The 57,671-nt window shown below is 70.4% G+C and carries 46 protein-coding genes (1 of these 46 cut by a window edge); 18 read left to right on the top strand and 28 right to left on the bottom strand.

Annotated features, from left to right (window positions below; translation table 11 throughout):
• The 6 genes from ACZ6TV_RS35690 to ACZ6TV_RS35665 all read left to right on the top strand — a co-directional run.
• A protein-coding gene (locus tag ACZ6TV_RS35690; protein WP_465302339.1) for a cation:dicarboxylate symporter family transporter crosses the window boundary here: on the top strand, positions 1–451 show its end. Its footprint begins 911 nt before the window's first position; the window shows 451 of its 1,362 coding nt (coding positions 912–1,362); its start codon lies off the left edge, out of view; the stop codon is at positions 449–451.
• A gap of 592 nt (positions 452–1,043) precedes the next feature.
• A complete protein-coding gene (locus ACZ6TV_RS35685) occupies positions 1,044–1,646 on the top strand; it encodes a response regulator transcription factor (protein ID WP_465302524.1) in 603 nt (200 codons plus the stop codon).
• A gap of 40 nt (positions 1,647–1,686) precedes the next feature.
• Positions 1,687–2,349, top strand: a complete 663-nt coding sequence (locus ACZ6TV_RS35680) for a phosphotransferase (RefSeq protein WP_465302337.1) — start codon at positions 1,687–1,689, stop codon at positions 2,347–2,349.
• 65 nt (positions 2,350–2,414) lie between these two features.
• Complete coding sequence (locus ACZ6TV_RS35675; protein ID WP_354776045.1) at positions 2,415–2,636, top strand: hypothetical protein; 222 nt, start codon at positions 2,415–2,417, stop codon at positions 2,634–2,636.
• 51 nt (positions 2,637–2,687) lie between these two features.
• Positions 2,688–3,560, top strand: coding sequence for a dioxygenase family protein (locus ACZ6TV_RS35670; protein ID WP_465302334.1), 873 nt, complete (start codon positions 2,688–2,690; stop codon positions 3,558–3,560).
• A gap of 2 nt (positions 3,561–3,562) precedes the next feature.
• Positions 3,563–4,216, top strand: a complete 654-nt coding sequence (locus tag ACZ6TV_RS35665; protein ID WP_465302332.1) for an MOSC domain-containing protein — start codon at positions 3,563–3,565, stop codon at positions 4,214–4,216.
• Here the strand turns inward: ACZ6TV_RS35665 and ACZ6TV_RS35660 are convergent.
• Both ACZ6TV_RS35660 and ACZ6TV_RS35655 read right to left on the bottom strand, forming a co-directional pair.
• Positions 4,206–4,739, bottom strand: coding sequence for a hypothetical protein (locus ACZ6TV_RS35660; protein WP_465302330.1), 534 nt, complete (start codon positions 4,737–4,739; stop codon positions 4,206–4,208). The genes ACZ6TV_RS35665 and ACZ6TV_RS35660 overlap by 11 nt on opposite strands.
• Positions 4,740–4,751: 12 nt before the next feature.
• Positions 4,752–5,717, bottom strand: a complete 966-nt coding sequence (locus tag ACZ6TV_RS35655; protein WP_465302328.1) for a glycoside hydrolase family protein — start codon at positions 5,715–5,717, stop codon at positions 4,752–4,754.
• A 101-nt stretch (positions 5,718–5,818) separates the two neighbouring features.
• Between ACZ6TV_RS35655 and ACZ6TV_RS35650 the strand changes: the two genes are divergently transcribed.
• Entirely contained in the window at positions 5,819–8,041 is a 2,223-nt protein-coding gene (locus ACZ6TV_RS35650) for a putative bifunctional diguanylate cyclase/phosphodiesterase (RefSeq protein ID WP_465302326.1), read from the top strand.
• A 358-nt stretch (positions 8,042–8,399) separates the two neighbouring features.
• Here ACZ6TV_RS35650 and ACZ6TV_RS35645 read toward each other — a convergent pair whose 3' ends face one another.
• From ACZ6TV_RS35645 to ACZ6TV_RS35635, 3 genes are read right to left on the bottom strand one after another with little or no spacing between them, the layout of a single operon-like run.
• Positions 8,400–8,999 carry a thymidine kinase gene (locus tag ACZ6TV_RS35645; RefSeq protein ID WP_465302324.1) on the bottom strand — a complete coding sequence of 200 codons (600 nt, stop codon included), beginning with the start codon at positions 8,997–8,999 and terminating at the stop codon, positions 8,400–8,402.
• Between the two features lie 59 nt (positions 9,000–9,058).
• Positions 9,059–9,838, bottom strand: coding sequence for a hypothetical protein (locus ACZ6TV_RS35640; protein WP_465302322.1), 780 nt, complete (start codon positions 9,836–9,838; stop codon positions 9,059–9,061).
• Between the two features lie 48 nt (positions 9,839–9,886).
• On the bottom strand, positions 9,887–10,672 hold the full coding sequence (locus tag ACZ6TV_RS35635) for a hypothetical protein (protein WP_465302320.1): 786 nt from the start codon (positions 10,670–10,672) through the stop codon (positions 9,887–9,889).
• Between the two features lie 599 nt (positions 10,673–11,271).
• Between ACZ6TV_RS35635 and ACZ6TV_RS35630 the strand changes: the two genes are divergently transcribed.
• Positions 11,272–12,732, top strand: a complete 1,461-nt coding sequence (locus ACZ6TV_RS35630; RefSeq protein ID WP_465302318.1) for a serine/threonine-protein kinase — start codon at positions 11,272–11,274, stop codon at positions 12,730–12,732.
• A gap of 167 nt (positions 12,733–12,899) precedes the next feature.
• Here the strand turns inward: ACZ6TV_RS35630 and ACZ6TV_RS35625 are convergent, their stop codons facing one another.
• From ACZ6TV_RS35625 to ACZ6TV_RS35610, 4 genes are all read right to left on the bottom strand, one after another.
• On the bottom strand, positions 12,900–15,119 hold the full coding sequence (locus ACZ6TV_RS35625) for a transglutaminaseTgpA domain-containing protein (RefSeq protein WP_465302316.1): 2,220 nt from the start codon (positions 15,117–15,119) through the stop codon (positions 12,900–12,902).
• Positions 15,120–15,204: 85 nt separating this feature from the next.
• Positions 15,205–16,305 carry a DUF58 domain-containing protein gene (locus ACZ6TV_RS35620; RefSeq protein WP_465302314.1) on the bottom strand — a complete coding sequence of 367 codons (1,101 nt, stop codon included), beginning with the start codon at positions 16,303–16,305 and terminating at the stop codon, positions 15,205–15,207.
• Complete coding sequence (locus ACZ6TV_RS35615) at positions 16,302–17,255, bottom strand: AAA family ATPase (protein ID WP_465302312.1); 954 nt, start codon at positions 17,253–17,255, stop codon at positions 16,302–16,304. The genes ACZ6TV_RS35620 and ACZ6TV_RS35615 overlap by 4 nt, the downstream gene beginning before the upstream one ends.
• Before the next feature lie 17 nt (positions 17,256–17,272).
• Entirely contained in the window at positions 17,273–19,888 is a 2,616-nt protein-coding gene (locus ACZ6TV_RS35610) for a fibronectin type III domain-containing protein (protein ID WP_465302310.1), read from the bottom strand.
• 248 nt (positions 19,889–20,136) lie between these two features.
• On the opposite strand from ACZ6TV_RS35610, the gene ACZ6TV_RS35605 reads away from it, so the two are divergent.
• From ACZ6TV_RS35605 to ACZ6TV_RS35590, 4 genes are read left to right on the top strand one after another with little or no spacing between them, the layout of a single operon-like run.
• Complete coding sequence (locus tag ACZ6TV_RS35605; protein WP_465302308.1) at positions 20,137–20,433, top strand: hypothetical protein; 297 nt, start codon at positions 20,137–20,139, stop codon at positions 20,431–20,433.
• Positions 20,430–21,032 carry a hypothetical protein gene (locus ACZ6TV_RS35600; RefSeq protein ID WP_465302306.1) on the top strand — a complete coding sequence of 201 codons (603 nt, stop codon included), beginning with the start codon at positions 20,430–20,432 and terminating at the stop codon, positions 21,030–21,032. The genes ACZ6TV_RS35605 and ACZ6TV_RS35600 overlap by 4 nt, the downstream gene beginning before the upstream one ends.
• Before the next feature lie 28 nt (positions 21,033–21,060).
• Positions 21,061–21,354 carry a WXG100 family type VII secretion target gene (locus tag ACZ6TV_RS35595; protein ID WP_465302304.1) on the top strand — a complete coding sequence of 98 codons (294 nt, stop codon included), beginning with the start codon at positions 21,061–21,063 and terminating at the stop codon, positions 21,352–21,354.
• A 16-nt stretch (positions 21,355–21,370) separates the two neighbouring features.
• Positions 21,371–25,681 carry a DUF6531 domain-containing protein gene (locus ACZ6TV_RS35590; RefSeq protein WP_465302302.1) on the top strand — a complete coding sequence of 1,437 codons (4,311 nt, stop codon included), beginning with the start codon at positions 21,371–21,373 and terminating at the stop codon, positions 25,679–25,681.
• Here the strand turns inward: ACZ6TV_RS35590 and ACZ6TV_RS35585 are convergent.
• Positions 25,665–29,900: an FtsK/SpoIIIE domain-containing protein gene (locus tag ACZ6TV_RS35585; RefSeq protein WP_465302300.1), complete on the bottom strand. Its 4,236-nt coding sequence runs from the start codon at positions 29,898–29,900 to the stop codon at positions 25,665–25,667. The two genes, ACZ6TV_RS35590 and ACZ6TV_RS35585, sit on opposite strands and share 17 nt — an antisense overlap.
• Positions 29,901–30,177: 277 nt before the next feature.
• Here ACZ6TV_RS35585 and ACZ6TV_RS35580 point away from each other — a divergent pair, with 277 nt between their 5' ends.
• Positions 30,178–31,428, top strand: a complete 1,251-nt coding sequence (locus ACZ6TV_RS35580) for an ATP-binding protein (RefSeq protein ID WP_465302298.1) — start codon at positions 30,178–30,180, stop codon at positions 31,426–31,428.
• An 837-nt stretch (positions 31,429–32,265) separates the two neighbouring features.
• Here the strand turns inward: ACZ6TV_RS35580 and ACZ6TV_RS35575 are convergent.
• The 8 genes from ACZ6TV_RS35575 to fxlM form a co-directional block, all read right to left on the bottom strand.
• Entirely contained in the window at positions 32,266–33,138 is an 873-nt protein-coding gene (locus ACZ6TV_RS35575) for a hypothetical protein (RefSeq protein ID WP_465302296.1), read from the bottom strand.
• A 155-nt stretch (positions 33,139–33,293) separates the two neighbouring features.
• Positions 33,294–33,890 carry a hypothetical protein gene (locus ACZ6TV_RS35570; protein WP_465302294.1) on the bottom strand — a complete coding sequence of 199 codons (597 nt, stop codon included), beginning with the start codon at positions 33,888–33,890 and terminating at the stop codon, positions 33,294–33,296.
• Positions 33,891–34,637: 747 nt separating this feature from the next.
• Complete coding sequence (locus ACZ6TV_RS35565; RefSeq protein ID WP_465302292.1) at positions 34,638–35,609, bottom strand: hypothetical protein; 972 nt, start codon at positions 35,607–35,609, stop codon at positions 34,638–34,640.
• A 161-nt stretch (positions 35,610–35,770) separates the two neighbouring features.
• A complete protein-coding gene (locus ACZ6TV_RS35560) occupies positions 35,771–36,730 on the bottom strand; it encodes a thiopeptide-type bacteriocin biosynthesis protein (protein ID WP_465302290.1) in 960 nt (319 codons plus the stop codon).
• The gene (locus ACZ6TV_RS35555; RefSeq protein ID WP_465302288.1) at positions 36,712–37,881 is read right to left on the bottom strand and encodes a lanthionine synthetase C family protein; all 1,170 of its coding nucleotides are present in this window, start codon (positions 37,879–37,881) and stop codon (positions 36,712–36,714) included. Before ACZ6TV_RS35555 ends, ACZ6TV_RS35560 begins: the two co-directional genes overlap by 19 nt.
• Complete coding sequence (locus ACZ6TV_RS35550; protein ID WP_465302286.1) at positions 37,878–40,955, bottom strand: lantibiotic dehydratase; 3,078 nt, start codon at positions 40,953–40,955, stop codon at positions 37,878–37,880. Before ACZ6TV_RS35550 ends, ACZ6TV_RS35555 begins: the two co-directional genes overlap by 4 nt.
• 108 nt (positions 40,956–41,063) lie before the next feature.
• Complete coding sequence (locus tag ACZ6TV_RS35545; protein ID WP_465302284.1) at positions 41,064–41,243, bottom strand: FxLD family lanthipeptide; 180 nt, start codon at positions 41,241–41,243, stop codon at positions 41,064–41,066.
• Positions 41,244–41,308: 65 nt separating this feature from the next.
• The gene (fxlM, locus tag ACZ6TV_RS35540; protein WP_465302283.1) at positions 41,309–42,538 is read right to left on the bottom strand and encodes a methyltransferase, FxLD system; all 1,230 of its coding nucleotides are present in this window, start codon (positions 42,536–42,538) and stop codon (positions 41,309–41,311) included.
• Positions 42,539–44,137: 1,599 nt separating this feature from the next.
• Here fxlM and ACZ6TV_RS35535 point away from each other — a divergent pair.
• Positions 44,138–45,379 (top strand): helix-turn-helix domain-containing protein, encoded by a 1,242-nt coding sequence (locus tag ACZ6TV_RS35535; protein ID WP_465302281.1) that lies wholly within the window; start codon positions 44,138–44,140, stop codon positions 45,377–45,379.
• Between the two features lie 46 nt (positions 45,380–45,425).
• Here the strand turns inward: ACZ6TV_RS35535 and ACZ6TV_RS35530 are convergent, their stop codons facing one another.
• From ACZ6TV_RS35530 to ACZ6TV_RS35485, 10 genes are all read right to left on the bottom strand, one after another.
• Entirely contained in the window at positions 45,426–46,925 is a 1,500-nt protein-coding gene (locus ACZ6TV_RS35530; RefSeq protein WP_465302279.1) for an NAD(P)H-hydrate dehydratase, read from the bottom strand.
• A gap of 87 nt (positions 46,926–47,012) precedes the next feature.
• Positions 47,013–47,672 (bottom strand): HAD family hydrolase, encoded by a 660-nt coding sequence (locus ACZ6TV_RS35525; RefSeq protein ID WP_465302277.1) that lies wholly within the window; start codon positions 47,670–47,672, stop codon positions 47,013–47,015.
• A 206-nt stretch (positions 47,673–47,878) separates the two neighbouring features.
• Positions 47,879–49,171: a hypothetical protein gene (locus tag ACZ6TV_RS35520; protein WP_465302275.1), complete on the bottom strand. Its 1,293-nt coding sequence runs from the start codon at positions 49,169–49,171 to the stop codon at positions 47,879–47,881.
• Positions 49,168–49,872, bottom strand: coding sequence for a GGDEF domain-containing protein (locus tag ACZ6TV_RS35515; RefSeq protein WP_465302273.1), 705 nt, complete (start codon positions 49,870–49,872; stop codon positions 49,168–49,170). Before ACZ6TV_RS35515 ends, ACZ6TV_RS35520 begins: the two co-directional genes overlap by 4 nt.
• Positions 49,873–50,019: 147 nt before the next feature.
• A complete protein-coding gene (locus tag ACZ6TV_RS35510) occupies positions 50,020–50,409 on the bottom strand; it encodes a hypothetical protein (protein ID WP_465302271.1) in 390 nt (129 codons plus the stop codon).
• Positions 50,406–51,005, bottom strand: coding sequence for an RNA polymerase sigma factor (locus ACZ6TV_RS35505; protein ID WP_465302269.1), 600 nt, complete (start codon positions 51,003–51,005; stop codon positions 50,406–50,408). Before ACZ6TV_RS35505 ends, ACZ6TV_RS35510 begins: the two co-directional genes overlap by 4 nt.
• Before the next feature lie 152 nt (positions 51,006–51,157).
• Positions 51,158–51,430: a hypothetical protein gene (locus tag ACZ6TV_RS35500; RefSeq protein ID WP_465302267.1), complete on the bottom strand. Its 273-nt coding sequence runs from the start codon at positions 51,428–51,430 to the stop codon at positions 51,158–51,160.
• 68 nt (positions 51,431–51,498) lie between these two features.
• On the bottom strand, positions 51,499–51,960 hold the full coding sequence (locus ACZ6TV_RS35495) for a hypothetical protein (RefSeq protein ID WP_465302265.1): 462 nt from the start codon (positions 51,958–51,960) through the stop codon (positions 51,499–51,501).
• A 697-nt stretch (positions 51,961–52,657) separates the two neighbouring features.
• The gene (locus ACZ6TV_RS35490; RefSeq protein WP_465302263.1) at positions 52,658–53,500 is read right to left on the bottom strand and encodes a TRM11 family SAM-dependent methyltransferase; all 843 of its coding nucleotides are present in this window, start codon (positions 53,498–53,500) and stop codon (positions 52,658–52,660) included.
• Positions 53,493–54,068, bottom strand: a complete 576-nt coding sequence (locus ACZ6TV_RS35485; RefSeq protein ID WP_465302261.1) for a hypothetical protein — start codon at positions 54,066–54,068, stop codon at positions 53,493–53,495. The genes ACZ6TV_RS35490 and ACZ6TV_RS35485 overlap by 8 nt, the downstream gene beginning before the upstream one ends.
• A 267-nt stretch (positions 54,069–54,335) precedes the next feature.
• Between ACZ6TV_RS35485 and ACZ6TV_RS35480 the strand changes: the two genes are divergently transcribed.
• The 4 genes from ACZ6TV_RS35480 to ACZ6TV_RS35465 all read left to right on the top strand — a co-directional run bounded on the left by ACZ6TV_RS35480 (position 54,336) and on the right by ACZ6TV_RS35465 (position 57,580).
• Positions 54,336–55,112 (top strand): hypothetical protein, encoded by a 777-nt coding sequence (locus ACZ6TV_RS35480; RefSeq protein WP_465302259.1) that lies wholly within the window; start codon positions 54,336–54,338, stop codon positions 55,110–55,112.
• 364 nt (positions 55,113–55,476) lie between these two features.
• A complete protein-coding gene (locus ACZ6TV_RS35475) occupies positions 55,477–55,773 on the top strand; it encodes a pilin (RefSeq protein ID WP_465302257.1) in 297 nt (98 codons plus the stop codon).
• Positions 55,774–55,784: 11 nt separating this feature from the next.
• Positions 55,785–56,693, top strand: coding sequence for a conjugal transfer protein TrbL family protein (locus ACZ6TV_RS35470; RefSeq protein WP_465302255.1), 909 nt, complete (start codon positions 55,785–55,787; stop codon positions 56,691–56,693).
• A complete protein-coding gene (locus ACZ6TV_RS35465; protein WP_465302253.1) occupies positions 56,690–57,580 on the top strand; it encodes a PrgI family protein in 891 nt (296 codons plus the stop codon). Before ACZ6TV_RS35470 ends, ACZ6TV_RS35465 begins: the two co-directional genes overlap by 4 nt.
• The last annotated feature ends 91 nt before the right edge of the window (positions 57,581–57,671 follow it).

The raw sequence follows: 57,671 nt of genomic DNA, 5'->3' as shown, positions 1-57,671 counted from the left end.
CTACCTGACGATGGCCTCACTGTTCATCGCCGACGCCCTCAACCAACCACTGTCCGTGGCCGAACAGGTCTCCCTGCTGGTCTTCATGATCGTGGCGTCGAAGGGCGCGGCCGGCGTGACCGGCGCCGGCCTGGCGACCCTGGCGGGCGGCCTGCAGGCGCACAAACCGGCGCTCGCCGACGGGGTCGGCCTGATCGTCGGCATCGACCGCTTCATGTCCGAGGCCCGCGCCCTGACCAACTTCGCCGGCAACGCGGTCGCGACCCTGCTGGTCGGAGCCTGGTCAGGCGACCTGGACCGGGCCCGCGCCACGCTGGTCCTGGACGGCGGCGACCCCTTCGACGAACGCAGCATGCTCGCCGACGAAGCCCCGGACACCGACGAATCAGACGGGCCCAAGGTCCCGGAACCCCGCACCACGCCGTCCCTCCACAAGTCCCCCTCCCCCTAACCCGCGCTCCCCCGGCGCCCGACCGCGTGCCTCATGATCCGGAAGACTTCGCGCAGCCAGAGGTGCACAACGTCTTCCGGATCACGGAGACCAGCCAGCCCAGCCAGCGGCCAGCGATGTAACCCATGATCCGGAAGAGATTTCGTCGTCCTGGCGACCAAAACTCTTCCGGATCATGGAAAACAGGCCCACCCCAACGGCTGGCCGGCGCGACTCTCGTGATCCGGAAGACTTCGTGCAGTCAGGGGTGCACAAGGTCTACCGGATCATGGAGAGCCAGCCCAGCCCAGCCGACGGCCGGCCTTCCCCGTGATCCGGTAGAGATTTCGTCGCCCTGGCGACTAAAAGTCTTCCGGATCATGGAAAACGCGGCGGTGAGGCACCCGGGGATGGCACGCGGATGCGTAGGAAGCTGCCGCGCGCTCTGCGCGCTGGCAGTGCGTCGCGGAGCGACGCATTGGGGGGCTCCGGGGGTGAGAATCCCCCCGGCGGGACCCGCGCGCAGCGTGGGGCAGCGAGCCCATCGCCGCAGGCGACACAGCGGGTAACAGCAGACAGCATATGGCAGCATCCGTGCGTGGGTTCGACGCCGATACGGTTGCTGATCGCGGATGACCAGGCGCTCGTCCGGGGGGCTCTCGCCGCGCTGCTCGATCTTGAGCCTGACCTCAGCGTCGTGGCGGAGGTCGGGCGCGGGGACGAGGTCGTCGCGGCGGCGCGGGAGCACCGGCCCGACGTGGCGCTGCTGGACGTGGAGATGCCCGGCATCGACGGGATCGCGGCCGCCGCCGCGCTGCGCAAGGCGATGCCCGGCTGCAAGGTGCTGATGGTGACGACGTTCGGGCGGCCCGGGTACCTGAGACGGGCGATGGCCGCCGGCGCGTCCGGGTTCGTGGTCAAGGACACACCGGCCCGGCAGCTCGCCGACGCCGTGCGGCGCATCGCTTCCGGGCTGCGGGTGGTGGATCCCGCCCTGGCCGCGGAGACCCTGGCCAGCGGCGACAGCCCGCTGACGCCCCGGGAGGCCGACGTGCTGCGGGCGGCCAGGGAGGGTGGCACCGCCGCCGACGTGGCGGGGCAGCTGGGCCTGTCGGAGGGCACGGTGCGCAACCATCTGTCGGCGGCGATCGGCAAGACCGGCGCCCGCACCCGCGCTGAGGCGGTCAGGCTCGCCGACGAGAACGGCTGGCTCTAGCACCCGGTGGTTGCAAGGGGCAACAAGTAGGGTGAAGGACATGACGGCACTCCTGGCGAGCGGTCGCGACGCGGATGTCTACGCCCTCGACGAGCGGCGGGTGCTGCGGCGCTATCGGCTCGGCGGCGACACGACCGCCGAGGCCACCGTCATGCGGTATGTCGCCGATCATGGGTATCCGGTGCCGAGGGTCTATGAGGCGAGCGGCGCCGACCTCATCCTGGAGCGGCTCGAGGGGCCGACGATGCTGCAGGCGCTCGCTGACGGCTCGCTCGACCTGCGCGACGGCGGGACCGTCCTCGCCGACCTCCTGGAGCGGCTGCACAAGGTGCGGGTGCGGTCCGCGAAGGACCCCGGCACCAGGATTCTGCATCTCGACCTCCACCCGGAGAACGTGGTGATGACCGAGGGCGGCCCGGTCGTCATCGACTGGCGCAACAGCACCGAGGGCCCGCCGGAGCTCGACGTGGCGATGAGCGCCCTGATCGTCGCCCAGGTGGCGATCGAGCCTGGTCACGCGTTCGCGGAGCGGGCCGAGGTGTTCCTCGACGTGCTCCTGTCCTGCACGCGGGACAATCCGTTGTCGCAGCTGGAGGCCGCGGTGCGCCGCCGGGGCGCCGACCCGGCCCTGACCCCGGCCGAGCAGTCCCACCTGCACGAGGCCGCGATGCTGGTGACCACCCTGTGCAGAGCCCATCACTGAGGCACGGCGCTGATCATTCCTTGCAGGCGACGCCCGGCCCCCGGGTGGGCGGGACGCTTCTTGCCATGGAGGAACTCTTCGTCCGGCAGGTCGACATCGGCGTGGCCGAGATGGACGTCGCCGTCGGCGACCAGCTGACCACCACCCGCGTCGTCGTGGAGCACGCCACCGCCACGGACGGTCGCGGCGGACCCGAGCGGCAGCTGCTGCTCGTGTACGGCGCCGAGGAAACCCCAGCGGTCGCCGACGCCCTGCTCCGTGCCGCTGAGACGGCCATCGCACCCTAGACGCAACGCCACGGCCTTGTTGAACGCTCAACTACTGGTTACATTCGATACATGAGTGCGCTGCCCGAGCTGGACCGACACCTCGCCACCGCGATCCCGGCCAGCCGGGCCCAGCGCGTATGGACGCCCGGAGACGGCGCGTTGCCCAGCATCTATCTCAGCCACGGCGCGCCGCCGCTGCTGGAGGACGGCCCGTGGATGCGGGAACTGTTCGACTGGGCCGCCGGCCTGCCCAAGCCGAAGGCCGTCCTCATCGTCAGCGCGCACTGGGAGTCCGCGCCGCTGAGCCTCTCCGGCTCGGCGGCCGGCACGCCGCTGGTCTACGACTTCGGCGGCTTCGCCCCGCACTTCTACCAGTTGCAGTACGCCACCCCGGACGCGTCGGCGCTCGCCCAGCGGGTCGCCGCCGCGATGCCCGACTCGGAGCCGGTCCACGAGCACCGCAACCGCGGCCTCGACCACGGCGCCTGGGTGCCGCTCATGGTGATGTACCCCCTGGGCGACGTCCCCGTCCTGCAGCTGAGCCTGCCGACCCACGACCCGGACCGGCTGCTGGAGCTCGGCCGCCGCCTGCGCCCGCTGCGCGACGAGGGTGTGCTCGTCATCGGCTCCGGCTTCATGACGCACGGCCTGCCGTTCCTGCGCCGCGAGCACTGGCTCGGCGCCGGCGGGCCGCCCGGCTGGTCCGCCGACTTCGACGCGTGGGCGGCCGAGGCCCTCGCCAAGGGCGACGTCGACACGCTGGCGCGGTACGCGAGTCAGGCGCCCGGCATGCCCTTCGCGCACCCGACGGTCGAGCACTACACCCCGCTGTTCGTCACGCTCGGTGCCGCCGACCGCCCGGACGCGCCCGCCACCTCGGTGATCGACGGCTACTTCATGGGACTGTCGAAACGGTCGGTACAGGCGGACGCTAGCGTCTGAGCGTGGCCTACCTGATCTCAGTCAACGCCGGCACGCCCGTCCCGACCGCGCACTCCGACGCCCCGACCACGGGCATCGACAAGCGTCCCGTCGAAGGTCCCGTGCTCGTGTCGGTGCCCGGGCCACGCGGCACCCACGCGACCGGGGTGGCCGGGGACGTGGTCTGCGACGTGCGCCACCACGGCGGACCGGACCAGGCGGTCTACGCGTACGCGCGGGAAGACCTCGACCGGTGGGAGGCCGAGCTCGGGCGGGACCTGCACGGCGGCGTCTTCGGAGAGAACCTGACCACGTCCGGGCTCGACGTCACCGGCGCGCGGATCGGCGAGCGCTGGCGGATCGGCGGCGAGGTGCTGCTGGAGGTGTCCGCGCCGCGGATACCTTGCCGCACCTTCGCCGCCTGGCTCGACGAGAAGGGCTGGATCAAACGGTTCACCCAGCGCGCCGAGCCGGGGGCCTACCTGCGGGTCGTGCGGCCCGGCACGATCCGCGCCGGCGACCCGATCGAGGTCGTGCACTCCCCCGCGCACGACGTCACGATCGGCGTCGCGTTCCGGGCGCTGACCGCCGAGCCCGAGCTGCTGCCCCGGCTCGTGGCCGCCGACGAGCTGCCCGAAAGCACCAAGCAGAAGGTGCGGACCCGGCTCAGCCTGTAGGCAGGACCAGCGCGTACGCCCGCGGGAAGCCCAGCCGCGGGATCCGGTGCTGCTGGATCTCCTCGAGCGTGACCTCGCGGACCTGACCGGATCCCGGCTCGAAGCAGCGCAGCACCGTCTCCTGCGGATGCGCGGTGATCAGCACCCAGTGCCGGGGCACGCCCTTGCCGACCAGCATCGCGACCGGCCAGCCGGTGTCGACCGCGGCGGTCACGTCGGCGAGCCGGTCACGCCGGCCGTGGAAGAGCCGCCAGCCGTACCGCACGCCGAGCTCCGCAGTGTGCCGGGAGATCGTCGCGGCGACACCCCACGGGGTGGTGCCCAGCTTGCGCGGCCAGACCCGGTTGGCGGCGGTGTGGATGCGGTGCTGCTCGGCGCCGTAGTCGGCGACGCCGTCCGCGTACATGGGGTCCAGCAGGGCCGACGCCACCATGGCGACGGTGGGTCCACAGGTGAACCCGTCGGTCTGCCGGACCCCGGTCCGTAACTCAGCGGTGGTGAAATCGACGCCCCAGGCAAGCATGCCCGGTTTGTATCAGACCGCCCGCGCCACCGCTATCTTCGTCCCGGAGCGCTGGCCCGCCTCGTAGAACATGTACTGCACGCCGCCGTCGGTGCCGAACGACGGCGCCGCGGAGCGGTTGTTGTCCGGCGCGCCCGTCAGCGCGTAGTGGAAGACGCCGAGGTGGACCTCCTTGTCGAAGTTGTTGCCGACCTCGGTGAGGAACATGTCGCCCGACGAGCCGTGGTACACGACGTAGGTGGTGTTGTTGCGGTACAGCAGGTGCGGCCCGCTCAGGTCGCTCTGCCCGTCGGCGGCGGGCGAGACCAGCGGCGTCGGGTCGAACTGCCAGGACTTGCCGTCGTTGGACCAGCCCCAGTAGATGCGCCGGCCGGCGCCGGCGAGACCCATGAAGACCATCACGTACTTGTTGCCGAGCGCCGCGATGCGGTGCTCGAACACCCGGGCGTAGGTCACCTCGGTGCTGTTGGGGATGGCGGCGGTGGTGAGCACGGCGCCGTAGTACGTGAAGTTGATGCCGTTGCTGGAGATCGCCAGGCGGGTCGTGGTGTTCTCGCCGTGGTAGTACATGAAGAACTGCTTGGTCGAGGCGTTCCAGATGATGTGCGGCGACGAGACGTGACTGACCGAGTAGTGCGGCGACCAGGTGCGGCTGATGATCGGGTTCGCCGGGTACTCGGTGAACGGGCCGGACAGCGAGTTGCCGTAGGCGAGGCAGATCCCGCCGGGCGCGTCGTGGGGCGCGTAGTAGAGGTAGTAGCGGCCGCGGGCACCGCTGATCTTGTCGTACATGCCGCGGATGCAGGGGAAGATGAGTTCCCCGGTGGGGTTGTAGGCCAGGCTCGCGGGCAACGGCTGGCCGAGGTACTTGTAGGTGGGGAATCCGGCGGGGGCGGCGGACGCGATGCTGGGGATGGCGAGTGCGCCGGCGAAACCGGCGGCACCTGCCAGCACCTGGCGGCGGGTTACAGGTGGCATGTGACCGAGTTTCGGAAAGCCCAGCGCGAAGCACAAGAGGGTAATACGTATTATCTGCCAGAGCCCTCAACCGCACCTGAAGCGCTGCCGATAACCAACCCGTGGAGACTTGGGTCGCCAGACGGCTGTGGCTGGTCTGGCTGCTGATCGGTGGCCTGTGCGCGGCCATCTATCCGCTGCTGCCCAAGACCGGCTACGTCGAGAACATCGGGTACGAGACCATCGGCTTCGGCGCGGTCACCATGGTGCTCGTCGGGGTCCGGCGCAACCGGCCGCCGCGGCGCGCGCTCTGGTACTGGTTCGCCGCCGGGCTCGCCGTCTGGGTCCTCGGCGACGTCACCTACGGCATCTCCGTCAGCGTGCTGCACGAGATCCCGTTCCCGTCCCTCGCCGACGTGTTCTACCTCGGCGCGTACCCGGCCCTCGCCACCGGGCTGTGGATGATGCTGCGCCGGCACGGCCGCGACCTCGCCGGCCTGATCGACGCGTGCATCGCCGCCGCCGGCGCCGGCCTGCTGTTCTGGGTGTTCGTCATGCGCCCCGTCGCCGAGGCCGGCGGCGTGTCGACCGTGCAGCGGCTGTGCTCCCTGGCCTACCCGACCGCCGACGTGGTCCTGCTCGTGCTGCTCGCCCGGCTCCTCGCCGGCCGCGCCGCGAAGACCGTCAGCTACTGGCTGCTCGTGTCCAGCATGCTGCTGATGTTCACCACCGACGTCACGTACTCCGTCATGTCGACCTACGACGCGACCCCCGGCGGCTACCTCCAGGCCGGCTGGCTCACGTCGTACGTCATGCTCGCGGGCGCCGCGCTGCACCCGTCGATGCGCGGCATGGACGAACCCACCGGCACGGCCGACACCGCTCTGTCCCGGCGCCGCCTCACCGTCCTCGCCGTCAGCTCGATGGTCGCGCCCGGGCTGCTGGTGCTGCAGGGCGCGCTCGGCAGCGGCATCGACTGGTTCGCCATCGGGGCCGTCGCCGGGGCCGTCTTCCTGCTCGTGGTCGTCCGCATCGCCGGCCTGGTCGGCAAGGTGCAGGACCAGGCCGACCAGCTCAGCGACCTGGTCATGCGCGACGACCTCACCGGGCTGCCCAACCGGCGCTTCCTGGAGGAACTGATCCGCGACGAGCTCGACGCCGGCGACCCGCCGCAGGTCGCGTTCATCGACCTCGACGACTTCAAACGGATCAACGACGGGCTCGGCCACGCCATCGGCGACCAGCTGCTCACCGCCGTCGGCAAGCGGCTCGGCGGGGTCCTGCGCCCCGGCGACGTCGTAGCCCGCCTCGGCGGCGACGAGTTCGCGGTCCTCATGCCCGGCACCGGACCCGACGCCGCGGACGCGATGGTCACCGAGCTCGCCACCGCCCTGCAGGAGCCGGTGTTCGCCGGCGACCAGCACCTGCTCGTCCAGGCCAGCATCGGCGTCGCCGACGCCGCCGGCACCCGCGACCCCTTCGAGCTGCTGCGCCGCGCCGACGTCGCGATGTACGCCGCCAAGGAGGACAAGTCCCGCCGGCAGCGCTTCAGACCCGAGCTCGACCAGCGCGCCTCGGCGCACGCCCTGCTCGGCGCGCAACTGCGCGAAGCCCTCGACCAGGGTCAGTTCCAGCTGGTGTACCAGCCGATCGTGACCCTCCCGCACGGCCGGATCGCGGGCGTGGAGGCCCTGATCCGCTGGCACCATCCGACGCTCGGGTTCATGAGCCCGGCCGACTTCATCCCCGTCGCCGAACAGAACGGCCAGATCGTCGAGCTCGGCGCCTGGATCCTGCTGGAGGCCTGCTCACAAGGGGCGGCGTGGCTGGCCACCCTCGGCGACGCCGCGCCCGGCAAGGTCTCCGTCAACGTCTCGGCCCGGCAGCTCGCCGAGCCCGACTTCCCGGAGGTGGTCGCCGCGGTACTGGCGGCGACCGGCTTCCCCGCCGCCCGGCTGGCGATCGAGGTGACCGAGACTGCGGTCTTCGGCGGCGGCCGGGCGATCGAGGCCCTCGACGCCGTGCACGAGCTCGGCGTGCGGATCGCGCTGGACGACTTCGGCACCGGCCACTCGTCGCTCGGCCTGCTCCAGACGTGCCCGGTCGACATCCTGAAGGTCGACAAGTCCTTCGTCGATGACATCACGATGGCCGGTCGGCACTCGGTGATCGCGACCGCCCTCATCAACGTCAGCGACGGGCTCAATTTGGACGCGATCGCCGAGGGAGTCGAGACCGCCGAGCAGGCACAGGAGCTCTACCGGCTCGGGTACCGCTTCGCCCAGGGCTACCACTTCGGCCGCCCCGTGGCGGAACCCTTCACCATGGCCGCCGCCGCAGCCTGAGCTGTACTGTTACCCGCCCTGTCGCCTGCGGCGATGGGCTAGCCGCCCCACGCTCCGCGCGGGTCCCGCCGGGGGGATTCTCACCCCCGGAGCCCCCCAATGCGCCGCTCCGCGACGCACTGCCAGCGCGCAGAGCGCGCGTCAGCCTCCTACGCATCCGCGTGCCATCCCCGGTGCCTCCCGCCGCGCTTTCCGTGATCCGGAAGACCTTGTGCACCCCTGACCACACAAACTCTTCGGGATCATGAGAGTCGCGCCGAGCAGCTGGCGGGCGGGCCTGATCTCTGTGATCCGGAAGGGTTTTGGTCGTCAGGGCGACAACAAGTCTTCCGGATCATGGCGGGAGGGAGTGGAGGGGTCAGGCGGCGGCGGTTGACTGCTGGCGGGGGACGGTGCGGGCGGCGGTGGCGGGCAGGACGACGCAGGTGCGGCAGCGGGCCTCGTACGTGTACGTGCCGTCGTCGGGCAGCGCGGTCGACGGTGCCAGTTCGCGCAGCATCGGCTCGCCGTGCTCCAGGACCTGGGTGTAGACGGCGCTGAAGCCGCGGCACACGTCGCAGACCGCGCGCCGGTAGGTCACCGAGGCGGGGCCCAGCTCCAGCAGTGCCCTGACCGGCGCGAACAGCTCGCCGCGGTGGTCCAGGTCGATGCCTGCGGCGACGATCCTGGTGCCGCGCTCCAGCAGCGCGCGCACGACCGCCATGTCGGCCATCGCGAACATGTGCACCTCGTCGATGCCGACCACGTCGACGTCGTCGTCCAGGGCGGCGGTCAGGGAGCTCGCCTTCACGGTGGCGAGGGCCGCGCCGCTGCGGGAGACGACGCCCGCGTCGCGGACGTGGCGGGCGCTCTGGAACACCTTGTGCCGCACGTCGGTGAACTGCAGCGGCGACAGCAGGCTCACCAGCTCGAGCGACTTGCCACTCTTCATCGGCCCCAGGATGACGGTCAGATCCACGGCGGACACGGTACCCCGTAGACCGGCATCACTCGCACAGATGTCGCAAAAGCAGCAGGCTAGGCGCCGGAGAGCGCCAGGTCGGCGCCGGTGCGGATGCCCGGGCCGGCGAGGGTGCTGAGGTTGCCGTCGGCGTCGGCGTGCACGACCCGGGTGCTGGCGTGGTAGCGGATGTTCAGGTTCTCCGCGAAGTGCCGCCCGTTGAGCAGCCCGGCCGCCGCCATGACGGTGCCGACGTCCAGCGCCCAGTACCGGTGGCCCTGGTGCCCGTCGCGGTAGTGCACGGCGATCTCGCCGGACAGGTAGGCGTCGTAGACGACGCGGACGCCGAGGTTCATGCCCAGCGCGACCACCTCGTCGCCGTCGGCGCCCGGCGGCAGGTCGACGCTCGCGGACTCGATGGTGCCGGTGCCCCAGTCGTGGGTGTAGTTGAGCGCGACGCCGCCGGCGGGGAACGTGATGCCGTAGCGGAGCGGCTCGGTGGGGCTGACGCCGTCGGACGGGGACCACAGGTGCGTCGCCGAGCAGGTCAGGCGGGCGCCGTCGCCGGTCAGCGGCAGGCTGACCGGCATCGAGCCGACGCCGGTGACCGACGCGCTCTGCACGACCAGGGTCGTGGTGACCGGCGACCAGTCGTGCGAGCGGTGCAGGAACCCGTCGAGCTGGGCGAGGTCCGGCGCCGCGCCCAGGCACGCCGTGACGGCCTCGGTGAGGGCGTCGCCGGACAGGCCGAAGAGCCCGGTCTCCTCCTCGGTGACCGGATGATGGTCGGCGCCGGTCGCGTTGACGCTGGACGAGGCGTAGCAGAGCCCCGCGATGATCGACAACTCAATGCCCATGACCGGCCCCCTGGATTGTGACGCCACCGTTACGAAGCGTCCCATCCGTTACTGCAAGGCCGGCCTGGAACGCTGAAACCGCACCGAAGAAGGCGTGGTGGATGGCGCGGCGTTGCGCACCTGGAGGGTCGCGCTGAAGGACTCGTCGTCCAGACTGCGCTTCGACGAGGCGGCCAGGTCGGCGGCGGCGGCGGTCTCCCGTTCGAGGGTCGACGCCTGCTGGTACGCGCGGAACAGCCGGTCCCGGATGATCCTGCGCATGCGCAGCTGCTGGGCGAACGGGTGCTCGGTGGGGTCCCAGCCGTTGCGGTGCATGAGCGCGTCGGCGAGGTGCGCGGCGGACAGCTCACCGTTGCTGTGCGCGGCGTTGACCATGCGCACCATGTGCTGGCGGCGGGTCGCCGGGTCGTCCTCGGTGAGCGGGAACGCCTGCGCCCGCTCCAGCCGCCTGACCGCCTCCTCGGCCTCCTCGAACGCCCGCCAGGCCGCGTCCTGGGTGCGCTGCGCGGCCTCCCACTCCTCGCGGCGGCGGGCCGCCATCACCGTGGTCCTGGAGGCGGCGACGGCGAGCTCGTCGCTGAAGCGCTGCAGCTCCTGCAGCTCGGCGGTGCGCTGCTCGGCCGCGAGCTGCCGCTCCCGCGCGGCCTCCGGGTCGCGGACCGCCTTGCGCAGCCGCGCCCACCACGACGGGCCGGGCGCGACGTCGCGGCGCTCCTGCCGCTTGGACAGCAACGTGAGGATGACGAACGTGATGACGACGGCGGCGAGCAGCGCGGCCCAGATGGCCAGGGCCTCGCGCATGCCGTGGGCAAGGTCCTGCAGAGCGGCGTCCATGGATGCACCTCGAGGGGGGATCGAGCGGCGAGAGGGGGACTGCGTCTCAGGCCGGGATCCGGGGTGGTGCGCGTCCCGCGGCGGCACCCACGGTGGCACCTTCAAGAACAACCGCAACCGCGCCGATGTTACCGGCGGCGCCACCGACTGCCTGCGGAAATACCGGGGCGGTCCGGATAGCGGCCGGGAGTCGCACGACCGACGGACGTGCCGGTGCCGCCACGGCCGCCTGCGCCGCGGTGGCCACGGCCGGCACCGGACGGTCCACAGTGGACGGCGGCAGTGCCGGGGTGAACCCGGCGCCGAGGATCAGCGCGCACAACGCCAGCGCGAGCCGTCGCACGCCACGCCGCAGACGGCTGGTCGGCGTAACGACGGACATGACTCAAACATGCCTCGTCACAGCGGAGCCCGCAACACGGGGACGGTGCGACGTGACCCGTCCCACCGCCCCCTTGACACGGTGTCGCCCAGTGGCGGGCGGACCTGAACGCCGCGCTCGCCGCGCCCGCCACCGGCCCGTTTCCGCGCCGACAGGACGACCGGATCAGGCCGCTTCGCCGACCTCGCGGGCGGTGCGGCGGCCATAGGGTGTCGGGGTGGACCTGCGGACACCGTCGATCTCCGGCATCACCCAGTTGCGGCTGCTCGCCCGGGGCGGGTTCGCCTCGGTGTACGAGGGGATCGACGAGCACCTCGGGCGGCCGGTGGTCGTGAAGGTGCTCAACGCGACGGTCACCGACGAGACGGCCAGGACGGCGTTCCTCACCGAGTGCAGGGCGCTGGGGGCGCTGACCAACCGGGCGCACGTCGTGCAGGTCTACCGGGCCGAGATCACCGCGGCCGCCCGGCCGTTCCTGGTGATGGAGCGCTGCAAGGAGTCCCTCGTCGACCTGGTACGCCGCAAGAACACGCTGCCCGCGCAGCAGGTGGCGCGGATCGGGTTCGCGTTGACGAAGGCGCTGCAGGAGGCGCACTCGCAGCGGGAGCCGCTGCTGCACCGCGACGTGAAGCCGGCCAACGTGCTGCTGCGCCCGGACAACACGCCGGTCCTCGCGGACTTCGGGCTGTCGCTGCGGGTCGGCGGCGCGGGCGAGACCGTCGACGGGTACACGCCGGAGTACTCCGCACCCGAGCTCCTCGAAGGCGGCGAGCCGACGCAGCGCACCGACCTGTACGGCCTCGGCGCGACCCTGTTCTTCGCCCTGACCGGCCGGTCGCCGAACCCGGACCGGGAGGGGCGAGACGGTCCCGCGTACGCGGCGCTGATCCGCGCCCGCCGGCCGGACCTGCCCCCGCACGTCCCGGCGCCGCTGCGGGCCGCGGTCCTGCGACTGCTGGACGCCGACCCCGACGGGCGGCCCGCGAGCGCCGGCACGGCGATGATCGACATCTCGCGGGCCCTGGACGGCGAGGGCGAGCGGCAGCCGTGGGAGCCGCCGGTCACGGCCGGCCCGCCGACGGTCGCCGGCCCGCCGACGCGACCGGCCGGTGCGCACCAGGGTGGCCACCCCGGCGGCGACCGGCACGGGCACCAGAGCGGCCCGCCGACGCGACCGCCGGCCGACGCCGGTGAGCCGACGCGGCCCGGTGAGGATCTGCTGCGCAGGCGGCAGGAGGAGCGGCGGCGACCGAAGTGGGTCGTGCCGGTCGCGGCCGGCGCCGCGGTGCTGGTCCTCGCCGCCGGGGTGGTCGGGGTTCTGGCCGCGACCGCCGGCGACGACGACCCGGCGGTCACGGGTGCCCCGGCCACGGCCGGACCCGCGTCGCCGACCGCGCCGGGGCCCGCGGCACCGACCACGGAGATCGTGCTCGCCGAGCCGGTCGACGAGGGTTCGACGGTCACGCTCGCCTGGACCGGACCCGCCGACCTGAGCTACGCGGTGGTGATCTCCCCCGCCGGTGGCAAGGCCGAGGGCCGCCTGGTCGGCAAGGTGACCACCTATCAGGCGAAGGTGGAGCCGCAGGTGCAGTACTGCTTCCAGGTCACCGCCACCGACGGCCGCACCGCCAAGGCCAGCGCCGTCAAGGCGATCCGCGGCGCGGTCTGCCGCTTCTGACCCCGCCAGAAGAAGAGCCGCCGCCGACACGAGCGCGAGCCGGCGCCGACACAGGCACGGGCCGGCGCCGACACGAGCGCGAGCCGGCGCCGACACAGGCGCGGGCCCTCAGGACGGGCCACGGCCCGGAGCGGGCCGTCAGGACGGGCCGGCGACCGAGCAGGCGATCAGGACGGGCCGTTTCTGACCAGGAGCGTGCCGGGGCGCAGGTCGGCGCGGTAGTTCTGCCAGCGCCCCCGGGCGCCGAGGTGGGCGCGGACCTCGTCGGCGGCCCGCCAGGCGTCCGCGGCGGTGTCGGGCGGCACGGCGTCGGCGGACCAGCGGGCCCGGTCGACGCAGGTGGCGAGCCGGACCAGCGCGGGCGCCACATCGTCGCCCGCGACGGCGGCGACGTCGCGGACGGTCATCGCCCGGTCGTCGGCGACCCCGTGGTCCCGCAGCCGGTCCCGGGTCTCGTGCCAGGCGCCGATGACCGCTGCGGCGGGAGCGCCCGCGCGTCGCCGGGAGCCGCGGAGGCGTTTCGCCGCCGGTACACCGGCGAGCCAGAGCAGACCGAGCAGCAGCGCGACGCCGGAGACGGACACGACCGCCGGGACGCCGCCGGACGGGTTCTGCGACGGGGGCGCGACCGGCGCCGCGGAAGGCGGGGCCGTGGTGGGGGCGCCGATCGCCGACTGGGTCGTGACCGGCTTCGGCCCGGTGTCCTTGGCGTCCGCGACGGTGTCGGTGGCCTTCCCGCCGGTGGTGCTGGTCGGGTCGAGGGGGATCCAGCCGTACCCGGCGACGGCGACCTCCGGCCACGCGAGCACGTCGCGGAAGTGCACGACCGTGGTGCCGCCGGCGTCCGCGCCGGTGGGCTGGCGGAAGCCGACGACGAGCCTGGCCGGGATGCCCAGCAGCCGGGCGAGGACGACGTACGCGGCGGCGAACTGCTCGCTGGTGCCGCGCTTCGCGGTGCCGAGGAAGTACTGCAGCTGCGCGTAGCCGTGCCCGGTCGGCAGCGGGCTGCCGTCGGCGACCTTGTAGCCGGTGCGCAGGAACGTCTCCAGGGCCTTCGCGGTGCGGAACGACGGGGGCGCGTCCTGCACGGCGGCGCGCGCGAACGTCTCCAGGTCCGCCGGCGGGACGCCGAGGGGCATCGCGCCGCCCCGCACGGGGTCGACGGCGGCGTCGAGCAGCGCGTCGGCGTCGACCTTCGGCGTGGTCCAGGTGAGGGTGTACCCGGTGGTGCCGGCGTGCGCGGCGAGCAGCGTCCCGGCGGCCGCGTCGACGAGGACGTCCGCGCCGTCGACGGCGGCGGGTGCGGCCTGGCTCGGCAGCCACGGGCCGGGCAGGTCGACGGGCTGGACCCTGGCGGTGTGCCGGTCGACGGGCGCGCTGACCGCCGGGCCGGCGATCGGGCCGCCGAGGGGGCGGAAGCGGTCGGCGCTGGTCCAGTTGGCGCCGTCGAACGCGTCGTAGACGACCAGCGACCAGCGGTCGGCGGCCGCGCCGGTGCTGACCTTGAACGCGACCCGGTCGGGCCGGCCGAGCATCCCGGCGATCTCGTCGAGCGGGCTGTTGGCCCGGGTGGGCAGCGTGTCCGCGGCGGCCTCCAGGGTCGCCGGCGGGCGGCCGGCGGCGCTCCACCTGGTGACGCCGAGCCCGAGCGGGGCGGCGACGAGCGCCAGGGCCAGCCCGGTGCCGGCGAGGCGGAGCAGGCCGACCCGTCCGGCGGCCGTCCAGGCGAACGCCCACACGGCGCAGCCGCCGAACGCGAGCGCCGCCACGACCGCGTCCCGGCCGGCCGCGGGGGCGAACGCCTGCGCGACGACGAGCGGCGCCGCGGCGGGCAGCAGGGCGAGCAGCGGCGATCCGGTGCGGCGCAGCAGTTCGACGCCGAGGACGGCGCCGGCGAGCACGAGCACCGGCACGAACAGGATCAGGTCGGGCCGGTCGGTGACGGGCCACGTGGTCTGCAGCGTCCGGGCCCACCCGTCGCGGGCCGCGCGGAGCAGGTCCGCGGGGCCGGCGCCGGCGGCGAGGGTCACGGCGGCGGCGCCCAGGGCGAGCGCGAGCGGCGGCCGGACCGCCCCGAGCGGCGGCAGCCACAGGGTGAGCAGGTCGGCGAGCACGACGGCGACGACGGCCGCGGCGAGCAGCGGCAGCAGCGCGGCGCCGAACACCGGCGCGAACTGCCAGCCGCCGACGGCCGCGGCCACCGCGACACCGGCGCCGGCGGCGAGCCTGCGGAGCAGGCCCGTGCCGCCGGGCGCGGCACGGTCCGGGGTCGTCGCCCCGGTCGCACGGTGCTTGCGACGGCTGCCGCGCTCCGGTTCGCCCGCGTCGCCGTCGCCGCCGCGCTGCTGCGGCGCCGGACCGGCCCAGGACCGGGTCGGGGCGCTCATGCGGCGTCCCGTCCGGCGAGGACCGCCCGGACGCCCGGGGACCGCGTCCCTGGATCCACGGCCGCCCCGCGCGGCGAAGCCCCGATCATGCGGCGTTCCATTCGGCGACGACGGTCTCGGCGGACCGGCCGGTCAGGACGGCGACGCCCGGCAGGTGTATGCCCGAGCCGAGCAGGTCGACGAGGACGATCCGCCCGGCGGGCACCCCGCCGAGCCAGGCGAGCCGCGCGGGGTCGCCGGTCACGCCGGTCACGTGGACGAACGTGCCGACGTGTTCGAGCGGCCGGGCCGTCGCCGGCGCCGCCTGCTCGACGGTGCACAGCGCCTCCAGCAGGCCGGTCGCGCCGGGCCGGCCGGACCTGGCGACGAAGTCGAGCCCGGCGGTGGTGCGCAGCCGGGTGCGGTGCCCGGCGGAGACGGCGGCGACGAGCAGCGACGCGGCCACGTCGACCGCCTCCTCGAACAGCTCGGGCGGCAGCGCCGACGGCGTGGTGTCCAGCAGCACGGTGAGGCTCGGCTCCGGCGGGTCGTAGAGGTCGCGGACCATGAGGTCGCCGGTGACCGCCGTCGCCTTCCAGTGGATGTACCGCGGTTCGTCGCCGCGCACGTAGGGGCGCAGCGCGCGCAGCTCCAGCGAACCCCGGACCGTGGCCCGGGCCGCGCTGCCGGTCAGGTTCCGGCGCTGCGGACCGACGGCCGCCACCTCGACGGGCAGCACCCGGGGGTACACCCACAGCTGCCGGGAACCGCCGGCGGAACGGCGACGATCGGTGAGCCCCAGCGGGTCCACCTGCTCGACCCGCAGCGGGCCGACGGTGAGCAGGCCGCGGCGCAGGGGCGTGAACCGGTATTCGCGGACCGCCTCGCGTCCCGGACGCAGCGCCGGCACCCGGACGGGCTCGGCGTCGCGGGCGGCGAACCCGGCGACCGGCAGCCGGCCGGTGTTGCGCACGGTCAGCGTGACCCGGACCCGGTGCCCGCGCTCGACCCGCTCCCGATCGAACTCGCGGCGCACCAGCAGCCGCAGCGGCCGGGCGGCGAGGACCACGCTGAGCAGCACCGCGACGACCGCGACGCAGGCGAGGGCGCGCAGCAGCGGGTAGCCGAGCCACTCACCGGCGGCGTACAGGACGACGGCGGCGACGGTGACGCCGAGTCCCCGCCGGGTCAGGGCCGCGATCTTCACCGCCGGACCAGGCCCGGCACCTCGACGGTGCGCAGCAGGTCCTCGACCACGTCCTTCGAGCTGCGCTTCGCCAGTTCCGCGTGCGGTTTGAGGATGATGCGGTGGGCCAGCACCGGCACCGCGACGTTCTTGATGTCGTCGACGGTGACGTACTCCCGGCCGTCGGTCGCCGCCCAGGCGCGGGCCGCGCGGATGAGCGCGATGCTGCCGCGGGGGCTGGCGCCGTACTCGACGTCCGCGTGCCGGCGGGACGCGTCGCAGATCCGCACGGCGTAGGAGCACAGGTCGTTGTCGACGTGCAGCCGGTTGATGCCGGCGATCAGGTCGCGCAGCGACACCGGGTCGATGACGGCGGGCAGGTCGTCGGGGCTGACCCCGGCGGTGTCGCCCTGGATGGCCCGGACCTCGGCGTCGTGGTCGGGGTAGCCGACCTCGATGCGCATCATGAAGCGGTCGAGCTGCGCCTCCGGCAGCCGGTACGTGCCTTCCAGCTCCATCGGGTTCTGGGTGGCGATCACCATGAACGGCCGGGGCAGCTCGTGGGTCGTCTTGTCGACGGTGACGCTGCGCTCCCCCATCGCCTCCAGCAGCGCCGACTGGGTCTTCGGGGTGCCGCGGTTGACCTCGTCGGCGAGCAGGACGTTGGCGAAGACCGGCCCGTGGTGGAACTCGAAGTCGTTGGTGCGCTGGTTGTACACCATGACGCCGGTGATGTCGCTGGGCAGCAGGTCCGGGGTGAACTGGATGCGCTGCACGACGCCGCCGATGCAGCGGGTCAGCGACCGGGCGATGCTGGTCTTGCCCAGCCCCGGCATGTCCTCGATGAGCAGATGGCCCTCGGCGAACAGCGCGGTGACGACGAGCCGGATCACGTGCGGCTTGCCGTGCACGACGTGCTGGATGTTCGCCAGGAGCCGCCGGTACACCTCAGCGGTGTGCTGTGCGTTCATCTGTCTCGCTGTCCCATCTACCAGGTGAGGTGGTTGGACTCGACGCCGTTGACCCGCGCCCAGACCTGCTGGCCGGTGAATCCGTAGACGCAGGTGTTGCTCGTGGCGGCGCCGGAGCCGTTGGTGGTGACGGTGTAGTTGTAGTAGTCGCCGGTGCCACCCGACGGGCCGCTGGTCACGCAGGTGACGGTGTAGCGGGTGTTGGCGGCGAAGTTCGACATGCTGACGGTCACGTAGCGGCAGGCCGCCGAGTCGCAGCTGCCCGGAATCGTGTGCGCGGCGCCCTTGCCCACGGACACGCTCGGCGGGGGCGGCGGCGGGTTGTTGGTGCGGGCGCTGCCGTGGGCGCCGGTCGGGCCGGTGCCGTAGGCGTTGACCAGCGACGCGTAGATGTCGTAGTCGGTGGCGTAGTCGAGGCCACCGACGGTGATGCTGGCCGCGCAGCCGCCGGACCACCGCTGCGCCCCGTTGAAGATCAGCCGGCAGGTCGCGGGGCCGCTGTTGTACAGCACCAGGTTCAGCGACACGGTGATCTGCCGGTCCCCGGACAGCGTGGCGCCGGTGACGTCGGCGTAGGCGGTGCGTCCGGGTGTGCCGTTGGTGGTGGCCGCGGCGCCGGTACGGGCACCGCCGCCCTCCTTGCCGTGGGTGACGGCCCGGACGGTGAACGTGTAGGCGGTGCCGTTGCTCAGCCCGTCGAAGGAGACCGGGCCCGCGGTGACCTCGCGGTCGGGCAGCCCGGTGGCGCTGACCACGTAGTGCTCCAGCACGCCGCCCTTGAGGTCGATCCCCGACCACGACACGGTCGCGCCGGCGTCGCGGACGGCGGTGGACGCGCCTGCCGGGGCCGCGGCGGCCTGGAAGGGGGTGGCGCCGCCGCTGGCCCCGGACGCGGGCCCGGCGACGCCGAGGTCGTTGGTGGCGGTGACGGTGAACGTGTAGGTGACGCCGAGCGTGAGCCCGGTCGCGGTGACGCTCGTCCCGGTCGGCCGGCCCACCTGTGTGGTGCTGCCGTCGCTGCCGTCGGCGGTGACCTCGTAGCCGGCGATCGGGTGGCCCTGGCCGTCGGCGGCGTTCCAGGTGACGGCGACGTTGCCGTCGGCGGCGGCCGCGGTGGCCCGGACGTTGCCGGGCGCGCCCGGCACCTCTGAGCTCGGCGTGAACGGCGCCGACGTGGTCGCCGGCCCGGTGCCGGTGCCGTTGCGGGCGAGGACCGAGGCGGTGTACGCGGTGCCGTTGCGCAGCCCGGTCACGGTCGCCGCGAGCTGGTTGCCGGGCACGTCGAGGCTGCCGGTGCCGGAGCCGTCGGCGGCCTGCCACGACACGGTGTAGGCGGTGACCGGGTCGTTGTTGGCGGCCGCGGCGGTCCACGAGACGCGGGCCTGCGCGTTGCCGGGCACGGCCGTCACCCGGCCCGGCGCGCCGGGCGCCTTCTTCACCTTGCTGGTGCCGCCGCCGGGCGGCGGCGTGGTCACCGGCGGGGTCTTCGTAGGGGGCGGCGGCAGCGACGGCTGCGCCTGCGGGACCTCCGCGCCGCCGACGGGCACGGTGGTGACGGACCCGTCCTTGTCCACGACGAGGGTGTGCGTGCCGTCCTTGTTGTCGACGTACAGCCGCTGGTCCTGCCCCTTGATGATCTTCACGTTCTGGCCGCCGCCGGGGACGGGCTGCTTGCCGAGCGGCTTGCCGTTGCCGTCGAACGTGAGGACCTCGCCGGTGGTGGTGTTGAGCACCGCGACGGTGCCCTCGCCGACGGCGACCTGCCCGTAGTCGCCGGCCGTCAGGGGCACGGCGATGGGCGCGCCGCCGGCGCCGCCCTTGGCGAAGTGGCTGACGTCGGCGAAGAGCAGCTGCGGCCGGGCGCCGTCGATGATCGGCAGGCGGCCACCCACGTCGGCGTCGCCGAACCTGGCGCCGCCGGGCAGCGTCAGGCCGAGCGGCACCGCCGGGCCGAGCCCGTCCTCGCCGATGGTGTGCGCGGCGGCGCCGGCCGCGTCGATGAACGCCGGCTTGCCGCCGATGACGGCGAGGGTGCCGTGCCGGTCGGTCGGCGCCTTGCCGCCGCAGGCGGTGCCGGCCGCGCCGGGCCGGATCCGGCACAGCGCGCCGGTGTCGGTGCGGTGCAGCCACACGGTGCCGTCCTCGGTGGCGACCGGGTCGGCGACGGGACCGCCGAGCTGGATCACGGTCGGCGGCACGGCGAGGCGGACGGCGGTGCCGGTGTCGCGGTACACCAGGTACGGCCCGCCGGTGACCTCCAGGCCGACCGGCTGCTCGGTGATGTTCATCGGGATCGTGGTGTCGACGGTGAGGCTCGGGGTGTCGAAGACCTCGACGCCGCCGGGGCGCAGCACGAAGCCCTTCGACTCGCCCTGCAGCGTGAGCCCCGCGAGGAACTTGCCACCGGGGAAGTTGGCCACCTTCGCGTCGACGTTCTTCGTCGCGCCGTTGATGTGGAAGGCGATCGCCCGGGTGTTGTCGTAGACCCAGTGCCCGGCCTTGCGGTAGCCGGCGAACGGCACGTCGTCGGTGGCGCCGAGGGCGACGGCCCCGCCGACCGCGGCGAGGCCGAGGACGCACCACACCGTCACGGCGAGCCGTGCCCGGCCGAACCCCCGCAGCACGCGCAGCACCCGGCAACCCCTTCCCGGCGGACATCAGCAGAGTGCAGTTAAGCCGAGGGACCGCCGTGCCGTCCTGGCCCGTACCGGTCGGGTCACCGAACGTTCGGACGACATCGACGCATCATCACTCCTAGGGAGTCAGCCGAACGTGTCGTCTGTTACGGATCTCGGGTCGATGCAGGCCAGCGGGGGCCGTGGGTTCAATGGACACCTCCCGTGGCCCGCCGGCGGCCGCGCCCTGTGCGGAAGGGACCGCCGTGGCCGAGATGTTCCGCGCCAACTACGCCGCCGCCGAGACCTTCGCCGCGGACCTGCGCACGATCGCCGCCGACCTGGCGTCGACGAGCTGGGCCACCGACGGCGCCGAGCACGCGACCGGCTCGCCGAAGGTCGCCGGCGCCATCGGCGACTTCTTCTCCGGCTCCTCCGACAGCCGCGCCAAGATGCAGCAGCTGCTGCAGCGGGCGTCCGGGCTGCTGAGCGAGCTGGCCTGCCAGGGCCGGGCGGTCGACCAGGCCCTCGCCGACGCCGTCGACCAGGGCGGCCCCCGGTGAGCGGCACGATCGCGGCGGGCTTCTCCGTCCGCGTCCCCGACACCTGGTTCGAGTTCGACATCTGGCGGGCCACCCGCACCGGCGACCTCGGCCGGCTCGTCGACCGGCGGATCGCGGAGCACCCGGAGCTCGCCCCGCAGCGCGGCATCCTGGTGAAGCTGCTGCGCCAGGCGGCCGAGCAGGCGGAGCAGGCCGGGGCCCGCTTCTGCGCGGTCTCCGGCGAGCAGACCGAGGACGGCATGCTGGCCGCGTCCGCGCTGGTCTTCCAGCGCACCGACGGCACCGCCGGCGAAACGGTCGAGTCGATCGCCGCGCAGATCACCGCGGTGGCCCCCAGGCCCGGATCCCGGCACTGGCGCGCCGTCGAGCTCGTCGAGGTGCCGGCCGGTCGCGCCGTGCGCGTCAGCGGGGTCGGCCCGACGACCACGGCGCCGGACCGGTCCGTGCCGATCGTGACCATGCAGACCCTGGTGCCGCTGCCCGACGGCTACGGCGTGCTCAACCTGGTGCTCACCAGCCCGCAGACCGACCTGGCCGAGCCGATGCTCGACCTCTTCGCCGCCATCAGCGACACGCTCACGTGGCCGCTGCGGGCATGACCGCAACCCTTCGCCGAAAGGACCGACCATGAACGTCCGCGTCGACTACGAGCAGCTCCAGCGCGGCGCCCAGCAGCTGCGGACCGGTCAGCAGGAGGTCGTGGACCAGCTCACCAAGCTCAAGTCGATGATCGACAGCCTGGTGAGCTCGGGCTTCGTCACCGACGTCGCCTCCGGCAAGTTCCACGAGTCGTACATGCAGTGGAACACCGGCGCCACCAACGTCATCAACGGCCTGGAGGGCATGAGCGCCTTCCTGCAGACCACGCTGACGCAGCACCAGCAGCTCGACACCCAGCTGGGCCAGTCGGTCACCGGCTGATCCCGCGACGCCCGCCATGAATGACTGGTCCGTCCTGCAGCTGACCGCCGACCCGACGCCCGGCGACCCCGACGCGACCAGACGCCTGGCCGCCCGGCTGACCCACGAGGCGGAGCTGACGGAGACCAACGTCCGCCGGCTCCGCTCCGTGTCGTCCAAACAGGACGAGCTGGGCATGGAGGGCGACTACGCGCCCAAGTTCCGCACCGTCCTCGCCGAGCTGCCCGACGAGCTCGCCAAGCTCGGCACCGCCTACCGCCGCTGCGGCGAGGCGATCGCCACCTTCGCCAACGGCCTCGGCGGTGCGCAGCAGCAGTCCCGGTCGGCCCTGCGGCAGGGCAGCCAGGCCAACGACGCGTATCAGGCCGCGATCCGCGAGCTCCGCGCGCTGCTGCCGCCGGAGCGGACCTACTGCCTGGCCGTCAGCCCGGTCACCACCTACTCGCTGGAGGCCGCCAGCACCGGGCTGGACCCGGTCCTGCGGGGCCAGATCCAGCGGGCGGCGCAGCGCGCCCAGACCGCCGCCGCGGACCGCGACCGGGCCAGGCGCCTGGCCCAGGAGGCCGCCGTGCTGCGCGGGCGCGCCGAGGACACCTGCGTCCAGCAGGTCCGCGACGCCCTCAACGGCAGCGGCATCAAGAACGCGTCGTTCCTGAAGAAGCTGTGGAACGTCGTCACCACGCCGCTGCGCTCCTGGGACGCGTTCTTCGACTTCTGCGCCAACGTCGGCTTCGTGCTCGGCGTCGTGGCGCTGTTCATTTCCGGCCCCGTCGGCATAGCGCTGATCATCGCCGGGGTCCTGCTGTCGTTGCCGAACGCGATACGCACCTTCCAGGACGACGACGCCACCTGGCTGGACCTGGCCTTCGCGGTGTCCTCGGTGATCCCGGGCTTCAAACAGGCCGGTGCGCTGCGCCCGCTGCTCAAGGGCGGCACGCTCATGAAGGCCGGGCTCAAGTGGTCGAGGAAGGTCGCCCGCCCGGTGCTGCGCTCCGTCATCAAGGACGTGCGCCGCAACGCGGTCCCCCTCGCGCGCAAGGTCCTGCAGAAGGACCCGATCGACGTCGTCACCGGCGACATGGTGCTGCCCCAGACCGATCTGACGCTGCCCGGCGTGCTCCCGTTCGAGCTGCGGCGCACCTACCTGTCGTCGTACGCGGCCGGGCGGTCGTTCGGACCAGGCTGGGCCTCGACGATCGACCAGCGGCTGGAGATCGACGGCGCGGGGGTGTGCTTCGCCGCCGAGGACGGCTCGATCCTGCTGTACCCGCTGCCCGGCGACGACCGTCCGGCGCTCCCCGACGACGGTCCCCGGCTGCCGCTGACCCGCGAGGCGGGCGGCTGGACGGTCTCGGATCCGGTGACCGGGCGGCGCCTGCACTTCGCGGCCCTGCCCGGCGGCGACCCGGCCGAGGCACCGCTCGTCGCGATCACCGACGGCAACGGCAACCGGATCGACCTCGAGCGCGCACCCGCGCGCGCCGGCGGCACCGTCACCGGCGTCCGGCACCCCGGCGGCTCGCGGGCCTGCTTCGACCTCGACGAGCTCGGGCTGGTCACCGCCACCCGGCTGGTCGCCGCAGACGGCACGCAGACCGTCGTGGCCGCCTACGGCTACGACGAGCACGGCCGGCTCGCCACGGTCACCAACTCCTCCGGGCTGCCGCTGACGTTCGGCCACGACCACGCCGGGCGGATCACGTCGTGGACCGACCGGATCGGCTCCTGGTACCGCTACACCTACGACGCGGAGGGCCGCTGCGCCGGCACCGCGGGCTCCGACGGCTTCCTCGACGCGACCTTCGACTACGGCACCGAGGACCCCGAGCGGCGGCGCACCGTGCTGACCGACGCGCTCGGCCACGCGACGATCTACCACCACAACCCCGACCTCCAGGTCGTGCTGGAGGTGGACCCGCTCGGGCGGGGCACCGCGACGGCCTGGGACCGCTACGACCGGGTGCTGTCGCGCACCGACCCGCTCGGGCACGTCACCTCCTGGGAGTACGACACCGACGGCAACGTCATGGTGCAGCGGTGGCCCGGCGGACACACGGTCACCGCCTCGTACGCCGGGCCGGGCCGCCCGGCGGAGGTCGTCGACGTCCTCGGCGGCATGTGGCGGCACACGTACGACGGGCTCGGGCGCCGCACCGCGACCACCGACCCGACCGGCGCCACCACCACCTGGACCTACCACCCGACCGGCGCGGTGGCGACGGTCACCGACGCGCTCGGGCACACCGCACGCTTCCAGGCCGACGCCGCGGGTCTGCCCGTCGCCGGGACCGGGCCGCTCGGCGGGACCACCCGGTGGACCCGCGACGCGTTCGGCCGGGTCACCGCCGAGACCGACCCGACCGGCGCGGTCACCACGTCCGCCTGGACGGTCGAAGGACTCCTCGCCGAGCGGGTCGCGCCGGACGGGGCGACGCGGCGCTGGACGTACGACGGCGAAGGCAACCGCGTGTCCTACACCGACGCCCGCGGCCTGACCACGACCACCACCTTCACCCACTTCGGCCGGCCGTCGACCCGGACCGCCCCCGACGGCGGGCGCACCGTGTACTCCTACGACGCCGAGCTGCGCCCCGTCGCGGTCACCGACCCGCAGGGCAGGGTGTGGCGCTACGAGTACGACGCTGCCGGCGACCTCGTGCGGGAGACCGACTTCAGCGGCCGGGTCGAGCGCTTCGAGCGCGACGCCGCCGGCCGGGTGGTGCGCCGCGTCAACGGCGCCGGGCAGGGCGTGACGCTGCACCGCGACGCGCTCGGCACCGTCGTGCGCCGGCAGGCCGACGACGGTGTGGTCACCACGATCGAGGTCGACGCCGCCGGCCGGGTCGTGCGGGCCGTCAACGCCGACGCCGACCTGGTCCTGACCCGCGACCCGCTCGGCCGGGTCGTCGCCGAGACCTGCGACGGGCTGACCGTCACGTCCCGCTTCGACGCGCTCGGCCGGCGTACGGGCCGCACCACACCGTCCGGCGCCGTGACCGAGTGGACGTTCGACGCGGAGGACCGCCCGCTGACCCTCGACGGCGGCGGCGAGCAGCTCCGCTTCGGCTACGACGCCGCCGGCCGTGAGGTGTCGCGGCAGCTGCCGGGCGGGCCGCTGCTCGCCCAGGACTGGGACGTGTCCTCGCGGCTGCTCGCCCAGACCCTCTCCGCGGGGGCGGACGCGGTCGCGCGGCGGCGCGCGTATCACTACGACCCGGCGGGCTTCCTCACCGGCGTCGACGACCCCGGCGGGCACCGCCGGCTCACCGTCGACGACCTGGGCCGGGTCACCGCCGTCGACGGCGACGGCTGGACCGAGCGCTACGCCTACAGCCCGGCGGGGCAGCCGGCGCTCGCCGCGTGGCCGGGAGCGGGCGACGCCGGCGGCCCGCGCGACTACGACGGCACCCGGATCACGCGGGCCGGTGGCATCGGCTTCGCGCACGACCCGCAGGGCCGGGTCGTGCTGCGCCGCGACGGCACCGCCACCTGGCGGTTCAGCTGGGACGCCGAGGACCGGCTCACCGCGGTGAGCACGCCCGGCGGGAGTTTCTGGCGTTACCGGTACGACCCGTTCGGCCGCCGCGTCGCCAAGGAACGCCTCGACGCCGACGGGGTGACCGTCGCGGAGCGGACCACGTTCGTATGGGACGGCGACGTCCTCGCCGAGCGGCGGCACGCGGGCGGCGCGACCGTGTGGGACTGGGCGCCCGGCACGTTCCGGGCGGTGACCCAGCGGGATCTCGGCGAGGACGGCGAACGCTTCCGGGCCGTCCTCACCGACCTGGTCGGCACGCCGTCGGCGCTCGTCGGCACGGACGGCGGGGTCACCGCGCAGCCGGCGGCGAGCCTCTGGGGTGCCACGACGGAGTCGCCGCAGTGCCCGTTGCGGTTCCCCGGGCAGTACCTCGACGAGGAGACCGGCCTGCACTACAACGTCCACCGGTACTACGACCCGGCGACCGGACGCTACTACGGCGGCGACCCCCTCGGCCTGCTGCCCGGCCCGGACCCGCACGCCTACGTGCGCAACCCGACCCGGTGGCTGGACCCGCTCGGCCTGGCCCCGTGCAAGATCGCGCTGTCGGGGCGCACCAGGAAACTCGTCGCCGACGCCGGCAAGCTCGCCGACAGGGTGGCCGGCTACGACGTGTGGAGCAGGACCACGCTCAAGGTGGGCTGGGAGGCCGCCGGGAAGACCTGGGACCTCGCCCAGTTCGGTCACGACGCGAAAGAGCTCCGCGACACCACCGTGCGGGCGTGGAACGGCGGCTACGAGGACTGGGCCGTGGACGAGGAGCCGGACCCGATCAGGTGCGCGTACTGACCGTCGCGAGCTGGATGAGCTCCGCGGTGCGCCCGGAGCTCAGGTAGCCCCGTCCGGGCGGCCCGGCGAAGAACTGGTCGCTCTCCAGGCCGAAGCGGTGCTCACGGGCCGTGCCCGCGTCGGTGGGGGTGAGCAGCACGCGGGCGCCGTTGGTGAGGATGTCCTCGGCGACGGCGAACAGCGACCGGCGGCTGCCGGCGACGATCTGCCCGACGTCGCCGCACAGGACGACCGCGCGGCGGCCGACCGAGCTGGGGTTGGCCGCCTCCGTGAGGAGCGTCGGCACGACCGCGAAGTTCACCTCGGTCGGCACGACCGTGAGCTGCTCGCAGTCGTCCAGGACGATCGCGACGGGGACGTCGCCGAACGCGTCGGCGGCCTCGCGCAGCTCGCTGTCCTTGAACACGGTGCCGGCGAGCAGCCGCACCGAGGGGCCGGTGGGCATGAGGCCCGGCAGCGGCGAGCGCGGCGGGGCGACGGCGAGCACGGCGATCCCGGCACGGTGCAGCTGGTGCGCGATCAGCGCGGCGGCGGTGGTGCGGCCGGACTCGCGCGGACCGGAGACCATCAGCCCTGACGGGCCCGCGCCGAAGAGGTCGACGCCGAGGGTGTCCACGCGCCGCCCGCCGATGCCGAGCGGCACCCAGCCGGGGGCCGCGGCGGCCGTGAGGCGGGGGTCGTCGGCGGCGACCTGGACGGGCATCGGCGGGACGGGCACCGGCACCGAGGTCCCGGTCCGGTCGGCGTCGGTCGTCGCCGGTGGCAGGCACAGCTGGACGTGCAGGCCGCTGCCGGCGTCGACGGCCCGGCCGGGGATCGCGGCCGCCTCGGCGGCGCCCTGCACGACGTGCTGGCGGCGGGTCTCCTGCTTCGGGAAGGGCAGCATGAGCCGCCGCGAGTACAGCGCCGGGAGCTTGCCCGACGCGAGGTCCTCACCGCCGACGGCGACGACGTGGACGCCGACGGGGGTGCCGGTGGTGATGACGGCCCGCAGGGTCTGCACGACCGACGTGTCCGCGGGCCGCTCCCGGGTCTCGAACAGCTCCCAGCCGTCGACGACCACGACGATGCGCGGTGCTCTGCCGGTACCGGCGGCGCGGCGACCCGCGGAGCGACGCTGGACCTCCTCGTGCAGCCACGCGACGAGACGGCGGATCCGGTCCGGCTCGTCGGCCCCGATGACGGCGCCCACGTGCGGCAGCCCGGCGAGGTCGTCGAGCGCTCCCGGGTGGCGTTCGACGAGGTACAGGTGGGCGTCGTCGGTGCTGACCCGGGCGGCGAGCGACGCGGCGAACGTGCGCACGAACGTGGTGCGGCCGGTCTGCGGGCCGCCGGCGACGAGCAGCCGGTCGGTGCCGTCGAGGTCGAACGAGGCGGCGGGCTGCGCCTGCGCGGCGGGCGCGTCGAAGAGCCCGAACGGCACCTGCCGCGCCGCCTGTACGCCGGTGGCCGCGCGGGCCAGGTCCCCCAGCGGCAGGGCCGCCGGCAGCGACGGGCGCAGCGGCTGGAACGGCGCGGTGACCCCGAGGCGCCGGGCGGCGGCGGTGACGGCCGCGATCGACAGGGTGAGGTCGGTGTCGCCGTCGTGCCGCGCCGCGCGTTCCTCGGGCCGCAGCTCGCCGGCGCTGTGCCAGTCGAGCATCCTGGCCTTCACCGGCGGCGCCGAGCCGGCCGGCGGCGGGTTGCCGAGGTAGCCGGACTGGAACAGCCGAGGGGTGCGGACCTCGTCCATCAGGCAGAGGATCATGCCGCGGCCGCGCAGCCGCCCGGGGATGCCGGCGGCGTCGGGGACGCCCAGGACCTCGACGCTCTGCTCGGGGTCGTTCTGCCGGAGCGTGACCCGGATGCTGATGTTGTTCTTCAGCTCGTCCGACAGCTTGCCCTGCAGCGACTGGGTCGCCAGGACCAGGTGGATGCCGAGCGAGCGGCCCTTCGCGGCCACCACGACGAGGTCCTTGAGGAAGTCGGGCGAGGTCTCCAGGACCCGCGCGTACTCGTCGAAGATCATGACCAGCCGGGGCAGCCGGGGCAGGCCGCCCGCGGCCCAGTAACGGTCGATCTCCCCGCCGTGCGCGCTCAGGATCACCTCGCGGCGCTCGACCTCGGCCCGCACGGAGGCGAGGACCCGGGCGGCGTCGGCGGCGGAGAACGCCCCGGACTCCTCCGACGTCGACAGGATCAGCGACACGACGTGCGGGACGTCCTTGAACGGCAGGAACGCCCCGCCGCCCTTGAAGTCGACGAGGACGAGGTTGAGCTCGTCGGGCCGGTTGGCCAGCAGCAGCGCGGTCACGAGGGTCTGCAGCAGGACGCTCTTGCCGGCGCCGGTCGCCCCGGCGAGCATCGTGTGCGGGCCCTGCTGGTCGATGTCGATCGTCACCGGCCCGGACGCGTCGGCGCCGAGCACGATCCGGGTGGTCGGGCCGGGGTCGCTCTGCCAGGCGTGCACGACCCCGTCGGCGGTGGTGAGGTCGCCGGGGAACAGGTCGAGCAGCCGCACCGGGTAGGGCACCGAGCGCTGCGTCGCGCCGAGGCTCAGCCGGTCACGCATCGGCGCGAGGGCCCGGGCGGCGTCGCGGGCCGCCTCGGCGGTCACCGCGTCGGGCCGCGCCTCGACCGGGTGGTCGCTGCGGCTGCGGACGAGCCGGACCGTCCGGTCGTCCTGGACGGCGACGACGCCGTGGCACTCGTTCATGTCCTGACGGTCGACGCACACGGCGTACACGCCGACGCCCGGGCCATCGCGCAGGACCTCGCCCATGCCGGTCAGCTGCCGCATCGCGAGCGCACCGTCGAGCAGCACGACGACCTCGTCGGTGAAGCGCATCGAGGACATGCCGCGCTCCTGCACCCGCTGCTGGACGAGCTCGTGCAGCTCGTCGACGCGGGCGGCCCGGGTCGCCGCGGTGTTGCCGACCCAGCACGGCACCCCGGCGGCCTCGGCGGCCTCCAGGTGCGGCAGCCACCGTGTCCAGGCGAGCCCGGCGTCGTCCCGCGCGGTCACCACGACCAGCCGCAGGTCGTCGGGGGCGCGCAGGGTCGCCAGCTGCAGCAGCAGCCAGCGGACGAGGCCGTCGGTCAGCGCGGGCGGCCCGACGACCCCGAGCACCCCGGTCTCGCGCAGGTCGACGGTGACCGGCACGGCACGCAGCACCGGCGTCTCGAACCCCGGCCACGGCTCGCCGCGCAGCAGCAGCGCGGCGGGCTGGTCGGCGACCCCGACCCGCAGCCGCAACCCGTCGTCCGACGAGCTGTGCCGGGGCCACAGCCCGCGCCGGGCCCGGGTGGCGACCTGGAGCAGCTCGGCGGGCCCGGGCGCGTGCAGGTGGCGCAGCCGCTCCTGCGCCGACACCGCCGCCGCGAACCGGTCGAGGGCCTCGGCCCGCCCCTTCTCGAACGTGGCGACGCGCGCCTTGCGCTGCCGCCCGTCGACGAAATAGCTCGCCCCCGCGGAGAACGGCCCGAGCAGCATGAACAGCAGCATCGTCGGCTGCCGCATCACCACGGCGAGCACGACGCCGAGCACGATCGGCGCGCCACCGGTGACCAGCAGCATGGTCAGGTTGCGCGGGGTGTCGTCGTACTGCGGGAGCGTCACCTCCACCGGCACCACGGCGGGCATGGAGTCGTACCCGCGGTCGAACTCCAACCGGCCGTCGGGGCTCCTCGTGACGATCGGGCGGCTCTGGGCCGGCTCCCACCGCAGCGTGTTCCTGGCGAGCGTCAGCGTGCTCTGCGCGGTCACCGGCAGCGGATCCCCGGCCTTCCTGCCGTCGACCTTGGTGCCGTTCATCGAGTTCTGGTCGTGCAGGGTGGCCCGGCCGTCGTCGTACACCTCGAGGTACGCGTGCGTGCGGGACGCCTCCTCGTCCGTGAGCGGCACCGCCCACCGCGGGTCCCGACCCACCGCGTGCCGTCCCGGCCCGAGGCGCACGGCCAGCCCGGCGTCGGGCCCCGCCATCGCGCGCAGCACCCCGACGGTCCCGTCCCCCGCCTCGGGCCGCCGCTGCCGCGGCACGGTCCCCCCGACGGTGATGACGGCCCCGGCCACGATCGGGCTCTCCGCGATCGTGCCGCCCTGCAGAGGCACGCCATCGACGTGGCACGGCCGCCCGCCGACCCCCGGCAGCACCCGCAGCAACGCCGCCACGTCACTGCCTGGCTCGGCCGTGACCTCAACATCGGTGCTCGCCCCGGTGTCCGCGTCGACCACCGTCATGCTCAGCAACATCAATGATCCCGCCGCTTGGAGAGTCGCCATGCTATTCGAGCTCTGAACGGCCCCGGCGCTCTCGCGCGGATTTCCCTCCGGTCGGCACCCATCGACGCCTGAACGGCCGGTCCCACCTGGCCACCCGCCGCCGCACCACACCGTCCGGCCGCTCGCCGCCGACCCGCTGGACGCCGTACCGCAGCGCGCGGAACGAAGGCGAACCTTGACGCAAAACGAAAGCCAACCTGTGCGCAGATCGAAAGTCTGCTGCTAGCGTGGACGGATGCCGGTCTCGTCGTTCACCCCACGGCGCGCCACCGCCGCCGTCGCCGACGCCCTGGCCGACACGCGGGTGGTGCTGGTCAACGGCGCCCGCCAGGCCGGCAAGAGCACACTGGTCCGCGCCGTGGCCGGCGCCCGGGCCGCCGAGTGGCGCGACCTCGACCTGCCCCAGGACCGGCAGTCCGCCCTCGCCGACCCGGTCGGGTTCGTCGCGTTCGACGGCCTCACCGTCATCGACGAGATCCAGCGCGCGCCGGACCTGCTCCTGGCCATCAAGGCCACCGTCGACGCCGACCCGCGCCCGGGCCGCTTCCTGCTGACCGGCTCGTCCCAGCTGCTCGCGCTCCGCGACCTGCCCGACACCCTGCCCGGCCGCATGGAGACCATCGAGCTCTGGCCGTTCTCCCAGGGCGAGATCGACAGCACACCCGACGGGTTCGTCGACGCCGCCTTCCGCCTCGGCCCCGCACTGCGCCACGAGTCGGAGCTGACCCGCGCCGACTACGCCGACCGGATCGTCCGCGGCGGCCTGCCCGAGGCGGTGTCCCGCACCGACCCCCGCCGCCGGGGCCGGTTCTTCGACTCCTACGTGCAGAACCTCATCGACCGCGAGGTGCGCCAGCTCGCCGAGATCGAGCGGGCCCCGCAGCTCACCACCCTCATCCGGCTGCTCGCCGCCCGCTCCGGCACCCTCGTCGCCCCGGGCAGCCTCGAGTCGGAGCTGCAGCTGTCCAGGCCGACCATCGCCCGCTACATGAGCCTCCTGGAGGAGGTGTTCCTCATCAAGCGGGTGCCGGGCTGGTCCCGCAACCTCGGCACCAGGGCGACCCGGTCGGCCAAGCTCGTCTTCGTCGACTCCGGCATCGCGGCCCGCCTCCTCGCCCTGGACGCCCACGCCCTGCGCCGCCCGGGCATGCCCTTCGGCCCGCTCCTGGAGGGATTCGTCCTGTCCGAGCTGGCCCGCCAGCTCACCTGGTCCGAGGAGCTCGCCGACCTCCACCACTACCGCGACCAGAGCAAGGCCGAAGTGGACGCCGTCCTTGAGAACCGCCGCGGCCAGGTCGTCGGCATCGAGGTCAAGGCCTCCTCCACCGTCAGGCCGGACGACTTCACCGGCCTGCGCCGCCTCGCCACCAAACTCGGCGACGACTTCATCGTCGGCATCGTCCTCTACACCGGCACCGCCACCCTCCCCTTCGGCCCCAACCTCCGCGCCGTCCCGGTCAGCGCCCTCTGGCAGCTCACCCCCTGACAGAACCAGCACCGCCCCGGACAACGGACACCAGGTCTACGAGACAGGCACGGCCGCAGCCGGGACGGTTCCGCTCAAGACGCGGCCACGGAGTCCGCTCCGGCGGTCGGCCAGGCCACGGTCTTGAGGGGGCATGGAACGGGCCGCGGACCCAGACGTACCAACGCCGCAGCAAGACAAGAGCACCCAACGCAACAAGCCGGCCAGACCACGGTCGTGAGTGGGCGCGCAGCGGGCTGCGACTTCAGACGTACCAACGCCGCAGCGAGAAAAGAGCACCCAACGCAACGAGTCGGCCGGGGCCACGGCCTTGAGGGCACAGAGCGGGCCGCAGACTCAGGCGTACCAGCGCCACAGCGAGACAAGAGCACTCAACTCAACGCAACGAGTCGGCCGGGGCCACGGCCTTGAGGGCACGGAGCGGGCCGCGGACTCAGTCGTACCAACGCCACAACGAGAAAAGAGCACCGACGCGACCCAGAGCACCCCGAGACGGTCTTGAGGGGGTGTGGGTGGAGCGAAGCTCCCCCACCGAGGAGCACCGGCGAAGCCGGTGCGCGGGGAATGACGACATCACCAACGCAAAACGGCGGACCCGCCGTGAGCAGGGTCCGCCGATTGATGGAGTGGACCCGATGTGGCAGAACCCGAACCGCATTCCCGCAGCTCAGGGGCCGTCCGTCACCGTTTCTGCCATCCGGCGACGGCGGATCTGAGCCCGTACGTACCGAACGCTAGTCGCCGGGACTGACTGATGCCTCGTCTGCATCAGCCAGTCCCGGCGATTTTCTTGCTTTGCACCCGGGCGCCATGGGGCAGGAGTCGGCGGTCGAGCCCTCAGGGTTTGGTGCTGGTTTCGGCTGAAGAGAGGGCGGGGAGGGGCGGCGAGTTCGCCAGGGTCTTCACGAGCTCCCGCACGGCGTCGGAGTAGCGACATCCGCAGCCGACCCCGGTGGTGTCGGTTTCGAGATCGGCGTAGCGACCATCGAGGAAGATACGCGCCCCGTCGTAGCTGGCGATGATCCCAGCGGCGGGGTCTGGCCCGAGACGGGGGTCGAAGGTGGCAGGCAGCGCGACCAGCGTCTGGTAGGTGGACAGCAGCTGTCCCGTGGTCGGCTGGATGACGAGGTGATATCGGGATTTGACGCCTTCAGAGTCGGTGTATGGCAGAGTGACGAGAACACCGGCACGCCCCAGCTGGTCGGTCGCACCCTCGCGGGTGACGAGGCCAGGCTGTTCGGCCAGGATCCGCAGTATCGCTGCTCGTGCGGGCTTGTCGACAACGTCTTGCTCGAAGATGCCGGCGACGCCAGCGAGTATGTCGATCGGCCCGGTCGGCCCTGGTCCTGCTCCGGAAAGCAGGACCTCCCGGAACCGCTTCGAGTCCATATCTGCTTGTATGTGTGGCCGGAACGTCTCCCGGTACCGTCTGTCATTCCAAGTCGAGTCGTCTCCGGGAGTGCATCCACCGCTGTCGAACTGTGCGGACAGTTGCCGACCCTTGCTGCCATCCGGCGAGCGCCAAAGCTGATGAAGCGTGACGAGCAGTGGGTCGTCCGCGCCGTTCGCAGGCCGCGGGTATTTGAAGTCGCGGTAGACGTTGACTTGGGTGGTGTGGAGGTAGTCACCGGTCGTCTCGTCGGCCGGCGTGTCGGCAATGCGCGTGGCCATCTCGACCAGGAGCGCCCTGGCGGGGACTTCGGGTCCCATCGACGGGCTCGGTCGAGCGCTTGGACTCGTGGCAGGGGCAGATGTCGTCGTTGAGGGGGCCGGTGCCGCGCAAGCGCTGACGGCCATGACGGCGGCGCCCGCGGTCACGACTAAGACCCGAAGGCGAAGGTTCGTAGATCTAGGCCGACGACCGGTCATGTCAGAACCTCCGGGTTGTCCATATCGGCGGTAAACACATGCGTGAGGAACAGCTGATACGAGCGGGTTCTTTCCGCGTTGCGCGGCATGCCGGGAGGCGGTCCGATCTGCTCCTCCGAGGCCGCGAGAGGCCAGCCGTCCGCTGCGAAGATCACGGCGTAGCGAACCTGGTCATGCTCGACGGAAACTGCCGTCCCCACTCGACCCGCCCGGTCCTTCACGGCTCCCTGGCAGGTGACGCCATCCGAAACTGAAAGCAGCCGTAGAATCGCCGCTCGCAAGGGCGGTGGGGGTACCTGACGAAGGTAGACATCGACAACGCCTGAGATTATCCAGTACGGGCCATTCTCTCGCGGTGTTGCTGCCGAGAGGTGCTCGGCGATTGCGTCGAGATCGGTTGTCATCGGCTCCGGCAGGGTGGCGGTCAGCCCACCCGGCGGCAGCTTCGTGTCCGACTGACCACCATCAGGCGAGATGGAGAGAAGACGACCTGAGCCGTCGACGGCTCGCCAGCTTCGGCGCGCTTCCTGACGTATGACGCGCGAGCTTCTGCCGCCGGGAACGAGGGTGTCATCGGCGTACCAGCCCTTCACTGAAACGAATTCGAAGCCACCGGTCGGTCGCCCGGACTCTGGAGCCAGGTCTGCGACGGCATCGACAAGGGGCGAGAGGCAAGGCGCGGTCACGGCCCGGGGTGTCGTCGGCGCGGTCGCATACGAGGTCGTGATCGGAGATGCTGGAGCGCCCGTGGACGGTCCGTTCGGAGCGGCACATGCTGTCGCCGTTGCTACGAGCACGGCGCAGACGGAAAGCCGCCGTATCTTCTCGGGAACGTGCTTGATCCTCATTGATCTCCTGTCTCAAAGGGTGCTGAGCGGGTTCGTCCTCGCCAGCCGCAAGGGGGCGCCATTCCGGGACCGCCTTACAGATTGGCGGCACGTAACGGGCTTTGGGGCGACGAAGAAAAGGGAGTATAGAACGCCTCTACTCCACGCGATAGCGTCATTCCTGAGCGGCGCATCCACCAACTTCGCCTTCGGCATCTGCCGTCCGCATTCGTCGGGACCGCTCATTGCTCGACCAAAGTCGTATAAACCTCTGGAGTTGCTCAATGCCAGCAGGGGTCAGTCGCACGGTGAAAGCCCGCTGGAACGGCACGGAGGTAACTAGACCATGTGCCAGCAATAGATTTAAAGTGTCACCAATAGCGTTCCTTCGAGCGCCTAAAACGCTCCCTGATTCGGCCGACCCGAGCGCGATTGCGAGGCTCGCGACCGTCCACTCCTTATCGGGCGAATCGATCATTACCGAGAACATCGCCCATCGCACTGCGGTGTAATTCATTGGCTTATACGCACTGCCTTCAGTGCAATGTTGAGCACCGTGGCTGCCGTGTCGACTGTTTTGGTAATGTCACTCACGTCAGCTGCCGGCAGCTGACCAAGTCCTAAACCAGCCTGTTCCACGACTCGCCGTAGTCCATCAGTCTCGTTCTGGTCGAGGTGTCCGAGCAGGTCGCCAGCGCCGAGCATGTCACGGGCGGCATAGCCGTCAGCACTATTAAAAGCGATCTGTGCTACGCGTTGCAGCAGATGTGGAACAGAATCCGGTCGTATGACCCTCGCAAGGACCGCGACGGTGAGGCCAAGCCGAACGCGATATGAGGCATAGTTGGTCGCAGCGCTCGGGGTGTCTAGCTGCCGAACTGCTGTAGCAAGGAGGTGGAAGGCCGTCGTACTGCCCGGCTCCATACACAGCAAATATAGGCAGGCTGCAACCTGCTGTTCCCACGGCTCAGTAAGCACCGTCTCTGCCAGTATTCTACGCCCGTCTGAATAGCGCCCTTGGGAACACTCGGCGATGATCAGGGCTTGGCGGCCTTCCATCAGATGGTCGCCGATGCCATTGTAGGCGCGGGCATGGTTAGCTGCCTCCGGCCAACGATTAGCCAACGCCAAAGCGCGAATTCCTTCTCCCAACAGTTGTAGCCAGGACCACTCACGCAGCTTGCGCCGCTCCGCCTGTTCACCGATTAGTGTGGCGATTGGCAGGGTACGGCCACCCAAGTCGAGGTCAACCCGGCCGGTGGTCGCCTCGTACATAGATACGAGCAGACCAAGGGCGGTGTTGCCTTGGTCTGCTCGTATCTGAAGGCGGGCTAAGTTAAGTACCGGCTCAAGCATGTACCGAGCCTCTAGGATGGTCAGCGGTCGACCACTGTTGAGGTAAATGTCGATATGCCTCCAGCAGAGGCGTTCAGCAAAATCTGCCATTCCTGCATCGCTAGCTATAAGCGCGGCCTTGTTGAGCACGTGAGCAGCGTCGGCCATACCATGTTCGCGCTTTTCGAGAGCCTTGTCCGCCGCGTCGGCGACTTCTTTGATCCGGAGAGGTAGCGCAGGGCAGTCGGGGCGCGGACGGCCCAATAGAGGGAACCGTCGGACGACCGCTGCAAAGGTAGCGTTATCCATGGTCAACTCCGAGGAAGGATGGCGGTTCTCGCGGCTGTGGCAACGATGGCTTGGGTATGCGCCGCCAGGTCGAGGCGGTTCCAGTTAAAGATCAAGATTTGGGAGATCGTGGCCCTTAACCCGCGCTCAAGGCGATCACGCATCGCTGCCTCAGCAAGCTGTTGACCTGCCCTGGCGTACGCGTCGTTCCAGACAGCAGCGGCGGCCAATGGGCCGCTGGGGTTGAACAACTCTGCACGGGCATCGTCGGGCAGCGCAAGGAGTGGCCGCATCTGGTCGGCAAGATATTCGATACGAGGCATATCAGCTTCAGATGGTGTGGGCCGCTTCCGAGCCAGCTGATCGAACACGTCGGCAGCTTCGTACCAGTCCAGTCCCGCATACTGCTGGAGGGTCCGGATATGGATTAAGGAGAGTTCTCGGCGCCCAATCGGCGGTGGATCCAAGCTGGCGTACTTCAGGACACCGCGGCTATCGGCGCAGAAGAGCTCATGAACGATCGTCATGGCGGTCGGCCCGCCGAGGGCCGCCAGCTCGGGCTCGTAGATACCAGGCTCCCACCCTGCGATCTCGCCGGAGACGACGAGTTCGTCGAGTGCGGCTTTGACGGCGGCTCGGTCGTTGGCCCGAATGCGAAGACGCCAGTGCGGAAATTTGCGAAGGAACCACCACGCCGCACGGCCCGCCTCCAGCTGATCGAGGCGGGGACCGATTCGAGCACTGAAGGCTGCTTCGGCACCCTTCCAGTCATTGGGTATGACACGTGCATGAAACCAAGTGATGTCCTGGGTGTGTCGGAGTGCCGCTAGGCCAGCCGCTCGGTAGGTGCGCAAGGCGGTTTCGAGGTCAGGAGCGGCGATACCCGCCTCGTTAGCGGTCTTGTCGAGTGCCGCGCCGGCGATGACGATCTCGACTAAAGCGGCGATCGACTCGGCACGGTGACTCAGGCGATCAGCATGCATGTGTCCCACCTGGTCAGCGGCGGAGTAGTAGAGGCAGCCGTCTCTAGGGCGAGCGCACGTCCAGTGCTGCCGATCAGGAATCCGTCGCTATCGGCGCTAGAGGCATGGGTGGTCAAAGACGAGGCAAGCTGCGGTAGCTGCTCACCGATAAGCGGGGTGTGAGCATCGGCAGTTGCCCGGAACGCGGTCTGATATAGCCCAGCCAGACCGTGACATATGCCTGATTCGGCGAGACGGCCCAGGTTCGGCTCAGTCATGCACGATGCGAGCGCCTGCTCGGCTGCCGCCTGACGCGCTAACTGACCGGTTGCGATACCCGCGAGTTGGAGAGCACGGGCGATTCCAGGGGTGCCGTAGCACCACGAGGGCCTGCCGCGGACGGAATGAATGACACGACCGCCGCGAAGTTCATCGCGAGTAACCCATTGGGGCCACCACGGGTCAGTTGGCGTTCCTTGCTGCCAGCGGTCGAACCACGTGCAAAGACGATCAATGGCCGTGAAGTGACCCTCGACCCGGTGACCGTGCCTGGCCGCTAGGGAGAGGAGCGCCAGAAGTCCGGCTGCGCCGTGCGCCATACCGAGGTTTGCGTGGCCTCCAGGAGTAGGCAGGATCGAATCGGGATCGTGCTCGACCCACCAGCCCGGAAGGGTTTGCACTTCATCAGACCAAGGCTCGGTCAGCCGGACGATGTACGCAAGAACATCGGCGAACTCGTCGCTGTCGGGCATACAACGAAGCAGCAGCGCTCCGAGGCCCGTGAGTCCGTAAAAGAGGTCGTATTCGGCGAAGGCCGTGTGCCGGCGATGGCTCCGGCGGTCCTCCGCAGCGGTAAGGCGTTCCTGCACGAGGCGCCGGACATGCCGGGCAAGGACGGTCCGTGCCGCACTGTACCGGTCTTGTCCATCAGCGGTCGCTGCATGGAGCAGTAACAAGAGTGCGGGGGCACCGTAGTAGAGCCCAGTGTGCGCGCCAGCGTCGACCGGGCCGCTCGTCGCCGCTTTCACAGCTCGGTGGCTGTCTGACCATTCGCCCGTGCCATTGAGTGCTCGCTCGGCAGCCAGCAACGCAGCGCCCACTGCGCCGGTGGCGAGAGATTGCGCGCGAGCTTCATCCGGCTGCAGAGCGACTGCGACACCGTCGCCGTTCACAGCGAGCCGTTCCGAGCGAGACGTAGCATCGCGGCAGCTCGGGCCGCGTGATTAGTCTGGCGTTCTGTTTCAGGGTCAACGCCGACAGCGCGCATATGATGCTCGTGCAGCAGGGTTCGGAGAACCGTGATGGGATCGCGCTGCGGCAGGAGGCTGGCGTGGTACTCCTCTAATGCTTGGTCGCGGCGGTTCCAGGCGTCGGCGACCGCGTTCCCGCCCGGCAGTGCGCGTAGATGGTGGTGATCTCCCGATGTGTCGGCCAACCGGCGGGCCATGTCGGTGAGGGTTCGGTCGGCGTGCTCGGTGACGTGCTGGAGGCAGGCAAGCAAGTCGCGATATCCGCTTCCCGGCTCGTGGGCGAACGCGCCAGCAAGCTGTGCCATTGACGCCGCCGCGAAGGCTTGTAGGGGCAGGTCTGCCTCTTCGGCGGCGCGGAGCTGGCAGATGGCCGCCGTAGTGTCTGCGGCGAAAACTCGTTCTGCCGCTTGCTGCGCCGCACCGTAACCGTAGCGGGCTGGATGCTGGTAGTACGTGGCGAGCACGAGTTCGGCAGGGAGGCCGTTCGTCGCCAGGCCGGCGGAGAACTCCGCCAGCTCTGTGGCGACCGGTGCGTAATCGGAGGAGTCGTCTAGCGAGTAGAAGAGCGACAGGGAGTGATCTGCCTCCGTGCGGATCAGGTCGCGGTGGCGTCGGAACCACCAGTGCCTCATGCCGAGGGTTCCGAGGCTGTGGGCGAGGGCCGGTAACTGTTCACGAAGAAGACCGTCGAACCGGGCCGGGTTTCCGATCAGTTGAGCGTGCACGATGGTGGCTGAACCGGGACGCATGGTGTCGCCCGGTGGGCCGGTGATGGGTAGCTTTCGTGGTCCACGAGCAATCGGGGCCAATGCGGTTAGGAACTCAGTCGGACGACCAGTCCACCCGATGCCGCCTACAGGTGCGTCCTCACGAAGTTCGATTTGCCCCGTGCGCGCTAGCCGGGTCCGGAGAAGTTCCACGTCCAACGCTTGGTCCAAGTCGAGAGGCTGACGTAGTTCGCCGTAGCACGCAACCACGCGAGCGGGCACGTTCCAGCGGCTTCGCCAGGCGTGCAAGTCTGCCGACCACCGGCCTTGATTTCCATTGGCAATGTCGCGGAGGGTCAGGAGCCAGCGTGCAGGAGTGAGTATCGTGCGCCGGTACCGGATGCGGGGAATGAAGGGCAGGTTTCGAGCTGCTGCGCCATAGTCAAACGGGCCGTAGATGGCGCTACGGGCTTCCGCGACCTCGGCAACGAACCGGGCCAGAGGTGGGGTCTGCACTACGGTGTCGAGCGCGTGGGGAATGATTGGGTTCACGCGGCGGCCGGTCGGCAGGTGGACGAGGAACATCTGCTCGGCGTCCGCGGTGACCGCCAAGTCATCTACCGTCACCACGTCGGAACCCTGATGCTCGGACAAAGACACAACGTTCGGCAGCAATTTGCCGACGCGAATCACGTTGTCGTTGTGCACACGCCGGGCTGGAAACGACATTTGAACGGTCAGCGAATCCTCTCCCGCGTGGTCCATGAGGGAATCGGTAAGCCGCTCTTGAACGTCTGGGCCGAGCAGGTAGGCGAAACGGCCGGCCATGCTCGTTGGTGTACGCGGCGCTCCTGTGACCTGTAGAAGAAAGTCACCGGCGTCCAGCTGATCCGCATCGCACGCGTAGACGGCGAAGCCCAGCTCGACTCGCGGCGGCGGAATAAGCGTGCTGTGGTCACCAATGGAGAGCGCCTCGACATCGGCGTCCGTAAGATCGATCTCATTCGTGCCGTCAAGGACTGCGCCCTGAATCAACGCCATGAGCCGAACGTCGCGTTCAGTCAACACTCGCCATGCGGGCCTTGCTCGCTGCGCGCCGAGGAATCCAGTCGGGTAGCCAAGGCCAGAATCCGCTACCAGTTCGCGGACGGCAACAAGCGTGCCGGGGCCGTATCGATCACGGAACCGAGCGTGGTAGTCCAACCATGCGACGGAGCCGAACGGCTGGGTGGTCAGCCGCAACAGGACCTCCGCTGTCCGCTCGACCTCGTTCAGCACCTGCTGCGGGACGGTGATCTGCGCGTCGAGCTGAAGGTCGATGATGAGTTGGTGCTCTGCGGTGCGGATGAGGCCGGCCATCGTCTCGGTGACTGTGGTCCGTAGATGAGCGGCCTCGTCCGCCTCAGCATCGGCGTTGTGTCGCTGTAGCTGCTGATGGATGGCGCGAAGACTGTCAACCGTTGGCACAACTGAACGCACTTCGGCGGCTCCGGCAGCATCGAGGGCCTGGAGAACATGGCTAAGGCCGTCGACTGCGGTCGTTGGAGGCCGCAAGCTGGTGATCAAGTGTCCGCTATCGACCAGCTGCTTCAACATCAGTTCGATCTTCGCCGGTTCGACGTTGGTCGCGACGGCGGCGATGCGGACGACCAGTCCTTCGAACGATGTGGGCTGGGCAGCCTGCCCCAGTACGAGCCTCACGGCAGGAGTCAGCTTTGTGGACGTCTCGCGCGGTGGTCCCGGCGATCGTGCGCCGGGGACCGGCCGCTCGGCGATGATGATCCGCCCGTCACGGACGAACGCGGCGCTGTCGGCGACCACGCAGAGCCTACGTAGCAAGTCATCATCCTGTTCCAAGATTCCGATGACCGTTGCGAGCCAGGCACCGTCAGCACGGGCGATGGCGTGATGACGGTTGCCAAACTTCGCACTCGCGTCGCCAGCGGTGGCGGAGGTGACACCTGCAAACATGCCGAAGGGTGTGGTCCGGCGCTCCCACCGGAGGAGGTACGAGGCAAGGGCTATGACAGCGCGTCGCGCGACCGACGGGTCAGCACTTGGCGGGGCACCAAGGAGTTGGACGATTCGCGCTGCGAGGGATGGACTGGCTAAGGAAATTGCTTCGCGGATCGGCGGCCTTGCCCATTGATCGGCCAGCCAGCTTAGGGCTTCACGCCCATCCGCGTGAGCGACGTCGAGATTCGAAGAGAGGTCAATGTCGCCTGGGCTGGTGCTGGCTCGAACCAGCAGGGGACCGACCGTCCGGAACTGCGTACGTGCGGTCGGCACGGGATGCCTCCGGGATGGATGAGGGGCCGCCGGAGCCCGCACCGGGGGGAAGGTGCCGGGCGCCGGCGGCGGTAGGGGTTGGAAGGGTTGGAGGGGCGCTCTACCCGGTCAGACCGGGTCGTACGACGAAGTGCTGCACGCGCTGGTGCCGCACGTCTGTCCGCATCCGTCGCTGGTGCTGCACATCATCTGCACCAGCGGCGTGGTCGCTTCCACCACGCGCATGTCCAGCTCGAAGTCGTCCTCGGTGACGAGCTTCGGGTCGTCGAGGACCGCAGTCGGCGGCATCGACATCACTCTCCTTAGCGAGAAGGGCTGTTGCCTACCTGACCCGATTTACGCCGACCTGCAGGTCAGCTGGTTTCGGGCCAGGAGATCGTGACGACGCCATGCGTCTTGTTCATGGCGCTCGTGGCGGCAGGGATCCTCGAGCGGTCGCTGGTGTTGGGCCAGTAGCCGAAGCTGGGCTCGGCGTGGCGGCCATGGCGATCCCACGCTCGTACCTGTTCGACCATCGCGGTGGCGGCCAGCTCCCCGTCCCGCCCGTAAGCACGAGCGCCGAACTCGGCCCCCTTGCCCTCCAGCGCGGGACGCAGGGCCATGTAGGCGAACCCAGCTCCGCGCACCACGCCGAACGGGAACCACCGCTTTTCGTTCGCCACCTCTGTACCCGGGTCGGCGGTGAAGCGGCAGAATCCTTGCAGGAACCACGCGAACCACAGATGCAGGTCAGCGAAGGAAACGCCGTTCTCGATCGTGACGCCTGACCAGACCTCCGTGCGGCCGGCGCCCAGGACTCCATCGAGTTGATGGACATCCCCGGGGGTGCCTACGTCGAACGCCAGCCGGAGGTTGTTCCCGCCCCTATCCGGGAGCAGCAGCACTCGGTCCTCATGGCTTCCATCGCCCTGCATGGGAACGAACCCGGCCACCTCCGTGGACGTGCTGACCAGATGGTCACCGTCCCGTCGAAGGCCGATGACCCGCGTGACGTTGTTCATGATCAGCGGAAGGACGAGCATCCCATCCGGCTGCAACTGGTCTAGCCACGCAGGAGCGACGTCCCACGCGCCGACCGTGACGAGGATCGCGTCGAAAGGCCCTTCGTCCTCCACACCATGCTCGGCGTCGGACGCGAGCACGCGGACCCGCCCGCCGTAGCCGGTTGCATCGAGCATGGTCGCGGCCCTGTCGACAACCTCGGAGTCGATGTCGACGCTAACCACGCGGCCGTCTGGTCCAACGATTTCCGCGATGTACGCCGCGTTCAGCCCGCCGGAGCCGACCTCCAACACCGTCATGCCAGGGCGCAGCTCGGCCTGCTCCAGCATCACCGCCTGGATGTACGCCGCGGACACCGATGACATCGCCCGCTGGTGCTCGTCGCGCTTCGTCACGACTGAGCTGTCGAATCCGTAGGCGTCCGTGAGCTCGGTTTCCGTCGGCATGAATCGCTCGCGCGGCACTTTGCGGAAGGCCGCCTCCACGCCTGCGGTGGTGATCTTTCCTTGCGTCCGCAGCTCTTCGACCAGCGCGGCGCGAAGCTTGGCGGAGTCATCCGCCTCGGTACGCGTGACTGTCATATCGACCACTTGCAGCTTCCTTCTACTTCGATCGGGTCGGTGCACCTGTTCTGTTCCTTGTGACGACCTACGTCGCCCACGGCAGGTCGACGCCGGTCCGTCAGTGGTTCAGGTCGCAGCCTGGCACGCTCGTCGCCGCATCCCGAGCACCACGCGCGGGTGGACTAGGCGACACGAATTGCTCGGGCTTGCTCATGGTTATTGCCGTTCTAGGAGCCTGGAGAGCGATTAAACGAGCATTCCTCATCTACGGCGTTCGGAGATCCCCTGCATACGGAGCACCATCTATGTGACATGAAGTTACTGAGCCATCGCTAGTTGGAACTACCACAGCGGTAGCACTTCGAACTTCCGCCCTACCGGTCACCGGCGGCCGAGGTCTCTTGGGATCACAAGCTCAACGAGTACAGGAGCCATCGCAGAAGGTGCCGTCGATCGCGAATCTTGCGCCCGCTCGAACTCGACCCAAAGGTGCGGACGCACGTCAGTATCGGCTTGTTACGAGCATGCGGACGCCGCACTCGACGCGTATGCCGCAATTTTCGGTGCGCGCTCGGACGCTACTAAAGCGTCAGCGCGAGAGATCGGCGGTGAGCCGCCGAGGTGGCGGGTTATTTCCGCTCTAGTCGCCTTTCGACTGGTCCTCAAACCAGGAGCCGCCCGTAGTCTGAGCAGCGAGCGGCCATGTCCGCTTTTGCCTCCTAGGCAGCCCTCCGGCGAGCACATAACCTGCATAAGCGAGGTTGAGCTGATGGCAGGGCTGCATTTCTCCACACGCAAGGCACCGACCTGCGGAATTACTTTGGATATGCGCATCTACAATGTTTTGCAACTCTCCGGGGCGAGGTGGCGTAGGAACTGATGCGCGAGCCTTTATGGTCGCCATTATCCTACCTCCAAATCTCGCATACTCAGAAGATGCGGCAGAAGGGCCACGCCGCTTCGAGACAGCCGAACCGTCAGTACGTTTCGGCCGTAAACTAGGTCAGCAGCCCCTTCGGCAATTAAGGTCAGTAGAATCGCGCGCGCCCGGTTGGGCGTCAAGCCTTCTACCATGCGCGAGAGCTTCGCAACACTCCAAGTCGAATCTGCGCCGTCAATTAAGAGCACTCGACAGGCAGCCCGCTCTAATGGCGACGAAAGAACGTCGATGTGTTTGACGGTACTCATGACCCGTTGCCTTTGTCGCGTGCGTGTGCGCTTTGCACGGCAAGCGCCCATCGTGCGGACTCGCACGGGAACCACGACAGCCTCGCCGCAAAATCGAGGCAACCAGCACACATTCCGCTGGCATCGGCTCGGTGGACGGCGAGAGTCGTGCTCGCTGCTGCCAGCTCGCCAGCGTCCGCATCAGACGTCATCACCTGCCCGACGGGACCCCCCGCTGATCCACTCAGGCCAACACCGGTGGAGTCGAAGTGCATAACGTCCCTCCTACGCGAGCTGCACCCAGCCGGACGGAGATCACCATCGCGTCCAGCCGGGGCGGCAGCCCGTAGGTACCAGTTGGGTCCTACGACGATCTATGTCACCCGACGCTAGGGATTGGTCACCCGCCCGAACTACCACGGCTGTAGCACTGTCCGTATCGTGGGCATCATGGATCGTGGTGACATGTCAGATGACCCGAGCTTGATACGAGGCATTGGCACGAATATCGCCGCCCATCGCCGTGCAGCGAACGTGACCCAGCAAGATCTGGCTGGCCGAATCGGCAAGTCAGTCCAGTGGATTTCCGCCGTCGAACAAGGTCGTCGGCATGCCGAGCGGCTGACCGATCTCCTTAGGATTGCCCAAGTCCTGGGGTGCACGATCGAGGATCTGATCGGCAGATCGGTCGACAACCTTGCTCCTGGCCCTCGCCCGGCGAGCGAAGCAGTGTCGGCGGTCCGCGAGGCGATCATGCGAGCGGCCGTCCCGCAAACGTCCAGCCTTCCGGTGCCTCCGCTGGCCGCCCTCACGCAGCGGGTCACGGATGCGTGGACGGTATGGCACAGTTCGCCGACCGCCCACAGCATCTTGGGAGGAGTGATACCTGGTCTGGTTGTCGATGCGACCGCAGCTTATCGAGCTGACGTGGACCGTCGCTCGGCCGCCAGAAATCTAGCCGGCGCCTATCAAGTGACCCGACAGTGGCTCCATCACATTCCTGACGCCGATCTAGCCTGGATTGCGGCTGACCGAGCAATGACGGCTGCCCGCGAGGCCGACGATCCGCACCTGATTGCCCTTGGTGCGTGGGCTTTGTCGGCGTCCTACCGTCGCGCCGGTCAACAAGACGAGGCAACGAGACTTTGCCTGGTTGCAGCCGACGAGCTCAAGACCTACATGGACGACGCTGCCCCTGATCCGGTGATGCTTGCGGACTACGGCATGTTGCATCTCGCCGCGTCCATCAGTGCTGCGCAATCTGACGACGACACTCGCGCCTGGGCGTTCCATCGAGTCGCTGACGAAGCAGCGCGGGCGATCGGCGCGCACTACGATCCGTGGACAGCGTTCGGTCGGGGCAACGTCGATATCCATGGTCTTGCGATAAGGGCTGAACTTGGCCGCCCGGATGACGTCGTTGAGTACGCTAGTCGCCTCGATATCTCAGGAATCCCCAGTGTCGAGCGACGCGCTGCTGCTTTGATAAACACGGCGAGAGGCTATGTTCGGCGAGGGGAGGACGAGGCTGCCGTCCTTGTCCTTCTGGATGCCGAGAGGATCTCGGAGGAAGAGGTCAGGGATTCCACGCTTGTTCGCGAGCTTCTTCGAGAGCTGATCTATCGCGATCGCGCCAGGGCGCGGACACACGTACGGGGTCTTGCTCAACGTGTAGGGCTTGTGCGCGTCTAACTGGTCGGCGCGGACTCCTCCAGGAAGGGCCGTGCCGACCAGGCGCTCAGCGATGCAAGTTCAGGATCGACGCGATCGTTAAGGGCAGCGAGCTTGCCACGTCGCCAGCCGAGATCGGGCCACCTGCTGACGCGCGCTGGGCGGCCCGACCGTGGATGTACGCCGACATCGCGCCCGCATCCGCAGCGCCAATGCCTTGCGCCATCAATGCGCCCGCGATACCCGCGAGCACGTCGCCGGAGCCAGCAGTTGCCAGCCATGGCGGACCGTCATTCTGGCTTGATAGCCGACCGTCTGGGCTAGCTATCAGTGTAGTCGGCCCCTTCAGCAAAACGGTTGCGTCGGTTCGCATCGCAAGCTCCGATGCGTAGAATGCTGGGCGCGCTTCGACTTCGCTCCTTTCCACCACGACGTTCAGCTGGCCAAGCATTCGAGCGACCTCCCCCGCATGCGGTGTAAGGAGGATGTTGTCGGCGGCGGTGGTACGTGTGCCAGAGGAGCGCTGACGGACGCATTCACTAAGCGCCCCCGCGTCAACTACACACGGAAGGCCGGAGGCGAGGGCGCGCACGATTGCTTTGTCTTGGCCGGCGTCTGATTCAACGCCCGAGCCGAGCAGCCATGCCTGTACTCGGCCTTGTCCTGGCACCGCCTCAGGTGTGGCACGCAAAACATGATCGGTAACCTGCGGCGGCCCGACGAAGCGTACGATACCGACCCCGGCTCGTTGCGCGCCCGCCACGGCTAGGACCGCCGCACCGGGATATGCGTCAGAGCCTGCAACCACACCGAGAACCCCACGCGTGTATTTGTGTCCGGCATGAGCGGGAATCGGCCAGCGCGAAGCCACGCCGCTTTCTGTCAGCCGTCGAACCGCGGGCAACGAAGGAAGTCCGCTTTCGATTCCGACGCTGATGTCAACGACTCTGCCTACGATGTGGGCTGCTGGTGGCAGCAGAAGACACGGTTTGAGAGCGCCGAACGAGACAGTGACATCTGCCCGAACGTGCGAGCCTGCGAGTTCCCCCGAGTCAGGATCTATTCCGCTGGGCATATCGACAGCTACTACGACTGACTTCGGGTGAATCGCGGCAACTAGTCTTTCTGCCGCGCCTACAAGACCTGGCCTTCCACTAATGCCGACAATTCCGTCAACGACCAAGTCTGCCTTTCCAAGGGAATTTATTGCTGCGGCTTCGCCGTCACTTTCCGTAGCGTCGATAAAACGGCCGCCGACACCTCGTACCGCAAGCAGCCCACGTTCGTAGACATCCTTGGAAACAAGCACACTCACGACGTCGACGCCCCGCCGACGGAGTCTTGCCCCAGCGAGGAGCGCGTCGCCGCCGTTGTTGCCCCGGCCGACGAGCAGAACGGCTCGGCGTCCGTAGACACTCCGCGTGTGCTCTTGAAGCACCGTGACGCACACCGATGCGAGCGCCGCCGCTGCCCTGTCCATGAGGCCACCTTCTGGCACGCGGGCCAGAACAGGCAGTTCAGCTGCACGGATGTCGTCGGCGCGGTAGGCCGCCTGAACCTCGCCCATGGAACGCATCCCGTTAGCGTTCCACATGGTTGCGGGCGATGGATACGTGGATCGACCGCAGCTTGGTTCGCTCACAGCGGAGGTGGGCTACGCCACAGGTAGCAGGGCGTCTTCGGTCAGGGTGCCATCGAACGGCGTCTTCAAGATGCCTGTAAGCACGTTGTAGGCACTCATACCGGCGGCCATAGCGGCGGCTACGCCGATGTCGGCGTCTTCATAAACCAAGCATCGTTTCGGATCAACGTTGAGCTTGTTTGCAGCGAGCAGGAAGATGTCTGGTGCCGGCTTTCCGCGTCCGCTCGCAACATCACTCCAAGTCACCACTACGTCGAAGAGTGCGTAGAGACCCGTAGCTTGCAGACCCGCCTCGACGGTAATGGTCGCCGCGTTCGATCCGATTGCGAGCCTCTGCCCCCGCTGGTGGGCCTTGCGAGCGACGCTGGCTATAGCCTCGACGACTCTCAAGTCACCGGCGGCGGCGATGACATGCTGCCGAGTTCTGTCGATCACCTCAGGTATTGACTGAGCCAGCGGACCAAACTCCTGCTCCCAGACGATCAACATGTCTGGCGAAGCGATAGCGTGACGCGGCCAGTACCAGTTCGGGTCAAGCTCTCCGCCTGCGTCGAGCATCGCGCGGGAGAGCGCCTGGAAGCAGACTTCCCGCGAGTCGACCAGGGTTCCGTCCCAGTCGAAGACGAGAGCTTCGTAGCCCCTGCCGTCCGGGACCGAAATCGATGCAGTCACCGTTCAACGTTACCTGCCTAAAGCTCGTGCCCTCGGGCGTGAAGCGCAGAAAGGGTAAGGATGTGCGTGCTCACGAGCGGTTACCAACCTTGGCACGCGAAGCGCCGACCAATAGGTGCATTCCCGTGCTCACAGTAAGTGACGAGCGAGCCCAACGGGACCTGAACGTGCGGCGGCAGAGGTACTCCGCCGCCGCACGTGGTGCCCTAGATGTCGGCCTCTTGCGCGACGCTCGGCTTCTGGTTGCCGAGGATGCGCACAGTGGTGCTGAGTTTGATTTCTGCGTCCTGGGGGCCTCGGAGGTGGGGATGGATGTAGACGGGGCGGCGTAGTGCTCGGCCGGGGCCGTAGGGTTGGTCGCGCCAGTGGCCGGTTACCCAGACTCGGCTGGTGTACGCCCTGCTGGTCGCCGTTCGAGAGCCGCCGGTGTTCGCCTTCTGGTGGGTTCGGATGTGAACGATTCGCACGTCGGGCTGCGGTCGTTTCGCTCGTTCGTACTTCTTGCGGACGTTCTTGTCGATCGCCGCGGGTTCGGCTTCGGCGGCGCCCTGGGCGATGAGGAGCCACGTTGCCAGGACTGGTGCGATCGGATGGCTCCCGTCGCCGCTGAGGTGCTGACCTGCCTGGATGGTTTGCTCGCGGGTCGGGGCCAGCCAGCCTGCGTCGTCGCGGAGTGCCTGCATGGCTTCGTCTCGTAGGCCGCCGCCGATGGTCCGGTAGAGGACGATCCAGGTGGTGTCGTCGTGGCGTGACCAGCTGGCGGCGGCGATGCCGCGTGGTGCGACGGGTCGGGACCAGAGGAGCAGTCCGTCGTCGCACGGTGCAAGGTCGCGGGTGAGGGTTACGGCTGGGAGGTCGGCTGCGGCGGCTTCGGCCATATTGGTGAAGTCGTTGTCGACCCAGTAGAGGCGTGCCCGGTCGAGCGAGTCGGCCAGGTCGGTCCGCAGCAGCGGGACTCTCGTTGTTGCCGGCAGGCCGAGGGGTCCTCGGCAGAACCGGGTGAGGCCGTCACGGACGCGCGGCAGGTCGCGGGCGGCGAGGCTGAGGTCGGGCCATGGGGTGGTGGTGATGAGCGTTCGGCCGGGACGCCGTCCGCCGAGGAATCCGGCGTGGAGCGCCTGGTATGCGGCGCGGGTTGTGGCGTCGCGGTGCAGGCCCGCCCGGCGCGCGGCCCGTTCGGCGGGTGCGTGGTCGCGGCCTGCTTCGATGTCGATCGTGCACGAGACGCACGCGGCCCAGACTTCGCCGAGGTCTTGCAGTAGGTCGTGCTGCTCGCCGACACCGAGGACGGCGACGCTACCGCCGGTGAGCGACCATGCGGACTGCGGGTCGCCGCAGAAGTCGCAGACGCGCCGCACGGTGTCCAGACTGCGGACGGGCACGGGTACGGGTTGGTGGCTGTCGGTCTGGTAGTGCAGGGGGTGCCCGTACTCGCCGTTGAAGACGTTGAGCGGTACGAAGCACACAGCGCACGCCATCTCGTCGCGGGCCGGGGTCATGCGGTCATCTCCGGGCGGTTGTGCCGCAGGTCGCGCGGGCGGGGTCCGCGACGGCGTGCCCGGTCGGGCATGGTCATGCCGGGCGCGTAGGTGACGTGCCGGTTCCCGCCCTGGTGCTTGGCGTGGTACATGGCGGTGTCGGCCCGGTGCAGGGCGACGTCTTCGAGGTGGTCGGTGCTGTCGATGACAGCGACGCCGAGGCTGGCCTTGACGGTGGTCGGGCGTGGCCCGTTGGCGGTGTCGAGCTGGACGGGCCGGCCGATCGCCGAGACGAACTCGTCGGCGAGGCTGGCGAGTTGCTGATCGCGGACGGGCAGGAGGATGACGAACTCGTCGCCGGACAGCCGCGCGGCGGTGCCGCCGTTGATCTCGGCGACCAGGCCGATTCGGTCCGCGACCTCCATGAGCAGCGCATCGCCGCCGTCGTGGCCGTAGGTGTCGTTGACCTCTTTGAACCCGTCAAGGTCCAGGAGCATGACGATTAGCGGCTGTGGTTCGGGTGCGGTGGCGAGGCCGGTGTAGACGGCGCGCAGCCCGGTGCGGTTGAACAGTCCGGTGAGCGGGTCGTGGGCGAGCTGCCAGGCCGCGTCGGCAAGCTCGCGGTACATGCGGGTGAGGGTTGGCCGGGCGCTGAGGTGCCCGAGCCAGTAGCCGAGGATCGCCGCGGCGATGGTGGCGATCACGAGGATCGTGGTGAACACTGGGTACTCCATTTCGATGGAGACCCGGGACGCTGTCGTTGTCTAGGCGTGGCGTCCCGGGTCTTGGATACGACGACGGCCCGCCTTTGGCGGGCCGTTTGTTGTGCTTCTGCCGCCCCTGGTTCAGGCGGCTTCCTCGAGCGAGGGTCAGTGGGCCGTGGCCGGCGCGGTCGTGCCGTCGAGGCTGTCGGCCGCCCCGACTCGGGCGGGGTGGCGTCCGGCGCTGCTCCACGTGCCGGTGGCTTCTCGATGGGGCTCGTCGACGCGGGATTGGCGGGCCAGCAGCTGGCTGGGTTCACGCGGGCTGCCGGTGGGCCGGTACTCGTAGTCCTCAGACACGACGCTGACGTAGTCGACGTCGGAGGCGTACGGGACGTAGCTGCCGCGCAGGATCGTGCCGCCGAGCCGGTCGCAGCAGGCGACGGATACCGGGTACCAGCCGTTCACGGCAAGGGTGACGCGGTGGCCGCAGGTCAGTGACAGCTCGAACACGCACAGCCGGTGCAGCTCCTGGCCGTCGATCGCTGGGCCGGTCATGACGTCACCGCAGCGGGCATCAATGCGGACCGCATGCGGCGCAGGGCGCGTCGTTCCAGGCACCGGACCGCCTCCGGGCTGCGGTCCATGAGGCGGGCCGCCGAGTCGCGGGGGTAGCCGTCGAGGTAGCGCAGTTGGATCGCCCGTCGTTGGGCGGCGGTGAGCCGGGCCATGGCGTGCACGAACGTGATGTGTCCGGGCCGGGCGGGCGGGTCGGCGACCAGCTGGGGCGCGGTGTCGCGGGCGGCGTGGTCGCGCACGGTGTATGCGGCGCGGGTGTAGCGGCGGCGTGACCAGTCGTGGCGGATGCACGCCTTCGCGGCCTGGATCATGAACCAGCCGCGGACGTCGAGCAGCGCGGTGGACAGCTCGGCCAGGGCGCTGGCGAACGCTTCCTGGACGAGGTCCGGGATGGCGTCGCGGTCGCGGTCGCGCATGCGGACGGTGACGTAGCGGGTGACGGGCTCGTGGTAGGTGAGGTAGAGCTCGGCGAAGGCGTCACGGTCGCCGCGCTGGGCGCGATGCAGCAGGGCGAGAACCTGCGGGGAGACTTCGGGGCGCCGGCGGCGTGCGCCGCTGGAGCTGTTGCCGTGCATGGGATTCCTCCTCTGTGGTGTGAGGGAATCCGGGCACGGCTGTCGGCCGTGCCCGGAAGGTGCGCGTGTGCGCGGTCGGCCGGGCAACGGCCGAGATCAGTGATGCGTCGAAGTGGCTAGCGCGTTAGCGGAGCGGGTTGTGGGCGCTGCCGTTACCGGCGCGGTGGGTGGGCGGCCTTGTCGGCGCGCAGCTGCTCGGCGAGCCCGTCCGGGATGTCGGCGTATGGCGCGACGGCTGCGAGCACGTCGGTGGGGTCGGCGATGTCGCCGCGCAGCTGGACGCTGTCGGGTTCGTTGCCCGGGTCGGTCACCGGATCCCAGTCGAAGTCCACGACGGTGGCGAAGTAGGCGCAGTGCGGGGTCCAGCCGACCTGGATCGTGTAGCGCTCGCTGCCGGGTTTCGGTGTCAGGGTGTACAGGCTCATGGTGTTCTCCTGGACGAGAGGGAGGCGCGCGTCCGTCGCCGGATCACGCGCCTCGGGGATGGGTTGGGCTACCTGTTCAGCCCGTGCAGGGTCAGGTGTGCCTCTTTGAGGTGTCCGGCGGTCAGCTCTCCGTTCGCGCCGGCGGTGCTGAGGCTGTTGGTGAGGGCTTGCAGGACCGCGGCGGGCGCGGTGTCGAGCGCGCCGAGGTCGCGGCCGTCAACGCACTCGGCCATGCGCTGGATGGTTTGGGCGAGGTGGGCCTGGATGAGGTTGAGGCCGCACAGCAGCCTGGCCAGTTCCGCCCGGTCGTGCTGGGTGGCGGCGTGGGTGATGGTGTCGCCGAGGTGCTCGACGGCGAGCAGGATCACGTGTGTCGCGGCGGCGGTCTGCGCGGGGCTGAACCCGGCTTCGTCGCCGAACAGGCGGGCGATGCCAGTGATGAGGTCGTGGCTGGCGTCGTCCAGGCGCGGGGCGTCGGGTAGGAGGCCGAACCAGTCGGCGTCGGTGAGGTACCAGGCGGTTGTGAGCATGTTGTCCTCCCATGGACATGCGAAAGGCGGCCACCGGTTGGTGGCCGCCTGCGGTATGGAGGTATCGCGCCCCGGGATCGCCTGCAGGCGAGGGGCGTGTGTATGGGTGCGCTGGGCTGATGGTGGCGGCGGCGGCCGACCGGAAGGGTGGGCGCGATGCCGTCGCGGGGCGTCAGGTCAGCAGCACATGGAAAAAAGGAGAATCTTCAGGCTAGCCGCGCGGCGACACCCGGAGCCTGACCTGTCAGGTTCGGCGGTCTGGCGGGACCTGACAGGCAGCTCGCGGCGTCCTGACAACGCGTCCCGAGGCGGGTGGCGGCGGCTGCGGGACTGGTGCGGGACTGCCGGGCCGCGCCGCCGGACGGTACCGCTGTCAGGTCCCGCTACCCGGTTGAGCAGCGGGACCTGACAGCGGGACTCGTCCGGTGCGGGCGTCCCGTTTGCGGTGTGCGTCTGCGGGACGCCACACGCCCGATCATCGTCGCGGGACTCACGCCCGTGACCGCGCGCCTGACACGTCGGCTGAGCTGTCAGACGCAGGACCTGTCAGAGCCGGGCTCCGCGAGCCGAGCGACACCGCTGTCAGCAACCGCTGAGCGTCGCCTGTCAGAAGTGTCGCTGAGCTGCGGATTTCCGCCGGAGCGCGGGTGGCCTTATTCGCCCGCCCGCGCTCCGGCGGTTGCTGCCATCGGCCGGGCTAGCAGCGGCGCAGCACCAGCACGTCCTCGTGTGCCACGAGGTGCACCGGCACGCCCTCGGCGCGAGCGCGACGGACCGCCATCAGCCCGAACATGCTGGCCCGGTGCACGATCTGTCCGTCGCGGACCGCCGCGAGCATGGCGGCGCACCGCTCCACCGGGACCAGGCCCACCGACTGTGCGACGGCGAGCAGCTCGCCGGGCAGGTCGATCAGATCGTCCCGCTGGCGGCGGACGGGACGGCAGGTGATGACCACGGTCCCGCCGGGACGCAGCAGCTGGTAGCTGGCGGCGAGGATCTCGGCGAACCCGTCGAGCAAGCGGGACCATCCCGCATAGGCGAGGTTGCCCCGCTCCCGGTCCCCATAGAGGTGGTCCCGCTTGCGTACCCCGGTACTCGTCGCCCGGACGAGCCCGTGAGTCCCGCGCCCGTACGGCGGGGAGGTGAGCACGAGGCCGACTCTGCCGACCGCGGATGCGGGCGCCAGGTCGAGCAGCCGGGTGGCGTCGCCGGTGAGGACCTTCGCGGTGCCGGCGGCGGCCTGCGACGAAGCCAGTGCCACGTTGGCTGAGGCCAAGGCGGTGAACCGCGGTTCGATGTCCACGCCGAGCCCTTCCCGGCCGAGGTGCATGGCCTCCACCAGTGTGGTGCCCGACCCGCACATCGGATCGAGGACCAGATCCCCCGGCGCGGTGTAGGAGCTGATGGCCTTTGCCGCCAGGTTCGGCAGCATCTTGCCCGGGTGGCTGGACGACTCCGGCACGTAGCGGCCCCGCCGCTGGTCGCGGGATGCCTGCTGGCAGGTCAGCCACACGGAGGTGACCGGCAGGGTCTCAGTCATCGGCGCCTGCCCTCTCCGTCGCGCTGCGGGTCACGATCAGCACATCGGTGTGGATGTCGAGACTGGTGACCTGGCCGCGCTGCGGCGGCTGGTCGGCCGCCACGATGTGTTGCAGGTAGGCCAAGCCCGCATGCTTCGCGGCGATGACCACGTCGACCGGCAGGACCGGATCGCCGTGGGCCAACAGCACCGCGACGCAGCCGCCGGGCAGCAGCTTGGCGCGGCAACGGGCGAAGAACTCGGCCGGCGTACCGGCGTCGTCGAGGGGCCAGCCGGTGACGATCAGCGCCGCCGCCTCCTTGCCCCAGCCGACCAGCCGGGCCGCCTGCAGGTGACTGCGGCGGCTGGCGGCGATGATGGCTCGGGCCAGCTGCGGCCCATCGGTGAGGTCGATGACCAGGTCGGTCGGGTGGGTGAGGTTGTGCACGAGGCGCACGCCCATGCCGTTGGACATCGTCTCGTCCTCACGCGGGGCAGGGACCGGCCAGACGGTGATCGGCACGGGCGGGTCGCCGGGCACCACGTCCCCCACGGGGACGGGCGCGCTGGAATGGGTGTGGTTGGTCATGGGCACGTGGCCCCCGGACCGGCGGGCGTACTGACGATGCACAGTGCGCCGCTGTCAGGCCGATCGAACCCGCCCCCGCCCTGACAGCACCGGTCAGCTACATCCGTCTGACAGCCGTGCCGGGCCGGTCTGGCAGTACCGAACCCTGACACGACCTGGCACGACCTGCGCAGATCCAACAACCGCTTGTGGTGTCAGGTCGCGATGTCCCAATCGAGATCACCGGGGCCTCCGCACGGAGGAGGCCCTGCTCGAAGGGACTTCACCATGGCAAACACTGCGAGGCCGAACGGCACCACCACCGCGCTGACCACCGCCGAAACGGCGTTCGAGCTGCTGACGTGCGAACCGGCTCCGCTGGTCTTCGACGCCCGCCCGGTGCCGGGGCTGCCCGACCGGACGATGCCGCTCAACGAACTGCGCAAGCTGCTGCTGTTCGAGCGCTACGACAGCGACACCACCGACGCGCTCTGGCGGCAGCTGGCCCACCACGCACGGGAATGGGGACCGGCCTGGGTCGTCGGCGCGATCGGCGTGGCGCTGCCCGCCCTCACCCACCTCGCGGCCAAGGTCAGCCGAGGCAACACCCGCCACGCCGACGACGTCGACTCCGAAGTCCTGGCCGGGTTCCTCCACGCCCTGCGCACCGCGGACCTGGAGCCGCCACGGCTATGGCTGCGGATGTGCTGGGCGGCGTGGCGGTCCGGGGTCGCCGTCGTCAAGGGCACCGACACCGAAGAGCTGCCGCTCGACCTCACCAGCGGCTCACGGCTGCCGTCACTGCCCTACGGGCACCCGGACCTGCTCCTCGGCCGGGCCGCCGCCGCCGGCGTCATCTCCGCCGAGGCCGCCGAGCTGATCAGCGCGACCCGGTTCGGTGACGCGCTGATCGAGCAGCTGGCAGCCGAGCAGGGCGTGACCGCCTCGTCGTTGCGGATGCGCCGCCGCCGTGCCGAGCGCGCTGTGGCCGCCGCCGTCCGGCGGGGTGACCTGTCCGGACCGGCCCGCGCCACCGCACGCCGCACCACCGCCCTCGCGGCATAGCCAGATCAGTTCCCAACCCCTGAAGGCCGCCCCGGCATCCGCCGGGGCGGCCTTCGCCGTATCCGCTGCCCGCTGGGCTGTCAGACACATCGAACGCACGCGCGCTGACCGGTGCTGTCAGCTCGTGACAGATGCAAGCGGAGTTCATCCCGCCTGACAGCCGAGATCTGAGCGGTGCATGTCATCCACGGCATGCCCGCCCGGTGGGGACACCCGGCGAGACCAGGTCCGGCACGGCAGGCGCGGCGTACTGACACCGCAATCCCTTCGCAGACAACGCAAGGGAGGAGCGCCCCCACCGGACCTAACCGACATTCGCCTTGTCCCCACCGCGGCGGCCCCACATCCCTTGTGGAGCGCCGCAATGCACACAACTCTCTCCGTCCTGGCCGACCTCGCTGCTGCCGCACCGCAGCCGCTGGCGGCCCCGAAAACCCTCCCGGAGGTCATCTCCGGCATCACCGGGTGGGTGATGGGCATCATCGCGGTCGTCGCGACGATGTTCCTGGTCATCGGCGGCCTGCGGTACATGGCAGCCGGAGGCGACCCCGCAGGGGTCGAACAGGCCAAGGGCAACTTCAAGTCCGCGCTGATCGGCTACGCGCTGGCGGTCCTGTCCCCGGTGGTCCTGCAGGTGCTGCAGGGCATCCTCGGCGGCTGAGGCCATCCATCATGATCGACTGGCTGATGAACGGGCTGGTCGGCTGGCTCACCGAGCGGTTGATGGACCTGCTCGGTGGGCTGCTGGCCTTCCTCACCTCAAGCATCTTCCTGTCCCCGGACGTCACCGTCCTGCCGCAGGTGACCACGATCGTTGGCAAAGCCACGCTGGTCGTCAACGCCTGCTACATCCTGGCGATCCTCGCCGTGGGCATCGCCACGATGGTCGGCGGCTCGGTCGAGATGCGGTACGGCGTCAAAGACCTCGTCCCCCGGCTGGTGGTCGGCGCGGTCCTGTCGAACTTCGCCGTGCCGCTGTGCGCCGTCATCATCGAGATCGCCAACAGTCTCACCGTGGCGATGGTCGGCACGGCCGCGCCGACCACGGAAGCAGCCAACATGGCGCGCACCCGGGTCACGGCCGCGATCAGCGACCAGACCAACGGCGTGCTCGTCCTGATCCTCGGCCTGCTGATCGTCTGCCTGATGTACACCCTCGTCACCGGCTGGATCGTGCGGGTCGGCGTCCTGGTGATCCTCGCCGGGATCGCCCCGGTCGCGATGGCCTGCTACAGCACGCCGTGGACGCAGGGGGCGGCGCAGCTGTGGTGGCGGAGCCTGCTGGGCTGCCTCGGTACCCCGACGTTGCAGGCAATCGCGTTCTCCACCGGCATCCAGCTGATCACCGATCCAGATGCCAACCTGCCCACGCTGCTCCTGCTGCCCGGCTCGGACGCGGTGAACCTGCTGCTCATCGTCGTGCTGCTGTGGGCCACGATCAAGATCCCCGGCTTGATGCGGAAGTTCGCGATCCGACAGGGCCAGACGACGAACGTCGCCGGGATCATCCTGCGCTCGGTGCTGATCCAGAGCGTCACCAGCCGTCTGCCGCTCGGCCGCGTCGTGCGAGGTCGGCGATGACCAACGACGACAGCACACCTCGCGCCGTGGTTCCGGCCAACGTCAACGAGGCAGACCGCATCGCATTCGGGCTCACGTTCCGGCAGCTCGGCATCATCGGTGGCGTTGGCCTCGGCGGGTTCGGCGTTTACCGCACGTTCGGGCACCTGCTACCACCGGTCGCCTGGATCGTCGCCGGGATCGTCGTGTTCTGCATCGCCGTCGTGGTGGCGCTCGGCCGCCGTGATGGCCTGCCGCTGGACGTATGGCTGCGGCACGGTCTCGCCTTGTCCCGCAGTCCGCGCACCCTGACACCCGGCACGGCTCGCGCCACCTCGGTAGCGGCCGTGGCCGGCAAGCCAAGCATTCCGGCGCCGCTGCGCTCGCCAATCACCTCCGTCAGCGCGACGGGACTGCTGACTAGCGAAGGCAGCAAGAAGGTGCTCATCGCCTGCGGCACCACCAACATTCACCTGCGGACCGGCAGTGAACAGAGCGCGCTGCTGGACGGGTTCGGCCGGTTCCTCAACTCGCTGACCGGTCCGGCGCAAATCGTCGTCGCCGCGCAGCGGCACGACCTGACCGCCCACGCGCAGGCAATCGCCGACAACGCGCCGCGCCTGCCGCATCCGGCGCTGCAGGCCGCCGCAGACGACTACGCCGAATTCCTGCTCGACCTCGACGCCGAACGCGACCCGTTGCGTCGTCAGGTCCTCGCGGTCGTCACCGGCGAGCACGTCGCCGACACCGCGGTCCGTGCCCTGACCGGGCTCGGCGTCGAGGCCACAGCCCTCGATGGGCCGGCGGTCACCTCGGCGCTGGCCAACGCGGTCGACCCCTTCTCACCGGCGGTGCCCGGCCCGCGAGCCGTACCCGGCGCCCCGATCACCCTACGGAGCCCCACATGAAGTTGCTGAAATCCAAGAAGAAGAGCGTCGGGGGGGGGGGGGGGGGGGGGGGGGGGGAGGGGTGCCTAGCGCAGTATTTCTGTGTATGCGT

This window comes from Dactylosporangium sp. NPDC051087 (assembly GCF_055586325.1).
This window is presented reverse-complemented; position numbering and strand designations above follow the sequence as displayed.

Coding starts and splice junctions, on each gene's coding strand:
- ACZ6TV_RS35670 (WP_465302334.1), top strand. CDS start 2,688: ATGAGTGCGCTGCCCGAGCTGGACCGACACCTCGCCACCGCGATCCCG.
- ACZ6TV_RS35560 (WP_465302290.1), bottom strand. CDS start 36,730: ATGCATGCTGATCGCCTGAGTCACCGTGCCGAGTCGATCGCCGCTTTA.
- fxlM (WP_465302283.1), bottom strand. CDS start 42,538: ATGACAGTCACGCGTACCGAGGCGGATGACTCCGCCAAGCTTCGCGCC.
- ACZ6TV_RS35675 (WP_354776045.1), top strand. CDS start 2,415: ATGGAGGAACTCTTCGTCCGGCAGGTCGACATCGGCGTGGCCGAGATG.
- ACZ6TV_RS35680 (WP_465302337.1), top strand. CDS start 1,687: ATGACGGCACTCCTGGCGAGCGGTCGCGACGCGGATGTCTACGCCCTC.
- ACZ6TV_RS35655 (WP_465302328.1), bottom strand. CDS start 5,717: ATGCCACCTGTAACCCGCCGCCAGGTGCTGGCAGGTGCCGCCGGTTTC.
- ACZ6TV_RS35575 (WP_465302296.1), bottom strand. CDS start 33,138: ATGGGACCCGAAGTCCCCGCCAGGGCGCTCCTGGTCGAGATGGCCACG.
- ACZ6TV_RS35505 (WP_465302269.1), bottom strand. CDS start 51,005: ATGCACGGCAACAGCTCCAGCGGCGCACGCCGCCGGCGCCCCGAAGTC.
- ACZ6TV_RS35465 (WP_465302253.1), top strand. CDS start 56,690: ATGACCAACGACGACAGCACACCTCGCGCCGTGGTTCCGGCCAACGTC.
- ACZ6TV_RS35545 (WP_465302284.1), bottom strand. CDS start 41,243: ATGCCGCCGACTGCGGTCCTCGACGACCCGAAGCTCGTCACCGAGGAC.
- ACZ6TV_RS35585 (WP_465302300.1), bottom strand. CDS start 29,900: ATGACGGTGGTCGACGCGGACACCGGGGCGAGCACCGATGTTGAGGTC.
- ACZ6TV_RS35495 (WP_465302265.1), bottom strand. CDS start 51,960: ATGCTCACAACCGCCTGGTACCTCACCGACGCCGACTGGTTCGGCCTC.
- ACZ6TV_RS35475 (WP_465302257.1), top strand. CDS start 55,477: ATGCACACAACTCTCTCCGTCCTGGCCGACCTCGCTGCTGCCGCACCG.
- ACZ6TV_RS35625 (WP_465302316.1), bottom strand. CDS start 15,119: ATGAGCGCCCCGACCCGGTCCTGGGCCGGTCCGGCGCCGCAGCAGCGC.
- ACZ6TV_RS35490 (WP_465302263.1), bottom strand. CDS start 53,500: ATGACTGAGACCCTGCCGGTCACCTCCGTGTGGCTGACCTGCCAGCAG.
- ACZ6TV_RS35500 (WP_465302267.1), bottom strand. CDS start 51,430: ATGAGCCTGTACACCCTGACACCGAAACCCGGCAGCGAGCGCTACACG.
- ACZ6TV_RS35510 (WP_465302271.1), bottom strand. CDS start 50,409: ATGACCGGCCCAGCGATCGACGGCCAGGAGCTGCACCGGCTGTGCGTG.
- ACZ6TV_RS35635 (WP_465302320.1), bottom strand. CDS start 10,672: ATGGACGCCGCTCTGCAGGACCTTGCCCACGGCATGCGCGAGGCCCTG.
- ACZ6TV_RS35640 (WP_465302322.1), bottom strand. CDS start 9,838: ATGGGCATTGAGTTGTCGATCATCGCGGGGCTCTGCTACGCCTCGTCC.
- ACZ6TV_RS35535 (WP_465302281.1), top strand. CDS start 44,138: ATGGATCGTGGTGACATGTCAGATGACCCGAGCTTGATACGAGGCATT.
- ACZ6TV_RS35520 (WP_465302275.1), bottom strand. CDS start 49,171: ATGACCCCGGCCCGCGACGAGATGGCGTGCGCTGTGTGCTTCGTACCG.
- ACZ6TV_RS35485 (WP_465302261.1), bottom strand. CDS start 54,068: ATGACCAACCACACCCATTCCAGCGCGCCCGTCCCCGTGGGGGACGTG.
- ACZ6TV_RS35615 (WP_465302312.1), bottom strand. CDS start 17,255: ATGAACGCACAGCACACCGCTGAGGTGTACCGGCGGCTCCTGGCGAAC.
- ACZ6TV_RS35580 (WP_465302298.1), top strand. CDS start 30,178: ATGCCGGTCTCGTCGTTCACCCCACGGCGCGCCACCGCCGCCGTCGCC.
- ACZ6TV_RS35595 (WP_465302304.1), top strand. CDS start 21,061: ATGAACGTCCGCGTCGACTACGAGCAGCTCCAGCGCGGCGCCCAGCAG.
- ACZ6TV_RS35480 (WP_465302259.1), top strand. CDS start 54,336: ATGGCAAACACTGCGAGGCCGAACGGCACCACCACCGCGCTGACCACC.
- ACZ6TV_RS35470 (WP_465302255.1), top strand. CDS start 55,785: ATGATCGACTGGCTGATGAACGGGCTGGTCGGCTGGCTCACCGAGCGG.
- ACZ6TV_RS35590 (WP_465302302.1), top strand. CDS start 21,371: ATGAATGACTGGTCCGTCCTGCAGCTGACCGCCGACCCGACGCCCGGC.
- ACZ6TV_RS35660 (WP_465302330.1), bottom strand. CDS start 4,739: ATGCTTGCCTGGGGCGTCGATTTCACCACCGCTGAGTTACGGACCGGG.
- ACZ6TV_RS35530 (WP_465302279.1), bottom strand. CDS start 46,925: ATGGGCGAGGTTCAGGCGGCCTACCGCGCCGACGACATCCGTGCAGCT.